48 protein-coding genes (2 of these 48 cut by a window edge) are annotated in these 57671 nt (G+C 50.9%); 38 read left to right on the top strand and 10 right to left on the bottom strand.

Translation table 11 applies throughout. The features are described 5' to 3' along the window. Both K0T92_RS05470 and K0T92_RS05465 read left to right on the top strand, forming a co-directional pair. Positions 1-133, top strand: the 3' portion of a protein-coding gene (locus K0T92_RS05470; protein ID WP_219871421.1) for a hypothetical protein. It extends 104 nt beyond the left edge of the window; 133 of the gene's 237 nt are visible here — the last part of the coding sequence; its start codon lies beyond the left edge, outside the window; its stop codon occupies positions 131-133. A gap of 5 nt (positions 134-138) precedes the next feature. Continuing rightward, complete coding sequence (locus K0T92_RS05465; protein ID WP_219871420.1) at positions 139-1257, top strand: GerAB/ArcD/ProY family transporter; 1119 nt, start codon at positions 139-141, stop codon at positions 1255-1257. 7 nt (positions 1258-1264) lie between these two features. Here K0T92_RS05465 and K0T92_RS05460 read toward each other — a convergent pair whose 3' ends face one another. Next, positions 1265-1993 carry a ThuA domain-containing protein gene (locus K0T92_RS05460; RefSeq protein WP_219871419.1) on the bottom strand — a complete coding sequence of 243 codons (729 nt, stop codon included), beginning with the start codon at positions 1991-1993 and terminating at the stop codon, positions 1265-1267. Between the two features lie 357 nt (positions 1994-2350). Here K0T92_RS05460 and K0T92_RS05455 point away from each other — a divergent pair, with 357 nt between their 5' ends. The 3 genes from K0T92_RS05455 (at position 2351) to K0T92_RS05445 (ending at position 6172) form a co-directional block, all read left to right on the top strand. Further along, the gene (locus K0T92_RS05455) at positions 2351-3811 is read left to right on the top strand and encodes a GMC oxidoreductase (protein WP_246627898.1); all 1461 of its coding nucleotides are present in this window, start codon (positions 2351-2353) and stop codon (positions 3809-3811) included. A gap of 613 nt (positions 3812-4424) precedes the next feature. Further along, positions 4425-5336 carry a selenium metabolism-associated LysR family transcriptional regulator gene (locus K0T92_RS05450; protein WP_219871418.1) on the top strand — a complete coding sequence of 304 codons (912 nt, stop codon included), beginning with the start codon at positions 4425-4427 and terminating at the stop codon, positions 5334-5336. Further along, positions 5327-6172, top strand: a complete 846-nt coding sequence (locus K0T92_RS05445; RefSeq protein ID WP_219871417.1) for a PHP domain-containing protein — start codon at positions 5327-5329, stop codon at positions 6170-6172. Before K0T92_RS05450 ends, K0T92_RS05445 begins: the two co-directional genes overlap by 10 nt. An 87-nt stretch (positions 6173-6259) precedes the next feature. Here the strand turns inward: K0T92_RS05445 and K0T92_RS05440 are convergent, their stop codons facing one another. Beyond that, on the bottom strand, positions 6260-8050 hold the full coding sequence (locus tag K0T92_RS05440) for an Rqc2 family fibronectin-binding protein (protein ID WP_219871416.1): 1791 nt from the start codon (positions 8048-8050) through the stop codon (positions 6260-6262). 156 nt (positions 8051-8206) lie between these two features. Here K0T92_RS05440 and K0T92_RS05435 point away from each other — a divergent pair, with 156 nt between their 5' ends. From K0T92_RS05435 to K0T92_RS05420, 4 genes are all read left to right on the top strand, one after another. Further along, positions 8207-10996 (top strand): calcium-translocating P-type ATPase, SERCA-type, encoded by a 2790-nt coding sequence (locus K0T92_RS05435; protein ID WP_219871415.1) that lies wholly within the window; start codon positions 8207-8209, stop codon positions 10994-10996. A gap of 472 nt (positions 10997-11468) precedes the next feature. Further along, positions 11469-14186: an Ig-like domain-containing protein gene (locus K0T92_RS05430; protein ID WP_219871414.1), complete on the top strand. Its 2718-nt coding sequence runs from the start codon at positions 11469-11471 to the stop codon at positions 14184-14186. A gap of 20 nt (positions 14187-14206) precedes the next feature. Then, entirely contained in the window at positions 14207-14920 is a 714-nt protein-coding gene (locus tag K0T92_RS05425) for a hypothetical protein (protein ID WP_219871413.1), read from the top strand. Between the two features lie 273 nt (positions 14921-15193). Beyond that, positions 15194-15688: a C40 family peptidase gene (locus tag K0T92_RS05420; RefSeq protein ID WP_219871412.1), complete on the top strand. Its 495-nt coding sequence runs from the start codon at positions 15194-15196 to the stop codon at positions 15686-15688. 222 nt (positions 15689-15910) lie between these two features. On the opposite strand, the gene K0T92_RS05415 is transcribed toward K0T92_RS05420, so the two are convergent. Continuing rightward, positions 15911-16924, bottom strand: coding sequence for an LLM class flavin-dependent oxidoreductase (locus tag K0T92_RS05415; protein WP_219871411.1), 1014 nt, complete (start codon positions 16922-16924; stop codon positions 15911-15913). A 48-nt stretch (positions 16925-16972) separates the two neighbouring features. Beyond that, positions 16973-17692, bottom strand: a complete 720-nt coding sequence (locus K0T92_RS05410) for a 3-ketoacyl-ACP reductase (RefSeq protein WP_219871410.1) — start codon at positions 17690-17692, stop codon at positions 16973-16975. Positions 17693-17908: 216 nt separating this feature from the next. Between K0T92_RS05410 and K0T92_RS05405 the strand changes: the two genes are divergently transcribed. The 17 genes from K0T92_RS05405 to spoVM all read left to right on the top strand — a co-directional run bounded on the left by K0T92_RS05405 (position 17909) and on the right by spoVM (position 36864). Next, positions 17909-19129, top strand: coding sequence for an aspartate aminotransferase family protein (locus K0T92_RS05405; RefSeq protein WP_246627897.1), 1221 nt, complete (start codon positions 17909-17911; stop codon positions 19127-19129). A 700-nt stretch (positions 19130-19829) separates the two neighbouring features. Further along, positions 19830-20660 (top strand): diaminopimelate epimerase, encoded by an 831-nt coding sequence (gene dapF / locus K0T92_RS05400; RefSeq protein ID WP_219871408.1) that lies wholly within the window; start codon positions 19830-19832, stop codon positions 20658-20660. Positions 20661-20686: 26 nt separating this feature from the next. Beyond that, complete coding sequence (locus K0T92_RS05395) at positions 20687-22564, top strand: bifunctional homocysteine S-methyltransferase/methylenetetrahydrofolate reductase (protein WP_219871571.1); 1878 nt, start codon at positions 20687-20689, stop codon at positions 22562-22564. Positions 22565-22858: 294 nt separating this feature from the next. Beyond that, positions 22859-23119, top strand: coding sequence for an extracellular matrix/biofilm regulator RemA (remA, locus tag K0T92_RS05390; protein ID WP_020615370.1), 261 nt, complete (start codon positions 22859-22861; stop codon positions 23117-23119). 14 nt (positions 23120-23133) lie between these two features. Further along, positions 23134-23751, top strand: coding sequence for a guanylate kinase (gene gmk, locus K0T92_RS05385; protein WP_219871407.1), 618 nt, complete (start codon positions 23134-23136; stop codon positions 23749-23751). 15 nt (positions 23752-23766) lie between these two features. Further along, entirely contained in the window at positions 23767-23973 is a 207-nt protein-coding gene (gene rpoZ, locus K0T92_RS05380) for a DNA-directed RNA polymerase subunit omega (protein WP_219871406.1), read from the top strand. Positions 23974-24100: 127 nt separating this feature from the next. Beyond that, positions 24101-25312, top strand: a complete 1212-nt coding sequence (gene coaBC, locus K0T92_RS05375; protein WP_219871405.1) for a bifunctional phosphopantothenoylcysteine decarboxylase/phosphopantothenate--cysteine ligase CoaBC — start codon at positions 24101-24103, stop codon at positions 25310-25312. Beyond that, positions 25309-27894: a primosomal protein N' gene (gene priA, locus K0T92_RS05370; RefSeq protein WP_219871404.1), complete on the top strand. Its 2586-nt coding sequence runs from the start codon at positions 25309-25311 to the stop codon at positions 27892-27894. Before coaBC ends, priA begins: the two co-directional genes overlap by 4 nt. A 39-nt stretch (positions 27895-27933) precedes the next feature. After that, positions 27934-28419, top strand: coding sequence for a peptide deformylase (gene def / locus K0T92_RS05365; protein WP_219871403.1), 486 nt, complete (start codon positions 27934-27936; stop codon positions 28417-28419). 4 nt (positions 28420-28423) lie between these two features. Then, complete coding sequence (gene fmt, locus K0T92_RS05360; RefSeq protein WP_219871402.1) at positions 28424-29374, top strand: methionyl-tRNA formyltransferase; 951 nt, start codon at positions 28424-28426, stop codon at positions 29372-29374. Further along, on the top strand, positions 29371-30870 hold the full coding sequence (gene rsmB / locus K0T92_RS05355; RefSeq protein ID WP_219871401.1) for a 16S rRNA (cytosine(967)-C(5))-methyltransferase RsmB: 1500 nt from the start codon (positions 29371-29373) through the stop codon (positions 30868-30870). Before fmt ends, rsmB begins: the two co-directional genes overlap by 4 nt. Positions 30871-30999: 129 nt before the next feature. Continuing rightward, on the top strand, positions 31000-32046 hold the full coding sequence (rlmN, locus tag K0T92_RS05350; RefSeq protein ID WP_219871400.1) for a dual-specificity RNA methyltransferase RlmN: 1047 nt from the start codon (positions 31000-31002) through the stop codon (positions 32044-32046). Positions 32047-32053: 7 nt separating this feature from the next. Beyond that, positions 32054-32809: a Stp1/IreP family PP2C-type Ser/Thr phosphatase gene (locus tag K0T92_RS05345; protein WP_219871399.1), complete on the top strand. Its 756-nt coding sequence runs from the start codon at positions 32054-32056 to the stop codon at positions 32807-32809. Positions 32810-32814: 5 nt separating this feature from the next. Then, positions 32815-34935 (top strand): Stk1 family PASTA domain-containing Ser/Thr kinase, encoded by a 2121-nt coding sequence (gene pknB / locus K0T92_RS05340; RefSeq protein ID WP_219871398.1) that lies wholly within the window; start codon positions 32815-32817, stop codon positions 34933-34935. Beyond that, a complete protein-coding gene (gene rsgA / locus K0T92_RS05335; RefSeq protein ID WP_219871397.1) occupies positions 34895-35863 on the top strand; it encodes a ribosome small subunit-dependent GTPase A in 969 nt (322 codons plus the stop codon). The genes pknB and rsgA overlap by 41 nt, the downstream gene beginning before the upstream one ends. Before the next feature lies 1 nt (position 35864). Further along, positions 35865-36509, top strand: a complete 645-nt coding sequence (gene rpe / locus K0T92_RS05330; RefSeq protein ID WP_219871396.1) for a ribulose-phosphate 3-epimerase — start codon at positions 35865-35867, stop codon at positions 36507-36509. A 274-nt stretch (positions 36510-36783) separates the two neighbouring features. Then, positions 36784-36864: a stage V sporulation protein SpoVM gene (gene spoVM, locus K0T92_RS25455; RefSeq protein WP_010345573.1), complete on the top strand. Its 81-nt coding sequence runs from the start codon at positions 36784-36786 to the stop codon at positions 36862-36864. Positions 36865-37025: 161 nt separating this feature from the next. Here the strand turns inward: spoVM and rpmB are convergent, their stop codons facing one another. Then, positions 37026-37214: a 50S ribosomal protein L28 gene (rpmB, locus tag K0T92_RS05320; protein ID WP_219871395.1), complete on the bottom strand. Its 189-nt coding sequence runs from the start codon at positions 37212-37214 to the stop codon at positions 37026-37028. Between the two features lie 362 nt (positions 37215-37576). Between rpmB and K0T92_RS05315 the strand changes: the two genes are divergently transcribed. The 5 genes from K0T92_RS05315 to K0T92_RS05295 all read left to right on the top strand — a co-directional run bounded on the left by K0T92_RS05315 (position 37577) and on the right by K0T92_RS05295 (position 43059). Then, positions 37577-37936: an Asp23/Gls24 family envelope stress response protein gene (locus tag K0T92_RS05315; protein ID WP_219871394.1), complete on the top strand. Its 360-nt coding sequence runs from the start codon at positions 37577-37579 to the stop codon at positions 37934-37936. Positions 37937-37990: 54 nt separating this feature from the next. After that, on the top strand, positions 37991-39769 hold the full coding sequence (locus K0T92_RS05310; RefSeq protein ID WP_219871570.1) for a DAK2 domain-containing protein: 1779 nt from the start codon (positions 37991-37993) through the stop codon (positions 39767-39769). Between the two features lie 11 nt (positions 39770-39780). Further along, a complete protein-coding gene (locus tag K0T92_RS05305) occupies positions 39781-40635 on the top strand; it encodes a DegV family protein (protein ID WP_219871393.1) in 855 nt (284 codons plus the stop codon). A 10-nt stretch (positions 40636-40645) separates the two neighbouring features. Then, a complete protein-coding gene (recG, locus tag K0T92_RS05300; RefSeq protein WP_219871392.1) occupies positions 40646-42694 on the top strand; it encodes an ATP-dependent DNA helicase RecG in 2049 nt (682 codons plus the stop codon). Positions 42695-42771: 77 nt separating this feature from the next. Then, complete coding sequence (locus tag K0T92_RS05295) at positions 42772-43059, top strand: stage VI sporulation protein F (protein ID WP_219871391.1); 288 nt, start codon at positions 42772-42774, stop codon at positions 43057-43059. Positions 43060-43088: 29 nt separating this feature from the next. On the opposite strand, the gene K0T92_RS05290 is transcribed toward K0T92_RS05295, so the two are convergent. After that, positions 43089-43766, bottom strand: coding sequence for an SOS response-associated peptidase (locus tag K0T92_RS05290; protein WP_219871390.1), 678 nt, complete (start codon positions 43764-43766; stop codon positions 43089-43091). A gap of 440 nt (positions 43767-44206) precedes the next feature. On the opposite strand from K0T92_RS05290, the gene K0T92_RS05285 reads away from it, so the two are divergent. The 7 genes from K0T92_RS05285 (at position 44207) to K0T92_RS05255 (ending at position 54285) form a co-directional block, all read left to right on the top strand. Continuing rightward, positions 44207-45538 (top strand): sugar ABC transporter substrate-binding protein, encoded by a 1332-nt coding sequence (locus tag K0T92_RS05285; RefSeq protein WP_219871389.1) that lies wholly within the window; start codon positions 44207-44209, stop codon positions 45536-45538. Between the two features lie 233 nt (positions 45539-45771). After that, positions 45772-47088 (top strand): sugar ABC transporter substrate-binding protein, encoded by a 1317-nt coding sequence (locus tag K0T92_RS05280; protein ID WP_219871388.1) that lies wholly within the window; start codon positions 45772-45774, stop codon positions 47086-47088. Positions 47089-47586: 498 nt separating this feature from the next. Further along, on the top strand, positions 47587-48915 hold the full coding sequence (locus K0T92_RS05275; RefSeq protein ID WP_219871387.1) for a sugar ABC transporter substrate-binding protein: 1329 nt from the start codon (positions 47587-47589) through the stop codon (positions 48913-48915). An 88-nt stretch (positions 48916-49003) separates the two neighbouring features. Then, positions 49004-50317: a carbohydrate ABC transporter permease gene (locus tag K0T92_RS05270; RefSeq protein WP_219871386.1), complete on the top strand. Its 1314-nt coding sequence runs from the start codon at positions 49004-49006 to the stop codon at positions 50315-50317. Then, a complete protein-coding gene (locus K0T92_RS05265) occupies positions 50314-51162 on the top strand; it encodes a sugar ABC transporter permease (RefSeq protein WP_219871385.1) in 849 nt (282 codons plus the stop codon). The genes K0T92_RS05270 and K0T92_RS05265 overlap by 4 nt, the downstream gene beginning before the upstream one ends. Before the next feature lie 7 nt (positions 51163-51169). Next, on the top strand, positions 51170-52837 hold the full coding sequence (locus tag K0T92_RS05260) for an alpha-amylase family glycosyl hydrolase (protein WP_219871384.1): 1668 nt from the start codon (positions 51170-51172) through the stop codon (positions 52835-52837). A gap of 155 nt (positions 52838-52992) precedes the next feature. Further along, positions 52993-54285, top strand: coding sequence for a DUF2515 family protein (locus tag K0T92_RS05255; protein WP_219871383.1), 1293 nt, complete (start codon positions 52993-52995; stop codon positions 54283-54285). A 93-nt stretch (positions 54286-54378) separates the two neighbouring features. Here K0T92_RS05255 and mtnB read toward each other — a convergent pair whose 3' ends face one another. The 4 genes in view from mtnB to proC are tightly spaced (each overlapping or abutting the next) and all read right to left on the bottom strand, a layout consistent with a single transcriptional unit that may run on beyond the window. Continuing rightward, a complete protein-coding gene (mtnB, locus tag K0T92_RS05250; protein WP_219871382.1) occupies positions 54379-55026 on the bottom strand; it encodes a methylthioribulose 1-phosphate dehydratase in 648 nt (215 codons plus the stop codon). Continuing rightward, entirely contained in the window at positions 55023-55736 is a 714-nt protein-coding gene (locus K0T92_RS05245; protein ID WP_246627896.1) for a 2-hydroxy-3-keto-5-methylthiopentenyl-1-phosphate phosphatase, read from the bottom strand. Before K0T92_RS05245 ends, mtnB begins: the two co-directional genes overlap by 4 nt. Further along, positions 55733-56956, bottom strand: a complete 1224-nt coding sequence (locus K0T92_RS05240; protein WP_219871381.1) for a 2,3-diketo-5-methylthiopentyl-1-phosphate enolase — start codon at positions 56954-56956, stop codon at positions 55733-55735. Before K0T92_RS05240 ends, K0T92_RS05245 begins: the two co-directional genes overlap by 4 nt. Then, positions 56953-57671, bottom strand: partial view of a pyrroline-5-carboxylate reductase gene (proC, locus tag K0T92_RS05235; RefSeq protein WP_219871568.1) — the 3' portion only. 157 nt of this gene lie beyond the right edge of the window; the window shows 719 of its 876 coding nt (coding positions 158-876); the start codon falls outside the window, past its right edge — the gene reads right to left on this strand; the stop codon is at positions 56953-56955. The genes K0T92_RS05240 and proC overlap by 4 nt, the downstream gene beginning before the upstream one ends.

Genomic DNA, 57671 nt, shown 5'->3' with positions numbered 1-57671 from the left:
CGGAATCATGCTGCTTGTGCTGTATGCGAGCATTGACTATCTGCTGGTGCAGGAATTGCCGGATTTGCATACACTTGTCGATCTTGTTCTGATTGCACCGGCCCGGGCGATTGTCCAAGCATTGAAGGGATGATGACAATGATGAAGGGCAAAGAAACGATCAACAATATGCAGATGGTATTCTTGTTCTTCGGCTACCTCATCGGCTCGGTGCTTATTATTATTCCGGGACCTTTGGTGACGATGGCTAAAAATGCGGCATGGATATCGATTCTGATCGCGATGGCCATCGGCATTTTGCTGCTTCAGGTCATCATATTTTTGCAGCGCAAGCACGCGGGGCTCACCTTCATCGGCTACAGCAGGAAGCTGGTCGGATACTGGCCTACTGTGGCCATTGCCGGTTTGATGCTGACGATGGCATTCCATATGGCCGCCGGAATTTTTCTCGATGTGGCGGGATTTATGAACAGCATGATGATGCCTGAAACACCGTCATACGTATTTATGGGGCTCATGTACATCGTTGCGGCCTTGCTGCTTCGCTCCGGCATTGAGGCGATTGCCCGGATATTCTCTATTCTTGTGATCATTATGCTGCTATTCTGGCTGGTCGTTCTGGTGCTGCTGATCCCGAGCTATCACCCGGAATTTCTGCGGCCTATATTCCCGGATGGATACAAGCCCTTACTGCTGGGAACCTATTTGTCATTTGGCATCCCCTTTGGAGAAGTGATATTGTTTGCGCTTGTGCTGCCTTATGCGGGGATCAAACAATTGAAAGGCTTGAACAAAGCTTTGGTCTGGACGATGATCGGGTGCGGAGTTGTATTAATGTTGTCAACAGTGTGTACGATTATGGCTCTTGGCCCATTTGCGGCGGAGAAAAAATATTCACTGTTCACCCTGGCGCAATTGGTTGAGATTGGCGATATTATCGAACGGATTGAATCAATCTCCGGTATGACGATGATTCTCGGTTCTCTCATGAAAGGGACAGTGACGCTGTTCGCTATACAGACACTAATCGCGGAAGTGTTCGACATCAAGGACAGCCGGATGCTGACGAATCCGATCTGTCTGCTTGCCATGCTGCTGGCGATGACATTGCCCGCCACAATGCAGGAATGGGAAGAAATGGTATTCGTCGTTCATCCCCTGTGGGTGGGCGTCGTCTATATGATTCCGGTGCTCCTGCTGGCAGCGGTAACTTTACTGAAGGGCTGGCTCAAAGCTCCTGGTCAGCAGCGCGAATAAAGAGCATCTACAATGCTGCTTGCCGCGCAGCCCACAATAGCCCGCGCCTTGTCATCGCCAGCACCGGAGGAATAAGCAACGTCTCGGGAAAATGGCCTAAAGTATGGGCGAAAACGCGGCCCTTGCCGTACATTTTGACCCAGGCGACCGGCATTGTTACCGGTCTCCATACCTCCGGCGGAATCGCGACAGGGAAGAACGTATTCGCAAGGACGATATTTGCCGGATCGACCAGCATATAATACTGCTCGGTCGTCACCGTAAAATCAGACAAGCCCTTTGTAATCGGACTGGGAACTTTCGTGAAATTCACGCGGTAATGGGCCTTCAGATCACCGGGATGCACGACATACTGCGCACCAACCATCTGCTGATAACGAACCTCGCAGCGAAAAGCGTCTGTAATCCCTCCATGCACACCTGCCAGTCCGGATCCGCCAATACTGACAGCTTCCAGCAAATTATCCAGCTGAGGCGGAGTCAGCTGGCCGCCCGTCCAGACCGGGACGATGAGATCCGCCGCTGCCAGCTTTTCCTTATCGAGAAAGACGTCCAGCGAATCCGCTATTTCGACCTCGAATTGTGCCTGTACCAGCAATCCCGCCAAGAGGGCGGCAATTTCCTTGGGGTGATGTCCTGCAAACCCGCCCTGAACAATAAGCGCCTTTTTGGCGCGCTGTGCGAACAGGCTGGAACTGTCGTACCCTTTAATTCTGAAGTTGGCGCTTGTCGGCATGGCGACTGAACCTCCCGTTCCTGCTTTGTTGCATGCTTTGGTAACAGTATATGCAGTTCCCGCGCTAATGCCTATTTTTTAATCAGGCTGTCGTACATGAGGGCCCCTTGCCGGGAATATATATGTGAGTGCCAGGGATCCTGCATAAGTTGAACTAGAGATAGAACAACAGAGCAGAGCAGGGGAATGATTCTGGAGAAGCGTCAGCGCTCGCCTGTGTACCCGGAATTCCATTATGAGCTGCTTAAATTCCAGAATTCCGGGAACAACAGCGATCGTAAGAACATCCCCCTGCGAAGCAGCCTGGAAGTTCCCTTCAATCGTTCAGCTTACATGCATAGAAAGGGATGAGGGAAGATGCAATCAGCGCAGCAGTCTATTCCCATGTGCCCGCAGTCTGCAGAGCCGATTCAGCCGAACTGGATTCCATTGACGCCGCTTGAGGAGATGGAGCATAGAGACTATGACGCTCTCATTGTGGGGTCAGGTGCAGGGGGCGGCGCGGCGCTTTGGCGATTATGCCAGAGGTGGGGGAGCGGCAAAACGATCGGTGTGGTGGAGGCCGGCGATACTCTTCTCAATACACATGCACGCAATGTCAGCACACTGACCAGTGAATCCCGCTTCGCAAGCTTTTTGCGCGCTGTCAAGGAGCCGGTTGAAGGCAGCTCCCCTGATTTCTCCGGTGCGATGCAGGTCATTGCGTTCGGCGGGCGAACGCTGTTCTGGACGGCGATTGCCCCCCGTCCCTATTCCGGCGAGCTTGCCTGCTGGCCTGTACCGAGACGCGAGCTGGACTATTATTTCGGAGTTGCCGAACGGGCTATGAACGTACGGAGCTATTTTGCATTCAAATATCCGATGTGGGAAGCGCTGCTGAACGGGCTGCTGAACAATGGTTTTCCACAGGCTCAATACGCGCCGCGAGCACTTGATTTCGAGCCGCTCAATTACGATGGGACGATCAATTCCGACGTTTATTTCAGCTCCATCGATTTCTTCGGCGAAGGTTTGGAACTTCGCCCCTATGATCTTGCCATGAACGCCAGGGCAGTTCGTATCCTCACTTGCGGCGGCAGGGCAAGCGGCGTCGAGGTGATGAGGCCGGACAAGCGGTCATTCAGGCTGCGGGCCAAGACGGTCATTCTAGCGGCCGGCACCTTCCAAACCCCGAGGCTGCTTCTGAATTCAGCGATTCCAGGAGCCAATATCGGCCGTTACTTGTGGAATCACTCTTATGTGCGGACCGGTGTGCAGATGGGGCCGGATTGGTTCGCCAGCGGAATCAGCTTCGCCGCATTTCCATATGCGCTGCTGGTTCCCCAGACGAATGGCCATCCTTACCAAATTCAGATATACCCTATGGGCATGCCGGTTGAAAAGAAATTGGATTTGAATGCTTTCGGCAGAGTGGAGCCGCGCTATGAGAACAGAGTCTCTCTGGATCCGCATAAGAAGGATGCATATGGGGTGCCGGAAATACGGGTGCAATTCGCCTATAGCGCTCAGGATTGGGCCGTTATTGCGCAAATGAGGCAAACCTTGCTGCGGGTAGCCGCTGCTTGGGGTGCGGTCATACAGCCGCCTGGCATATGCATGCTTCCGCCGGGAGCGGACAGCCATGAATCGGGAACATGCCGGATGGGGGCTCATCCCGCGACTTCAGCAACAAATCCGTTCGGTCAGATTCATGGCGTTCCCGGTCTGTTCGTTGCTGATAATAGCGTGCTTCCGAGCACGGGGGGAGCTAATCCGACACTATCGACAATTGCCCTGGCGATCCGCACGGCTGACTATATAGCAGGGAGAAGCCCGTAATAGTGGCCGGATGCTGAGAGGGAGCGATAATTTCAAACGCCGAGCCAGGCGAGCTGTGAGGCGAGCTGCGAGAAGCGGGCTCCGAGCCAGGCGAAACATGCGAAAACGCAGGTTTTTGCTCACTTTTGGCCAGATGGAGATGAAATGCCTGCCAGAGAGCAGGCATTTCATCTTAGTTTCCCCTTTTCGGCCAACTTTTCCTTAAATACATGCTTGATCGCAGCAATTTTGCCATTAAGGCGTCTTGTAATCGAAATTCCTGCACATTCGCAGGCTTCTTCCTTCGCTCCTCCGCTCCTCCGCTCCTCCGCCGGTCGTCACGCTGTCTTCTGCCGCCTGTTCGCCTTGCTTCCCGAGCAGGGAAGCCAATTACTACCGAGTATCGTTAAGAGCTCTCCATTGAAAATGCCGTGGATGGAATCGCCTAACGGGCTGTTCTATCTTTAATAAAGGGTCTCAACAGCCTGAGCGCAGCCTGATTGGCTATGCTTTTTTTTATGGATGTGGGGATACATTAAATAAGGTCTGATGTATAATGAACGTGTACGAGAAGAGAAGATAGGCCTGTTTCCGGCGGCGCTGCAAGCTTCTTGTCTGAGAAAGGATGACCCCAATGGCACTTAATTTCCATCAACTCCACATATTCTATACCGTGGCTGAGCGAGGCAGCTTCTCGGCAGCCGCTCAAGCTCTACATATGACTCAGCCTGCAGTGACGATGCAAGTGCAGTCGCTGGAGGATTATTTCGGCACGAAGCTGCTGCTTCGCTCGACGAAACGTATCGAATTGACCGAGGCGGGCAAGGCATTGATGCCCTATGCGCGGCGCAGCATCGAGCTTATTCGGGATACCGATATGCAGATGTCCAAATTCACGAAGCAGCTGAAGGGAAGATTGCAGCTCGGCGCCAGTCTTACGATTGGCGAATATATTTTGCCGCGTCTGCTCGGTCCCTTCGGCCAGGAATACCCTCATATTGCCATTAGCATGAAAGTGATGAACACCGCTCAGATAATAGAGGAGATTACGAATCATCAGCTGAATTTCGGACTGATCGAAGCGCCTGTCAATCATCCGGATATGCACATGGAAGCGGTCATGAGCGATGAGCTGAAGCTGATCGTGCCGAAATCCCATCCGCTTGCGGAAGCTGCAAGTGTTGACATTGCCGATGTGCTCACCTATCCATTCGTACTGCGTGAGCAGGGATCGGGGACCAGGCTCGTGATGGAGGAGCAGCTGCGCAATAAGAATATTGATCCGGGCGAATTGAAGATCGTGATGGAACTGGGCAGCACAGGTGCAGTGAAATCCGCCGTAGAGGCTGGTCTTGGCATCTCGTTCGTGTCGGCTTCATCCGTCAAGCATGAGGTTGCGCTTGGACTAATCAAGACAATCCCTCTCACTGATGCCACCTTCAAGCGGCAATTTTACTCCATATATCTCAAATCCGCGCTGCTGCCAATCTCTGCTGTGACCTTCCTTACTTTTCTGAGAGAGAGGGATCTGCAGCAATGGCTGTAAACCGCGCTGATCTTCATACCCATACAACAGCTTCCGACGGCATGCAGCGGCCTGCGGACAATATTCGTCTGGCGAAGGAGGCAGGGCTTGCGGCAATTGCTATCACAGATCATGATACGGTCGATGGCATAGCGGAAGCGATGGAGGCTGGAGAGCGGCTTGGCATTATCGTGGTTCCGGGGGTCGAGATCAGTACATCGGCAAACGGCGGAGATGTCCATATTCTGGGTTATTATACGGACTGGCAGAATGAGGCATGGCGAAAGCAGCTTGGCAGCTTGCTGGATGTGCGGGATCGGCGGAATGAGATGATTGTCGAGCGATTAAGCGCCATGGGCATTACAATCACGCTGGATGAAGTGACAGAGGAGGCCCGCAAGCAGGGGAAGGACGGAGGCTCTGTCGGCAGACCGCATATCGCCTCTCTGCTGCTCGCCAAAGGGTACGTCGCTTCCATGCAGGAGGCGTTTGATGTGTATCTTGGCTCGGAAGGCAGCGCTTATGTGAACCCGCCCAGACTGCACCCGTTCGAAGCGGTTGACTGGATCAGGGACGCAGGAGGGACAAGTGTAATTGCGCATCCGGGCCTCTATGGCGATGATGGTCTGGTGGAGGAGATTATCCGCTATGGCGCCAATGGAATCGAGGTGTATCACTCCGATCATTCGCCGGAGGACGAAGCGAGGTACTTGCAGCTGGCAAAGAAATATAATCTGACCATCACGGGCGGATCCGATTACCATGGGGAACGGCAGGGCGAGGTATTCCACGGGGCCATCGGCCATCGTACCGTTGACGTCTCTGTGCTTGACCAGTTGAATCGTCGAGGCAGATGAGTGGCCAATGGTGCTCGTTAGAGCTTTATTATTGCCTTTAACAAACAGCACGGCTTGCGGGCTGCAAGCCGTGACAGGATCAGAGCATCAGCTTTTCAGCTGTGAAGCCAGCCCCTTGATGCGCTGTTCATCCGGAGTGATGAACAGCGTTTTTTGATGGTCATAGATGACGAATCCCGGCTTCGCGCCGCTTGGCTTTTTCACATGGCGAACGAGCGTATAATCGACGGGCACGGAGCTGGACGATCGTGCTTGGCTGAAGTGTGCGGCGAGCATCGCCGCTTCCTCCAGTGTCGCATCGCTGAATTCCGCAGCGCGAATAACTACGTGGGAGCCGGGGATATCCTTCGTATGAAGCCAAGTATCGCTCGGAGCCGCTGTCTTGTTCGTCAGATAGTCGTTCTGCGTATTGTTCTTGCCCACATAGATCGGTGTACCGTCAGAAGAGGTATAGCAAAGCAGAGAAGGGCGGCTGCTCTTGCGCTTCTTGCCCCCGCGCTTGGAACGGTCGCGAAGATAGCCCTGCTCCACCAGCTCCTCGCGAATCTCGCCAATATCGGCCAAGGATGCGCTCTCCAGCTGCTGAAGGAGAGAGGCCAGATAAGCCATCTCTTCCAGCGTGCGCTCCATCTGCTCCGCAACGATTGCCAAGCTGTTCTTGTGCTTCGTATACTTCCGGTAATAGCGCTGCGCATTCTCGGACGGTGTTAATTGAGGATCAAGTGTTATCCGGATCGTCGATTGCTCCTCGTCATAATAGTTGACCGCATCAATCCACGGATCACCACGCTTGATACCATGCATATAAGCTGTGACCAGCTCTCCAAGTATCCGGAATTTATCGGCATCCTTGGCCTCCTCCAGCGTTTCCTTCAGCTTCTCCAGTTTCTTCACATTTTTGTTGTGCTCGTTCTGCAGAAACCGAATTAAATCAGACACCCGCTGTTTCACTGTATCCCGCTGTGCTTTATCGCCATAGAAAGCTTCCAGGCAAAGGCTGATTGAGTTGAACGGCTCCACCTGGCCTTGGAAATGAGTGAGCTCAGTTACGGAGAATGCCGATCTGCCATTCTCGGCTGTCGTAATCGCCGGGGCATATTGATGAGCCCGGAATGCCGACATCATGTCGTTAAAAGCGGGCCATAATGCCGCTTCAGGCCTTTCCAGCTGAGCTGCGATCCCGCTGCGGAGGACGATCTCGTTCGCCAGCAATGGGCTGATGCCGCTCAGAGCTGCTACGAGCAGCTTCTCCGGTGGGAGCTCGCTGCGCGGAGTCACTTCCTCCCCCTGGGCTGACTCAGCCCCTTCCGGCGGGGAAGCTTGAAGGGCATCCGCAAATTCGGCTTCCGACCCAATGGCCAGCGGATTGCGCTTGTGCTGATCCGGCGGCGAGACATAGGGCACACCAGGCATAACAACGCGGTAGCTGCTAATCGCCGGTGTTATATGATGAATGCCGTCATGAATGGTTCGTGTTGCATGATCGATCAAAATGATGTTGCTGTGGCGCCCCATCAGCTCGATAATAATCGTCTTGAAGGAAATATCGCCCAGTTCGTCGCGCTGTCTAATATCGATATGAATAATCCGTTCATTCTCAATCTGCCGGACAGCTTCAATCAGGCCGCCCTCGCAATATTTGCGGAGCAGCATGCAGAACATGGGAGCTTCAAGCGGATTAATGAAGGACTGCTCTGTCCAGTGGACGCGGGGGTAGGTAGGGTTGGCGGATAGAAGCAGCTTGCCGCCCGTACCGCCTCCCCGGATTTGCAGGACGAGATCGTGATTGGTCGGTTGATGTATTTTATGAATGCGCGTTCCAACACAAGCTTGCAGCTCGTGTACGACAGCGCGGGTAACAATTCCATCTAAAGCCATAGTGTATAAATTCTCCTTTGTGTGCGTTCATCCCCCTATCATGCCATAAACGGGACAAAAACTTAAGTCCTTACTGGGATAATTTGCAGTTTGTCCGAATACATTTAGGCAATAAAGGCTGTCCGTCAGGCGGCAAGTAACGGAAGGAGACGGGGCATGGAACAACGGATGTGGCATCAAATGGGGACGGATGATCTGGCGCAGACGCTCAGTGCTTCATTAGAGACGGGGCTGTCACAGAGTGAGGCGACGGAGCGGCTGCAGCAGAATGGACGCAATGAGCTGTCGGAAGGCGAGAAGACATCGCCTATCGCTCTCTTCCTGGGCCAATTCAAGGATTTTATGGTTCTGGTGCTGATGGGCGCAACGCTTATTTCTGGCTTGCTTGGCGAATATTTGGACGCGATTACGATTGTAGCCATCATTGTATTGAATGCAATTCTGGGTTTCGTACAGGAATTCCGGGCGGAGCGCTCGCTTCGAGCGTTGAAGGCATTATCTGCTCCTGTAGCGAAGGTGCTGCGAAGCGGCGAGGTCGATGCTCTCCCTGCAACTGATCTTGTCATCGGAGACATTGTCGTATTGGAGAGTGGTGACCGCATACCGGCCGACCTGCGGCTTATAGAGGCGAACAGCTGTTATTGCGAGGAGTCTGCGCTGACCGGGGAGTCAGTTCCTGTGGGCAAGCATTGCATGCCGATCACCGAGGCGGAACTGCCGCTCGGCGATCTGAAAAATATCGGCTTCATGGGAACGATGGTCACAAGAGGCTCGGCCAAAGGAATCGTTATCCGCACCGGCATGGGAACGGAGATGGGCAAGATTGCCGATCTGATCCAGCAGACCGAGTCGATGGAAACGCCGCTGCAGCACAGGCTGGAGCAGCTTGGGAAAATTCTTATTGTTGTGGCGCTTGTACTAACTATTGTGGTCGTTCTGGCTGGCATTCTGCACGGCCATCCTGCCTATGACATGTTCCTGGCAGGCGTCAGCCTTGCCGTTGCCGCCATTCCGGAGGGACTGCCCGCAATTGTCACCATTGCGCTGGCGCTCGGGGTACAGCGGATGATTAAACGAAGAGCGATTGTGCGCAAGCTCCCGTCAGTAGAGACATTGGGCTGCGCGTCCGTCATCTGCTCGGACAAAACAGGCACGCTGACTCAGAATAAAATGACGGTAACAAATGTATGGGTAAGCGGACGCCAGATGGATGTCACGGGCGAGGGCTATGAGCCGACGGGAACGCTATTGGAAAGCGGGGCAGCCGTTGATATCAAGAATGATCTGCCGCTGCGCCGCTTGCTTCAGATCGCTGCCCTCTGCAACAATGCGACATTCGCGAAGGTAGAGGTTGAAGGGGATCCCAGGCGCAAGAAGGATAAGGACAATGCAGCCCATGTGGAATGGGTGTTAAAGGGCGATCCGACAGAGGGCGCGCTTACTGTTCTTGCCGCCAAGCTCGGAGTCACATCCAAGTCACTGGACGGCTTGTATGCAAGAGTGAAGGAGTTTCCCTTTGATTCGGAGCGCAAACGGATGTCCGTTCTTGTCTCCCATCAAGGGGGGCGGCTTGTCTGCACGAAGGGTGCGCCCGATATGCTGATGGAGCAGTGCAGCTATATTCTGTGGGATGGGAAGGTTGTGCCGTTCACCTCAACGCTGAAAGCAAAGGTAGTGGCAGCGGGCGAGCGAATGGCGCAGTCAGCGCTGAGAGTGCTTGGCATGGCATATCGCGATCTGCGCCCGAACGATGCCTGTGAGCATGAGGGCGAAGTGGAGAATGGGCTGGTCTTCGTTGGCTTGACGGGCATGATCGATCCACCGCGCCGTGAAGCGCGTGAGGCGATTACGACCTGCCGCAAAGCCGGCATTAAGACTGTGATGATCACCGGTGATCATCAATTAACGGCTGAGGCTATTGCAGGCCAGCTTGGCATTATGCCCCGCGGCGGGCATTCATTAAGCGGCCTGCAGCTCAGCTCGATGAGCGACGAAGAGCTGGATCGGCATGTTGACGGGACTTATGTCTACGCGCGTGTATCGCCCGAGCATAAGCTGCGTATCGTTAAAGCGCTGCAGCGAAGGGGTCATGTTGTCGCTATGACCGGCGATGGTGTTAATGATGCGCCGGCGATTAAAGCCGCTGATATCGGGATCGCGATGGGCATTACAGGTACGGATGTGACGAAGGAGGCGTCCGCACTCGTTCTTAGCGATGACAATTTCGCTACCATCGTCGCAGCTATTGAGGAAGGACGGGGCATCTATGAGAATATCCGCAAGTTTATCCGTTATCTTCTCGCTTCGAATGTTGGTGAAATCTTGACGATGTTCTTCGCTATGATAGCCGGTCTGCCGCTGCCGCTCGTGCCGATTCAAATTCTGTGGGTGAATCTCGTTACAGATGGTCTGCCGGCTATGGCACTCGGTGTAGATCAGGCGGAGAAGGATCTGATGCAGCAGAGGCCGCGCTCCGCGAAGGAGAGCATTTTCTCGCGCCGTCTCGGGTGGAAGATTATTAGCCGTGGAATATTGATCGGCGTCTGTACGCTGGGCGCATTCTGGATTACGCTCATTCAATCTCCGGATAGTCCTACGAATCTGATAGAAGCACAAACCGTTGCCTTCGCCACGCTTGTCATGGCGCAGCTGATCCATGTGTTCGACTGCCGGAGCTCAAGGTCGATTTTTCACCGTAATATATTGCAGAACAAGTATTTGGTATTAGCCGTACTGTCGTCACTGCTGCTCATGCTGGGCGTTCTCTATATCGATTTTCTGCAGCCGATCTTCAAGACTGTGCCGCTCGGACTTCGTGAATGGTGCCTCGTCATTGTCGCTGCGGGTATTCCGACCTTCCTGATGGGCGTTGGCAGCGTGCTTGGCGGAACGAACAAGAAGAAATCCAATTGGCCGCTTAGCCGCTCCGGCACAATGGCCCGTTAAGGAGGACAGCAGCCGCATGCCGGGACAGCAGTCACAGACCGGGATGCTGGGCGTTTGCCAGAAACATGAAGAAAGCTTGGCGGTGAAGATGACTGCCAGGCTTTCTTGCGGTGTATTCACACTGCCAACATCCTTTTTACAGCTCATAAGATGGAGGGGAACGGGGCCTGTCTGATTCTGTAAGCAGACCGTTCCGTGTTATAGCATGCAGTTGGCTTGCTTTCAGTCGCTGAAAGCGGATTTTTCCTTTTTACGCACTTAAGGTGGTGTCCGGCGAGTCAAGCACCAATTGTGGAAATGAGCCAAAAATAAGCAATAAGACCTATATGATCGCTGACTAAAATCGATGACTGTTCGGATGACGCCGGTCACTGGCAGATATGACGGAATTTCATGGAAAATAAAGAAGTCAGGATGCGCTCAGGGCGAGGGCATCAGCTGAATAAGAGACTATGAAATGGAGTTGACCTTGATGACAGAGCGTTCAGCAAGTGGAGAAGAAATGAATAATAACGGGCAAGAGCCGATGATAAAACTTCAGCCGGGAGGCGTTGCGCCGGTACTGAGCTACAATGTGCCAGAGCCGACCGCGTACAACGGAAGGAATTTTATCGATCTGCAGCTGCATGACGGTTACTTTCTTCCAACGAAAACAGCAGGGCAGAAATCCGCTAGCCTGCAAGCATCCCCCTCAATGAAGAGCAGCGCACCCGAAGCGTCGCCTGTAGAGGTGCTGAGAGCGGCGCAGCAATCGGGCGAGAGACTGACTTCCCGGCTCGCTAATCTGGCAGAGGAGGAAGTGCAGCGCAAAACCGATGAAGGGCAGAAGCTGAATATTCATCGTACAATGACGGGAGCATTATCCTATTCATTCCTGAACGCTGAACGGGGAGAGGAATCCGTATTTGCAGCAGCGCCATCCGAGTTCTCTGAGACAGGCAGGAACAGTTTCGTTTCATCGATGAGAATGATGGACGACGATGGAGGCATTATCGGAATGCGGCCAAGAGATGATATCGATCCGCTTCCAGATCCAGACCCTTTGCCTGATCCTATCGTCGTGTCGGTGAACATTACTTCTCCGGCTGCAGGAGGAACGGTAACCGGCCCGCATACTGGAGCGCCTCTGGAAATTCGTGGCCGCGCGTCGATCACATCGGGATTAGGAAGTGTCAAAAAGGTTGAGGTTCAGATTGGTTCCGGTGCGTTCCAGGCTGCAACGCTGTCCCCGGACGGCACATGGGTACTGTCAACTGTAGTATCAACGACAGGCTCGATAGCTATCACTGCCAAAGCGACCCACTCCGGCAATATGATTACCGCCTCCAGCAAAATAACGGTCCTGATCTCGCTGGCTCAGGCGCCCGATACAGTCGTGCCGACAGTGAGAATCTCATCGCCTGTAGCAGGCGAGCTGCTGAATACGAAAGGCGGTCCGGCCGCTGTCATTACGGTCGAAGGCACAGCCTCGGATAATCGCGGCGTAGCAAGAGTTGAGGTGATCGTCGATGGGGGTACTCCCGAGATGGCCGAGACAACGAATGGATTCGCGAACTGGAAGCGGCAGATCTCCATGCCGGCGGGCAATCATACGATTGCAGTCCGCGCTTATGATGCGGCCAACAATGTCGGCACTCATAGCGTGACTGTATATGTCGATGGCCAGCCGCCTAAGATCGGGATTACGGCACCGCTTAACGGAGCGACTTTTGCTGGAACCTTCTCTCAGGGAGCGGTCATTGAAGTATTCGGAACGGCAGAGGACGCTGGCGGGATCGACCGCGTAGAGGTATCGATCAGTGAGAATCCGGTATTTATACGTGCTGCCGAGAAGGCGACGGGCGATTGGTCGGTATGGAAAGCGACGTTCACCGTTAATTCGACGAATGTACATTCGATAACAGCGCGCGCTATCGATAAATCCAACAATGTTTCGGAGACGACGATCGGTATTAACGTGAATATTATGCCGGAAGTCAATTCCAGATTGAAGCGCCTTATCCTGGTGGAATCCTATCGCATGTCCTCCTATCTGGCGAACTATGGAGCGGGACGCACAATCAAAACCTTCTCCCTCCTGCCTGGCGAGAAGAGCAAGATCAGCATTCGCTCCTACAATCAGAATGAAGTGACGGCCAAGAGTGCAGCGACGATTCTGGATTCAGTGACGGATGACATCTCCGATGAGTTCGAGAATTCGATTGCCCGCGAGCAGGCGGATCAGAAAAATTACAGTGAAAGCAATGAGTACAAAATCGAAGGCGAAGCAGGCGTGAGCTGGGGATGGGGCAGCGCCTCGATCAGTGCGAGCACAAGCGGCGGGACGAATGCGGCGCGTGAGCAATTTGCCAAGAATGTCGTGAACAATACACAGAAGCATGTTGCGAAGGCTTCGGCAAGACGGGATGTTCAGATCAACACCACCTATGAAGAGAAGAAGACGAGCACAGAGGAAGTAACCATCGTACGTGAAATAGAGAATATCAACGTCAGCCGTACGCTGAACTTCGTCTTCCGCCAGATGAACCAGGAGTACATTACGCTGCTCCATCTTGTTGATGTGCGCGTCGGTTATTTTACAATTGATATGGTGAACGGCGAGGAGAAGAAGGTATACCGCGAAGTTACGCTGCCGCAGCTTGATGCGCTGATCAGCGAGGTGATCGTACCGGATAAAAGAATCGAGGTCCGCAATGCCATCCTCAATCAACTGATGAACGTCTTCGATTATCAGGACCGCCATCATGCATTCGTTGAGGAAGAGCCGTTCAAGAACAGAGAAGGCACCATTATCCCGCTCTCTAATTATTTGCGGATCAAGAAGGATTATACGTCGACGTACAGCGATGAGGCGAGTGGAACGACGCTTGAAGTTCCAGGCATTATTCTGTCGGCCAGCCGTCATGTGCTTCGGACAGACGGCATTGTAGTTGAGGCTTTGCTGGGCCAAGGCGAAGCGCTTGATGATTATTCCCGCAATCTCCAGGTGGAATCCGTGAGGGAGAAGGAGCTGCGCAATGAGCTGCTGGAGACTGAAATTGCGATGAAGCGGTTAGCGCTGCAAATTATGACCTCCAAGGATGGGGAAGCCGCCGAAATCTACAAAATCCTCAATCCGCAGCCTCAAGTTGTGGAGAAGAGCGAGCAGGGAAGTGGAACAACCGGACAGAACCAAGCGGAGGCTCGTTAGCCTAAGGGGGTTCGAATACGATGGATGCCATCAAGAAGAATGAAGATAAAGTGCTGAACGGCAAGTCCTTGAAGAACCGAGCGAAAGCGGCCTATGACAAAAACAAAATCAAGTGGACCTTGAATCTTGTATTCAAGCTGCTGAAGAAGCTGGTCAAGGTGCCGGTCGTGAACAAGTTTCTGGATTATCACAAAACCCATATCAAGTATTTGGGCATCGTGCTGACCTCGGTTGTCAATATGGAGCCGATCGACAAGGAGATCGAAGATATAACGATCAATCTGGATGATTATATCCGGCAGACAGAGGAAGTGCTTGCAGCAATAGCGGAGCTCCCCATGGATCCCCTCGAAGGGATGCGGAATCCCGTCATTATACTGGAGATTGCGGAGGATCCGGCAGCAGCCAAAGAATATGATGAGATGCTGGATGCGTATCAGGAGCTCGTCCAGACAGCGCTCAATGCCATTACACATTGCGCCGAGCAGGGTAGAGACATTGAACGCGATACCCGTGATCATACAAAGAATATAATCGACAAACTAAACGGAATGACCGTTGAATCGGCTATCGACCGTGTACTGATTGAGCGCAACAAGACGCGTGTTCAATTCGTTCAGCTTGATCTTATGACGCGTATCCAAAGAGTAAGAAGCCGCGCTGAGGATGCGAAGCGGGTCGTCGAGCCGTTGATTGTAGATGTAGCATTGATCGGAAGAATCAATAAAAAATAGTATTGCTGAAGGGGCAAGCCTGCGAGCCGGACCCTGCCGCCCTGCTTTATGCAGAGGCAGCAGAGAGCCGGAGCGGGCTTGCCTTTGATGTGAAAAGCATAAAATTCGAACCATGTCCAGAAGAGAACTCTCATCGTTTTCTAATAAAGCGCTAATAATCCTGTCATGCTCTGGCATTGCTGCTTCAGAGGTACATTGTGGGAATGTTTTCTGTGTTAAGGTGTTTACAGAAACAAGCCGCAATCATCCAATGCTGAGAGGAGCAATTTCAACATGAATAAGAAAAAAATCATGACAACAATAGCAGGTATCACGCTTAGTCTTACAGTAGCTTTTACCGGGAGCGTTATTGTCACGCCTCATTCTGCCCATGCTGCAACTGTGAGCGCTTCCAAAGCGGATAGAGTTATTGCGACAGGCAAACAATATCTGGGCGTTCGTTATTTGTTCGGAGCACAAGCGGGAAGAACATCCGCATTCGACTGCTCCTCTTTTACCCAATACGTATTTAAGCGGAACGGCATCACGATCCCTCGCTCTTCCAAAGCACAAGCCAAGGTAGGGGTCAGAGTATCCAAAAGCCAGCTGAAGCCCGGTGATCTGATCTTCTCGGATACGAACCGCGATGGAGTTATTAATCATGTAGGCATCTACATGGGGAATGACAGAACGCTTCACACCTATCGGGTCGGAATTGGAGTAACAATCTCGAAATTCTCTGGCAGCACATGGGACAAGACCTTCGTGACAGCCCGTCGTGTCATCTAGAACCGGCATTCACATCCACATCACAAATATAGCGGATTCTGGCGTTCATAACAGGAATAGGATCAGGGGAAAGGGTGTCTCAAATGGCTTGAAATGGCTATAGAGGCATCAACCCGTCGATAAAAATAATAGCGGTACAGGATAGTGGGCTGTGATCTGAAAGAGGGACACTTTGAAAAAAGTGACACCAACTTCCAGATCACAGTCAAACCTCCTGTATCGCTATTTTTGCGAGTTATGAACGGCTTCAGCCACCAACTGATAGGATCGCTTGCGGGCCTCATGATCATAGATTTGCGCAGTAATTATAATTTCATCGGCCTGCGTCTCCTCAAGAATGATCGGGAGCTTCTTTTGTATCGCGGCTTTATCGCCAGCGATGGAATAGCTGAGCTGCTTGCGAATCAGCGCTTTCTCCTGCGGGGACCATAGAGATTCCATACTCTCCACAGGAGGATTCAACGGGCCGGTACGGCCGCGGATAAGATTCAGAAATTGCTGCTCCTGGGAAGTCGCGAGTCTGAGGCCCTCCTCCTCCGTATCGGCGGCAACGATATTGAGGCCCACCATTACATAAGGCTCGTTCAGCGCTTCAGAAGGACGGAAGCTGCTTCGATACAGCTCCAAGGCGGGCAGCAAATAATCCGGCGCAAAGTGGCTGGCAAAAGCGAACGGCAGCCCTAGCTGGCCAGCCAGCCGGGCGCTGAAATCGCTTGAACCGAGCAGCCAGACCGGAATGTCCATACCTTCGCCAGGGACAGCCCGAACGCCCATTGGCCTTGCATCGGAGTCTGTGGACAGATAAGCGCGCAGCTCCTGCAGCAGCTCCGGGAAATCCTGTCCGCCGGTGCCGAGACTGCGCCGCAGCGCGCGGGCAGCGGGCTGATCCGAGCCGGGCGCTCTTCCAAGCCCCAGATCGATCCGTCCCGGATATAGCGATTCCAGCGTTCCGAACTGCTCGGCAATAACTAATGGGGCATGGTTGGGCAGCATAATACCGCCGGAGCCTACCCGAATTGTACTTGTGCCTGCAGCAATATGGCTGATCACAAGCGATGTTGCCGAGCTGGCGATGCCCGGCATATTGTGATGCTCTGCGAGCCAATAGCGGTAATAACCTAGCTTCTCGGCATGACGCGCGAGATCGAGCGAATTCCGGAAGGAATCTGCCGGAGTTCCGCCGAGCAGTATTGGAGCAAGATCCAGAACTGAAATGCGAACATCTTTTTCCGTCATTAGAAAGTCAGCTCCTTCTCAATCATGTTGTGAGGTATCCCAGGCTGCTTATTGCGGGTTGGTCGTCCAAATGCCAGCGGTCTTGATGAACACGCGCTGTGGAAGCTTGATGGTGGCCAGAATCAGCTCCGCAACATCTTCCGGCTGCATCATGCGATCCTCGTCGCCGATGCTTAGTCCATTGTTAACAGCTAGCTCCGTGTTCACCGTACTCGGCGTGAGAGCAGTGACACGAATGTTGGATTTGCGAACCTCCTGCATCAGTGCTTCCGTTAGCCCGATGACCGCGAACTTGGAGGCGCAATAAGCCGAGCCTGTTGCGAAGCCGCGCTCCCCTGCAGTAGATGCAATATTAAGGATGGTACCGCTGCTTTGCTTCAGCATGGTTGGCAATGCCGCGCGGGTTACGTAGTAGGTGCCCATCAGATTCGTTTGAATAATATTGTTCCACTGTACAGGGTCCATATCCAGCAGCGTGCCGAACTGGGCGATGCCTGCATTGTTAATCAGAATATCAATAGAGCCAAGCTGTTCTGCCAAAGACTGAATCGCCCCATCTGCAGCTTCTTTATCTGCAATGTCTGCCGGAGCGCAATAAACCTTAATGCCATATGTAGACGTGAGCAGCGATTGGAGGGATTCCAGATCAGAGCTGTTTCTGGCAATGATACCGAGATGTACCCCTTCCTTGGCTAAGGCGATAGCAGCAGCCTTCCCGATTCCTTTGCCAGCTCCTGTAATAATCGCTGTTCTATTCTGCAGTTCCATCCTGTCAACACTCCTTATAAATGATTATAAGCCGAAAGAGAAACAAGCTGTATTCTACTTAACGAGCAAGTGCAGGTTGCGCTCTTCAACCCCTTTATTATAGGACTTGAAGAGGACGGATTCCAGTTAGGCAGCAATTTCACATTGAATAAAAATACATTTATCCGTATAATAATTCATGATCCTGAAAATATGCGGGGAAAAGGGGCAGAGATAATGGAAGGATGGGGAGAGGCAGGCATGGAAACCGGGCAGCTGCTTGCGGCAGCAGAGCGGCATGTATTGTTCACGACCAAGCGTCCGGAGGTCGTTATGGAACGCGGGGAAGGGCTATACTTGCAGGATACGGAGGGCAAGTCATATTTGGATTTTGTCGGAGGCTGGGCAGTCGTCTGTTTGGGGCATTCGCCGGATGTTATTAAGAGAGCATTAGAGGAGCAGGCGGGCACACTAGTTAATGCGAGCCCTGCATTTTATAACAAGCCTATGATTGCGTTTGCCAAGCTGTTGACGGATATTAGCACCTTCGACAAAGTATTCTTTGCCAGCAGCGGAGCCGAGGCGAATGAGGGCGCGATCAAGCTGGCAAGAAAGCACGGTTCCCGAAATTTGGGAGGGGCCTACGAAATTATAACGACCAGAAACGGGTTTCATGGGCGCACCCTTGCCACAATGTCTGCCACAGGAAAGGAACAATGGGAGCATCTGTACGAGCCCAAAGTGCCTGGATTCATACAAGTCCCCTACAACGACATAGAAGCAGCTAAACAAGCTGTCCATGCGAATACATGCGCTATCATGCTGGAACTCATCCAAGGCGAGGGGGGCGTTCATCTTGCAGAGATGGATTACGTGACCGAACTGCGGAAGCTGTGCGATGAGAAGGGGATTCTGCTAATAATAGATGAAATACAGACAGGACTTGGACGCACGGGCAAAATGTTCGCCTACGAGCATTACGGCATCGAGGCGGATATCATGACATTGGGCAAGGGAATCGGGGGAGGATTCCCGCTGTCCGCAGTATTGACCAAAGCAAAGTACGACCTGTTCGAAGCGGGAGATCAGGGTGGTACATATTCCGGGCAGCCGCTTGCGATGGCAGTTGGCCAAGCGGTCGTAAGCGAAATTATCCGCAAGAACCTGGCGGCCAATGCAGCGGAGCAGGGGAATTACATCCTGGCCCGCTTGCGCGAGATAAGAGAAAAGTATGGAATCCAGCGCATCGCTGGCAAAGGGCTGCTGCTGGCATTTGATTTGGCGCAGCCGATTGGCAGAGAGCTGGTGAATGCGTGCATGGAGGAGGGACTGCTCATCAACTCGCCTAATCCCTATACAATCCGGCTCATACCACCGCTCATCGTAACCCGAGAACAAATCGACACCATGTTCCGGATCCTCTGCAAAGTAATGGATCAACACATCCATATAGATTGAACTTATTGAAATGAACAAACAGACCGCTGCGCCGGGGGAATGTTCTTACGATCGCTGTTGTTCCCGGAATTCTTGAATTGAGGTAGTATATGGTGGAATTCCGGGAACAAAGGCGAGCGCTGGCGCTTCTCCAGAATCATTCCCCCTGCTCCGCTTAGTTGTTCTTTCACTCGTTCATCTAAATATAGAGCTTATTCCCCCCAAAGAAAGTAAAGAAGCAGTCTCAAACCGCATCATTAGCATCCAAGCATCTCAGGGACACCAACGTTAGTAGATCGTTCGTGCGAAGCACATGCAGGAGAGCGGAAGGTAGAGCGTGTCCGTAGGACAAAGCGGGGAGAGGAAGAAGAGGTGCACGGGTGCGCCGAACAAAGCGGTGTTGCTGCAGGCGATCGGGTGTCCAGAGGGCGAAGCCCTTGGGGTCCCCCTTTCCAAGGGGGATTTAGGGGGATAGGTCCAGGACAAAGCGGGGGAGTAGAGGAAAGAGAGGGCGGGTGCGCCGAACAAAGCAGCGTTGCTGCAGCGATCGGGTGTCCAGAGGGCGGAGCCCTTGGGGTCCCCCTTTCCAAGGGGGATTTAGGGGGATCATAGTACAAAAAATGCGTCAAATTATGAATAGCCTTTCCACATTCTTTGCGATATGCTATAGAAAAATTGAGAGCAATAGTATAGACTGTTGTGGGAGAAGGAGTGCAAGTTAATGAATTTCACGAAAATGCACGGACTAGGCAATGATTTCATCGTCATCGAAGGTGAGAGCAGCTTGCCGGATAATGCCTCGGAGCTGGCCTTGCAATTATGCAACCGGTACTTTGGGATCGGAGCTGACGGCTTAGTCTATATTTTGCCCTCCTCGACTGCAGATTTCCGCATGCGCATTATGAACTCGGACGGATCGGAAGCGGAGCAATGCGGCAATGCTATCCGATGCGTTGCCAAATATGTATTTGACAATGGCTTGACAGATAAGAAAGAGATCACAATTGAGACACTTGGCGCAGGCGTGCAGCAGGTGCAGCTGAATGTTGTGAATGGTGTAGTGGAGACGGTTCGCGTTGACATGGGAGAGCCGATTCTCGATGGCTTGAAGGTGCCGACAACGATCGATGCCAATCCGGTAATCAACCAGTCTATTGAAGTCGATGGACGCGAGTTCCTCTTCACAGCTGTCTCAATGGGCAATCCGCACTGTGTTATTTATGTAGACGATGCGGTTGGCTTTGATCTTGCGCAATGGGGTCCCAAGCTTGAAGTTCATCCCCTGTTCCCGCGCAAAATCAACGTGGAATTCGTTACTGTGAAATCACGCGATTATGCCGATATGAGAGTTTGGGAGCGTGGTGCGGGGCCGACGCTTGCATGCGGCACAGGCGCCTGTGCGACACTTGTGGCCTCCGTCTTGAACGGATATACGGATCGGACGGCAGTTGTCTCATTAAAGGGCGGCGACCTTAATATTGAATGGAATGCAGCGGATAATCACGTATATATGACCGGACCTGCATCAATCGTATTCCGAGGAGCGATATAAGGCAGGCATAAGAAGGAGATTAAATGATGAAACCGGATTTACGGGAAGCGCTTGGTGCGCGTATCTTAACCGGGGACGGCGCAATGGGAACCTATCTGTATCAGATGGGGTTCCCTGTCGGCGTTTCATACGAAGAATTCAACCTGCTGCGGCCGGAGCTGATTCAGGATGTTCATCGCCGGTATTATGAAGCGGGCGCACGGGTTATTGAAACCAATACATTCTCGGCCAACCGGGAAAGCTTGAACAAATATGGTCTGGATACTGATGTAGAAGCCATTATCCGGGCAGGTGTGCTGCTTGCCAGAGCGGGAGCCGGGGACGACGCTTACGTCGTAGGTGCAGTAGGCGCAATCAGAGCCGGCAAGCGGAGGAATATCCGCACATCCGAGCTTACAAGATCGTTCCAGCAGCAGATTCATGCATTGGTGGATGCTGGTGTTGACGGCTTGATTCTTGAAACATTCTATGATCTGGAAGAGATTCGGCTGGCACTTTCGATTGCGCGCAAAGCGACGAATTTGCCGGTTATTTGCCAATTTGCTGTAGAGAAGGAAGCCGTCACACAGGATGGCCATCCCCTTGCAGCTGCCTTCGAGCTTCTGCGCGATGAAGGCGCTGACGTCGTTGGCTTTAACTGCCGCAGCGGTCCGAACGGCATTCTGCGGGCGATCGATTCCGTCGAAGGCGAGATTAAGCTGCCTCTGTCTGTTTTCCCGAATGCGGGAATTCCCGACTATGTGGATGGCAAATATATGTTTACAGCATCACCGGAATATTTTGCCGAGTCCGCCCGTAAATTCGCCGATCGTGGTGCGCGGATTATTGGCGGCTGCTGCGGAACGACACCGGAGCATATTGCAGCTATAGCCGCTTCCTTGCATGGCTATGTTCCTCAATCGGTGCAGGGACAAGATGCAGCGAGTTCCCAGGAATCGTCTGTAGTTGTCATCTCATCCAAGGAGCAGCCGCAATCCGAGCCTGTTGCAGCACCGGTGCAGGAAGAAGAACCATCCATTGTTGAGCTGGTCAAGCAGCGCCATACGGTTATTGTCGAGCTGGATCCGCCTCGCGATCTTGACATTAGCAAATTTATGGCCGGAACCGCCGCTCTTAAAGCGGTTCATGCAGATGCCGTCACAATGGCAGACAACTCGCTTGCCGTGACGCGGATGAGCAATATTGCGCTGGCCTCCTTAGTCCAGCAGCATGTTGGAATTAGGCCGCTGGTGCACATCGCATGCCGTGACCGCAACCAGATTGGCACACAATCCCATATGATGGGGCTGGATGCGCTTGGTATCGATCATGTTCTCGCTGTCACAGGCGATCCGGCGAGATTCGGAGACCTGCCGGATTCGAGCTCTGTGTATGACATGACCTCTTTTGAGATGATTCGCATGATCAAGCAGCTGAACAGCGGGGTTGCATTCTCAGGCAAACCGCTGAAGCAGAAGGCGAAATTTGTCGTTGGCGCGGCATTTAATCCTAACGTGAAACATTTGGACAAAGCCGTCACGCGTCTGGAACGCAAAATCGAATCTGGCGCTGATTATATAATGACCCAGCCGGTATACGATAAAGGACTGATAGAAAGGGTCGCCGAAGCTACCAAGCATCTTTCGGTTCCGGTCTTTATCGGAATTATGCCGCTAGCAAGCGGTCGCAATGCCGAATATTTGCACAATGAGGTGCCGGGTATCCAGCTTTCGGACGAGGTTCGCGAGCGAATGAAGGGACTGGAGGGCGAAGCAGGACGCGCCGAGGGAGTCCGCATCGCCGAGGAACTGCTGGAGACCGCATTGGAGCATTTTAACGGGATCTATCTGATCACTCCATTTATGTTCTATGAAATGACGGCCCAATTGACCGAATATGTGTGGAGCAAGACAGGGAGAAAATAGCTCAAGCACTTGTTCCTAGTATGAAAATGAATTAGAATAGAGCAATGGATGCACTTGCCATGCCAAAGGCATACCGCCTGCGGACATGCTGATTCCGGTGCTGTCAGCAATGACAGCGTGGAGACGGAAGCGTGGCCGAACGTATGCTCCGGACTTTTTTCGTCAAGAATAGTGCAATGGTTCTGCTACCTTCATTATATTTGGCAGATGGAATAACTTCATCATTCTTGCGTTCATTTATACTTCGTGTTGAGCTGCTCTAGTATACACGAATTAGACCGGGGGGAGCCTGACATGGCCATTAAATTAATAAACATCGGCTTCGGAAATATCGTATCTGCGAATCGCATTATTTCTATTGTAAGCCCGGAATCTGCACCAATTAAACGTATCATTCAAGAGGCTCGTGACCGTCATATGCTCATTGATGCGACGTACGGTAGACGCACGCGCGCTGTTATTATTACAGACAGCGACCACGTTATCTTGTCCGCGGTACAACCTGAGACGGTTGCTCATCGTTTGTCGACGAAGGATGACGATCACGACGAATAGTGACGGGGAGTATTATGAACAGAGGATTGTTACTTGTATTATCAGGTCCATCAGGCGTAGGCAAGGGAACGGTATGTTCTGTGCTGAGGCAGAAGCAGGATGATCTTATCTATTCCGTATCGGCGACGACACGGGCTCCGCGTCAGGGCGAAATTGACGGCATTAATTATTTTTTCAGAACGCGAGAACAGTTTCAGGATATGATCGCCCGTGACGCGCTGCTGGAATATGCGGAATATGTCGGCAATTATTACGGCACACCGCGTGATTTCGTGGAGCGTACGCTTGATTCGGGCAAGGATATCATTCTTGAGATTGAAGTGCAGGGTGCTCTGAAGGTGAAGGAGAAGTTCCCTGAAGGAGTGTTCATCTTTCTAGTGCCGCCATCTCTGGAGGAACTGAAGGAGCGCATTACAGGACGCGGGACAGAGGCTGCCGATATTATTGACCATCGGATGTCGGTCGCTGTCGAAGAGATGAATCTGATCCGTTATTACGATTATGCTGTCGTGAATGATGAAATTGACGCTGCATGTCATAGAATTCAAAGTATCATTATTGCGGAACGCTGCCGCAAGGACCGGTTTCTTGCCGGCCTGGCTGCGAAGGTAGAAGCTTCAGAGAAAGCATGAGCGAGGTGAATAGACGTGTTATACCCATCCATTGATGAAATGATTAAGAAAGTGGATAGCAAATATTCACTCGTTGTCGCCGCATCGCGACGTGCACGAATGCTGCGTGACGGCAGCAAGTCGGAACTGTACGCACCCAAGTCACACAAATATGTCGGTGTTGCTCTTGAAGAGATCTACAATGATATATTGGTTGTAGTAAGCGGAAACAGAGAAGATTAACATGAATTCCTCAATGACAACCCTTGTGGTTGTTATTTTTTTAATTATAGGTCTGTATTCGGTCGCTTGATGCGCCGAAGCGGCAGCGTAGTAACTCGTTATTGGGAACGGGAGGGGTTAGTGACTTATGATGCATGGGAAAACGATCGTGCTGGGCATTTCGGGCGGCATCGCAGCGTACAAAGCGGCGGCGCTCTGCAGCAAGCTTGTTCAAGCAGGAGCCAATGTCAAAGTGATCATGACGGAATCGGCAGCGAAGTTTATAACACCACTGACCTTGCAGACTCTATCGCGCAATCCGGTCTATATCGACACATTCGATGAGTTTGATCCCTCTGTAGTGTCGCACATCAATCTCGCTGACAGCGCGGATCTGTTCGTAATCGCACCCGCAACGGCCAATCTGCTGGCCAAGATGGCGACAGGTCTGGCCGATGACATGCTGAGCACGACATTGCTTGCGACGACTGCTCCAATCATTGTTGCCCCTGCGATGAATGTTCATATGTATGCCCATCCTGCGGTAGAGCGCAATATGGAGCTGCTGGCCGAGCGCGGAATCCGGTTCGTGGAGCCGGGAACAGGCCAGCTTGCATGCGGTTACGTGGGCAAGGGGAGGCTCGCCGAGCCTGAAGAGATTGCGCTTGCAGTAGGCAAATGGTTCTCGCAAAGCGAGTCTTTGAAGGGCAAGAAGGTACTCATTACAACGGGCGGCACGATTGAGAGGCTTGATCCCGTTCGTTATTTGACCAATGATTCTTCAGGCAAAATGGGCTTTGCCATTGCAGAGGCTGCGCTGAACCGCGGTGCGGAAGTTACGGTCATCGCTGCGCGGATACAGGGAAATCCGCCTGCCGGAATGAACGTCATTCGTGTCGAGTCTGCCGAGCAAATGCTGCAGGAAGTGCTGGCCCGGTTCGACAATATGGATATTGTTATTAAAGCGGCAGCAGTGGCGGATTACCGTCCGGCAGCAAGAGCCGGCAGCAAGATGAAGAAAACGGATGAGCGGCTAGTCATTGAGCTGGAGCGGACGACGGATATTTTGCAGACGCTCGGAGAGCGGAAGACGGCCCAGTTTCTAGTTGGCTTTGCAGCTGAGACAGAGCAAGTCGAGCATTATGCAATGAATAAGCTGAAGCGCAAAAATTGCGATCTGGTCGTAGCCAACGACGTATCGCAGGAGGGCGCCGGTTTTAATGGGAATACGAACATTGTGCAGATCTTCGGCGAAGAGGGCAGGATTGATGCCTGGCCGATGCTGCTCAAAAGCGAGGTGGCCGATCGTCTGCTGTCGCTCATAACGGAGCGATTGAGGGGCAAGGAGGCTCGCGGATGATCGCAAAGGTTATTGTTGATGTGCCGAGCAGAGGAACCGATCGGCCCTTCGACTACGAGGTTCCGGATAAACTCGCAGGCTGGGTGGAGGTTGGCAGCAGAGTCGGTGTGCCGTTTGGCGGGCGTGTTGTGCAGGGCTTCGTCATCGGACTCGCTGAATTCGCCGATGTTGACCGGGCCAAGCTGAAGGCAATCTCGGAGCTGCTTGATCATAATCCGCCATTATCGCCGGATCTGATTGAACTGGCGCAATGGATTAGCGAGAAATACTGCTGCACGCTCACGACAGCTTTGCAAGCGATGATCCCTGCCGCTCTTAAAGGGAAAGCGGAGACGTATGTGTCGCTTGCGGAGGAGGAATGGAGTGAAGCGCCCAGTCTGCTCTCGGAAGAGAATGAATGGGTGGATTACATAAGACGGAGCGGCGGAACGGTCAAGCTGGCTGCACTGCAGGAGCGATACCCGTCAGAGGCAAGTGCTGTCAAAGCTGCGATCAGCGATGGACGGCTGCTGGAAAGGGTATCGATACGCGACCGTCTGGCTGTCCGGAAAGTATTGACTGTTTATCCGCCAAGTGATCCTGCCGCCGCGCACGAGGCGCTTGTGCTGCTTCCAGCAAGAGCGGCGAAGCAGCGGGAGGTGCTGCGCTTTATGCTCGAGCAGGACGAGCCGCTTCCTCTGCAGCGCGTAGTGGAAGAGGCGGGGACCACTGCAAGCACAGTCAGAGCCTTGGCAGACAAAGGCTTGATTACGATACGCGAGGCCGAGTTCAATCGCGATCCTTATGCCGGTCGCTCCTTCCAGCAGACCACCGCCATGTCGTTAACAGAAGAGCAGACAGCAGTCTATGATGAGATTTCGAGCGCTATAGATTCTGGGGATTCCCGCGTGTTTCTGCTTCATGGCGTAACTGGCAGCGGTAAAACAGAAGTCTATCTGCAGTCCATCCAGCATTGTCTCCAGTACGGGCGGCAAGCGATCGTATTAGTGCCGGAGATCGCCTTGACACCACAAATGGTTGAAAGGTTCAAGGGAAGGTTCGGAGATGCAGTCGCTGTACTTCACAGCAGGCTGTCCAATGGAGAACGGTATGATGAATGGCGTAAAATACGTGAACGCCGCGCACAGGTTGCTGTAGGCGCGCGCTCAGCGATCTTTGCTCCTTTTGAGCGGCTCGGGCTTATTATTATTGATGAAGAGCATGAATCCTCCTATAAGCAGGAGGAGAGCCCCAAATATCATGCGCGGGATGTAGCGGTCAGACGGGCGAGGCAGCATGGAGCGGTTGTCGTTCTCGGCTCGGCGACCCCTTCGCTGGAGAGCTATGCCGCTGCCGCCAGAAGCGGTGTTGCCGTGGAGAGGCTGGCCCAAGATGCAGGTTCGACGAGTTCAGACGCCGCCTCCCGAACCGGGGCGAATTCTCCTTCCGGACATCCGGCGGCATCGGGCAAGCCCCCTGCTCTGCTTCCTATGCCCAATCGAGTCGGCGGGCGTCCGCTGCCCAAGGTGCAGCTTGTTGATATGCGGAGCGAGCTCAAGAATGGCAATCGATCGATGTTCAGCCGCGAGCTTCACGAGGCACTCGCATTGCGCCTTGAGAGAGGCCAGCAATCGGTGCTGCTGCTTAACAGACGGGGGCATTCCACTTTTGTCATGTGCCGCTCTTGCGGGTATACGGCGCTTTGCCCGCATTGCGACATTTCGCTCACCTTTCATCAGAAGTCTCGGGCGCTCCGCTGCCATTACTGCGGTTATGCCGAGCTTGCTCCGACCCAATGCCCATCCTGCGAAAGCGAGCATATCCGGTTCTTTGGAACAGGAACGCAGCGGGTAGAGGAAGAGCTGTCCAAGCTGTTTCCCGGAATCCGGGTTATCCGCATGGATGTGGATACGACAACGGAGAAGGGCTCGCATGAGAAGTGGCTGACCATGTTCGGCGACCGGCAAGGGGATGTGCTGCTGGGAACGCAGATGGTGGCCAAAGGGCTGGACTTTCCATATGTTACATTGGTGGGCGTTATTGCCGCGGATACGTCACTGCATTTGCCTGATTTTCGCGCAGCAGAGAAGACCTTTCAGCTGTTGACGCAGGTCGCGGGCAGAGCAGGGAGGCATGAGCTGGCGGGTGAAGTGATCATTCAGACGTATAATCCGGAACATTACGCTATTGCAGCTGCGCAGCAGCACGACTATGCGTCCTTCGTTGCTGATGAGCTGAAGCACCGCCAGGTGATGTCCTATCCTCCCTATTGCAGGCTTATTCTGATTACTTTGTCTCATGAGGCGCTGCCGCTGTTGATTGCGACAGGAGAGAAGCTGGCGACTCTGCTTCGAGAGGCAGTGGCGGATATGGGGCTGGCATCTGCCGCGGGCGCGAACGGGCGATTCATTGATATTCTGGGACCTGTTGCTTCGCCGATTCCGAGAATGAAAGATCGCTATCGTTTTCAATGTATGTTAAAATATCGTGGAAACATTGACGCAACGGGAATTCTTCAAGATGCTATCCGTATGCTTTCGGATCGTCAAGGGCAGCCTCCTGTCCAAATTAGCGTGGATGTAGATCCGCAAGTTATTCTATAAACGATAGAGCACATATTCATTTGTCTAGGAGGGAAACCATTGGCTATTAAGTTTATTGTTAAAAATCCTGATTCTGTTCTTCGCGAGAAGGCGATCACGGTAACGAAATATAATGCGAATCTTCATAAATTGCTTCAAGATATGGCAGAAACGATGTACGATGCGGAGGGTGTTGGACTTGCCGCGCCTCAGATCGGGATATCCAAAAGGGTCATCGTGGTTGACGTCGGGGACGATCATGGACTGATCGAAATGGTCAATCCGGAAATAGTGGAGCAGGAAGGCGAGCAGCTGGGGCCGGAGGGATGTCTCAGCATTCCGGATCTGAACGGCGATGTGCGCCGTGCGCAGCGCATCAAGATTAAAGGGTTTGACCGCAATGGCGCACCCTTCGAGATGGAAGCGACTGACTTCTTGGCACGTGCGTTCCAGCATGAAGTGGATCATTTGAATGGCGTATTGTTCACAGATATCGCGGATTCAATCTATGACGCTTCGACACGTCCGCGTGTGCGCGGAGAGTGACGGGATGAGAATAATATTCATGGGAACGCCGGACTTCGCCGTTCCTTCATTGGAATCACTATTGTCAGCTGGACATGAGATTGTTCTGGTTGTTACGCAGCCGGATCGGCCCAAGGGCCGCAAAAAGACGCTGACGCCGCCTCCAGTCAAGGAAGCGGCGCTTCTGCGCGGACTGCGGGTAGAGCAGCCGGAGCGGCTTCGCGGCTCCGAGACGGCGTCGCTCATCGCAGAGCTGCAGCCGGATCTTATTGTTACGGCAGCTTATGGACAGATTCTGCCCAAGGCGGTTCTCGATGTGCCGCGGCTTGGCTGTATTAATGTGCATGGCTCGCTGCTGCCCCGGTATCGGGGTGGAGCGCCGATTCAGCGCTCTATAGTAAACGGCGAGAAGGAGACGGGTGTCACGATCATGTATATGGCAGAGGGTCTGGATACCGGCGATATGATAAGCCGGGTTGCACTGCCTATAGCAGATGAAGATACATCGGGAACGATGTTTGAGAAGCTTAGTATTGCAGGAGCGGAGCTGTTGATGTCCACGCTGCCTTCTATAGAAGACGGATCGGCGCAAGCTGTCCCGCAGGATGAAGCTGCGGCAACCTTCGCGCCAAACTTGACCCGTGAGGATGAGAGAATCGACTGGAGCGGTTCTGCCCGGTCTATATTCAATCAGGTCAGAGGCTTGTCGCCAATGGCTGGAGCATTCACACTGTGGAACGAAGAACCATTCAAAATATGGGCCTGTAAAGTCATTGATCGCAAGGCGGAGGCCGCAGCGATAAAGCCGGGCACAGTTATTGAGGCTGCCGGAGAAGGCATTCTCGTCGGCACTGGAGACGGTCTGCTTCTGCTGACGACCATTCAGCCAGCCGGCAAGAAGGCGATGCCCGCAGCGGAATTTCTGAAGGGCGCGAAGCTGCCCGCCGGAACACAGTTCGGCGGAGGCAACGCTTGAGCGGGCGCGAAAGGTCTGGCGGCGGACATGCCAGTGGACCGAAACGGCATCACGGCGCCCGAAACGGGCAAGGGGGCGAGCGCAAGGGCGGCGGTGATGGCAAGCCCTCGCCGAAGCCAAGTCCAAGGCAGTCAACTGCGCGTGAAGTCGCGCTGCATACACTGGTTAAAGTGGCGGAATCCCGTGCGTTCAGCAATTTGCAGCTAAACCGCTCGCTTCAAGAGGCCGGGCTGTCCCGTCAGGATGCCGCTCTTGCGACTGAGCTTGTCTATGGAACGATACAGCGGCAGCGTACGCTGGATTACCGTTTGACATCGCTTGTGTCCAAAGGATTGGACAAGCTTGCTCCCTGGGTGCTTCAACTGCTGCGCATGAGCGCTTATCAGCTGTTGTTTCTGGATCGGATACCCCCGCATGCCGCTGTCAATGAAGCGGTTGGAATTGCCAAGCGCAGAGGGCATGCAGGCATATCCGGCATGGTGAACGGCGTACTGCGCAATATGGAGCGGAAGCTCGTGGAGATGAAGAGCGGCATCAACGAGAAGGAGCCTGTACAGCGGATCGGAATCCAGCATTCCTACCCGGACTGGCTTGTTGAACGGTGGATGGAGACTTATGGTGAAGCAGAGACCGAGGCCATCTGCGCATCCAGCAATGCTGCTCCTCATGCCAGCATTAGAGTGAACAGATTGCTGGCTTCTCGCGAGAAAGCGCTGGGCATGCTTGCCGATGCAGGCTTTGAAGCGTCAGCTTCTCCGCTGGCCAGTTGCGGAATTGTCGTGCGGGGCGGCGGAAATCTGGCCAGTACGGACGGATATAACAAAGGACTATGGACTTTGCAGGATGAGAGCTCGATGCTTGTCGCTGAAGTGTGTGCGCCGGAGCCCGGCATGGCGGTCATTGATTGCTGTGCTGCGCCTGGAGGAAAGACGACTCACTTGGCCGAGATTATGAATGATACCGGCCGAGTCGTAGCGAATGACCTCCATCCGCATAAGCGCAAGCTGATTGAAGATGGGGCAGAGCGCCTTGGTCTGCGTTCCGTTCATGCGGCAACCGGAGATGCGGGAGAGCTTGCGAAGCAGCATGGAGCGGAGTCCTTCCATCTGGTTCTGCTGGATGCTCCTTGCTCAGGCCTTGGTGTTATTCGCCGGAAGCCGGAGATCAAGTGGACGAAGACCCCTGAGGATATTCAAGAGATCGCCAAGATTCAGAAGCGTTTGCTTAGGGAAGCGGCCAAGCTGGTGCGCCCGGAGGGAAGGCTTGTCTATAGCACGTGTACGATCGAGCTGGATGAGAATGAACGGCAGATCGAAGCGTTTCTGAAGGAGAATGAGAACTTCCAGCTTGATCCCCATTGGCCCGAGGAAGTGCTGGCGCCTCTTCGCGCGTCCGGCATTATCCCGGCGGAGCATTTCAAGGGAGCGGTCCAGTTGCTGCCCCAGCATTTCGGCAGTGACGGCTTCTATATCGCCCGGCTTAAAAGGGTGAAGTAAACCTCATTCAACATCGAAGCGAACGCTCATGACGGTGCTGTGGCCTGACATGGGCGTTTGTGGTAAAATAAGCGGTGGCGGGTTTGTGTGCCGCCCTAATTCCATTAACATAGAAACAGGTGTGAAACGATGAAACCATTCATCTACGACTATACGTTAGAGCAGCTTCAAGATTGGATGAAAGAGAATGGAGAGCCAGCCTTTCGCGGCGGGCAGTTGTTCGATTGGCTGTATGTGAAGCGCGTCAAGAGCTTTGAGGAGATGACGAATCTGTCCAAGGCGCTGCGCCAGAAGCTGGAGGAGCAGTTCAGCTTCGTCACGCTTTCAGAGATTACGAAGTTTGAATCCAAGGACGGTACAGTCAAGTTTCTGTTCGGTCTGCATGACAATCATGCGATTGAGACCGTTATTATGCGTCACAGCTATGGCAACAGCATCTGTGTTACGACACAGGTTGGCTGCAGAATCGGCTGCACCTTCTGTGCATCAACGCTTGGAGGCCTGAAGCGGAATCTGACCTCGGGCGAGATTGTGGCGCAGGTCGTCACCGCACAGCAGATGCTGGATGCAACGAATGAACGGGTATCCAGCATTGTCATTATGGGATCAGGCGAGCCATTCGAGAACTATGAGGCTACGATGGCTTTTCTGCGCATTATGATACATGAGAAAGGCTTGAATATCGGGCAGCGCCATATCACGGTATCGACGAGCGGCATTGTGCCGAGCATGTACAAGTTCGCAGAGGAGAATACGCAGATTAATCTCGCGATCTCCATCCATGCCCCGAATGATGTGCTGCGTTCCAAGCTGATGCCGGTTAACCGGAGATACCCGTTCCAGGATGTTATGGATGCTTGCCATGCGTACATTGCCAAGACAGGCCGCCGGATTACGTTCGAGTATGCGCTTATTGGCGGTGTTAATGACGGAAGCGAGCATGCGCAGGAGCTGGCTGATGTTCTGCAGGGTATGCTCTGCCATGTCAATCTCATCCCGGTCAATCATGTGCCGGAGCGCAATTATGTTCGGACACCGCGTGAACAAATTTTCGAATTTCACCGCATCCTTGAACGCAACAAGATTAATGCAACGATCCGCAGAGAACAAGGTCATGATATCGCAGCAGCGTGCGGACAACTACGTGCCAAACATATGGAGTCTACCGCGGGGTGATCTGATAATGAAAATGGCTTATCGAAGCGATATCGGGCGGATCCGGCTTGTCAATGAGGATCGCGCCTGGACAGAACAGACCGATACAGATCTGGTTGTTGCTATCGTCGCCGACGGGATGGGAGGCCATCAAGCCGGCGATGTGGCAAGCCAGCTTGCTGTAGATACGTTTCGGGAAGCGCTGCAGGGAACGCCATCGACGCTGACGCTGGACGAACGCAAGATTCTTATTCGTCAAGCAATTCTGCAAGCTAACGAAGCGGTCTATGACATGGCTTCGCGCAATAAGCAATATCATAATATGGGAACTACAGTTGTTGCAGCGCTGCTGCAAGCCGAGAATGGCGTTATTGGTCATATTGGCGATAGTCGAGCGTACAAATGGAGAGACGGGGTATTGTCCCAATTGACAGAGGATCATACTTTGGTCAATGAGTTGGTGAAGTCAGGTCAGATTACAGCTGAAGAAGCGGTGAACCATCCGCGGCGCAATGTGCTCACCAGAGCGCTGGGCACGGATGAGCTGGTAGAGGTGGATGTCAGAGGCATTCCATGGGCGCCGGATGATCTGCTCCTGCTCTGCAGCGATGGCTTGACAACTATGGTCAGCGAGGAGCAAATAAGCCAGACGCTTCAGGAGGACGAGCTGGATCTGGACGCCAAAGCGGACAGGCTCGTAAGTTTGGCGCTTCAAGCCGGTGGGGACGATAATATAACCGTCGTTCTGCTGCATCATGCCGACGACACAGAGCAAGAGGAGTGAACGACATGATAGGACATGAATTAGCCGGGCGTTATGAGATTATGGCCCGTGTCGGCGGCGGCGGTATGGCGCTTGTATACAAGGCGCATGATGTTCTTTTGAATCGCAAGGTCGCTGTTAAGGTGCTTAGGCAGCAATTTGTCCATGACGAGGAGTTTATTCGCCGCTTCCGCCGGGAGGCACAATCGGCAGCGGCATTATCACATCCCAATGTGGTCAGCATCTATGATGTCGGACAAGAAGATGAGACGCACTACATCGTGATGGAGTATGTCGAGGGCAACAATCTGAACGAGATCATTCAGCAGCGTGCGCCACTGCAGACTGAAGAAGCGGTTCGTATTGCCGTGCAGATCTGTGATGCGCTGGAGCACGCTCATCATAATCAAATCATTCATCGCGATATTAAACCGCATAACATACTTATCGGGAAGAACGGCCGGGTTAAAGTGACTGATTTCGGTATTGCGAGAGCGGTAACTTCTTCTACGATCACGCAGACGGGCTCTGTTCTTGGTTCCGTTCATTATTTCTCGCCCGAGCATGCCAAAGGAATCAGCACCGGAGAGAAGTCGGACTTATACTCATTAGGTATTGTGCTGTATCAGATGCTGACCGGGCAGCTGCCGTTTCTCGGCGAGAGCCCGATAAGTGTCGCGCTCAAGCATTTGCAAGAGACGTTCGAGGAGCCGCGTATCGTTAATTCTTACATACCCCAGAGCGTCGAGAATGTTATTCTCAAGGCGATGCGGAAGAATCAGAATGAACGCTATCGTTCAGCAAGCGAGATGCTGCAGGATTTGGAAACCTGCCTGCAGCCTGAACGTTTGAATGAACCTAAGATCACTTTCAACAACGACACATCAGATTTGGACGAAACACGCATCATGCCGGCAATCCGCGGCAGTATTATGGATACGCTGGCAGCTGCGCCCGTAGCCGGAGGACGCAATGACAAGGCAGCTGCACTGCCGCCGGAACAGGAGGAACGCTGGGATTCCAGCGGACTTGATGATTCGCGCAAGCGCAAATGGGTGAAGCCTGTTATAACGGTTGCTTCTACACTGATTATTATTGCTCTTGTTTTCTGGGGAGCGAGAACGGTGCTGGGATGGTTTGACGAAGAAGAGGTGGATGTCCCTTATGTCGTCAATATGACGGAATCCGATGCGCGGGCCAAGCTGGAAGCGGCGGGCTTGAAGGTAGAGGATCCTTCGGTCTATATGGAGAAGGAAGGGATCGAGAAGGATATCGTCTATGATCAATCGATAGCTAACCAGAGAGTTAAAGTTGGCGCATTCGTCAAGCTGTTTGTCAGCTCGGGGCCGAAGCTGGAGAAGGTCTCCGACTATACCGGGCGTGTCTTCAATGAGGTTTATGATGAGCTAATGAGTCTGGGCGTATCTGATGATCATCAGATTGTTAAGGATGAGGTGTATAGCGATGAAGCGCCGGGAATCATTATCAAGCAGACGCCGTTAGCGGGCGACTCCTTCGATCCCAAAACAGCGACTTTCACCTTTACAGTAAGCAAGGGCAAAGAAACCTTCCCGATGCCTAAGGTAGTTGGATTGTCTGAGAAGGACGCCATCAAGCTGCTGAAGTCGAAGGGGCTGAAAATCAACGACGATAACATCGTTCGTGAAGAGAGCTACAAGCCTGAGGGCGAGGTGCTCGCTCAGCATCCATATGAGGAAGGCGATCCCGTGTCCGAAGGCGCAGAGATCACATTAACGATCAGTTCCGGCTTGCCTAAGGACGCACTCGAATATACGTACAATATTATGATCTCGCCTGCCCAGGCGGACAAAACGAGTGAGATTCGAATTGTCTACAGCGATGCCCGTCAAGAAAATGTGGAGTGGGGCAAGCGCAAAATTAAAGATACGCAGACATTCTCCGTGAAAGTCGTGCTTTCGCCAAATACAGAAGCGATGGTAACGATTTATCGGGACAATCAGCTGGTCGATACTTTTACGAAAACGTATGACGAAGTGAAATCCGGCGATAATTCCATGCCGGAGACAGTTCCAGGTGAAGAGCAACCGGTCACTGAGCCGGCTCAGACCGAGGAGATTGAAACAGATGACGGTACAATCCCGCAAGAACAGCAGCAACAGCAATAGCAGCAATAGCAGCAATAACCAGGTTGGAAGAATCGTTAAAGCTTTGAGCGGTTATTATTATGTGCTGCCTGAAGGGGCCGATAAAGATTCGGCACCTATTCAGTGCAGAGGACGGGGAATATTCAAGAAACGGGGCGAATCGCCTCTTGTCGGCGATTTGGTGGAGTATGGGGCGACTGAGAATGGCGAAGGAACTGTTAATGCTATTCTGCCTCGCACCTCGGAGCTCATTCGACCGCAAGTGGCGAATATCGACCTTGCCGTTCTTGTATTCTCCATTACGGAGCCCTCGCTTAATCTATCCCTGCTGGATAAATTTCTCGTACATATCGAGCATGCCGGCATACAAGCTTTGCTTTGTCTGAGCAAGCAGGATCTTGCCCATGAAGGCGCGGATACAGAAGAGGCGCAGCATATGATGCAGGAAGTAAAACGGATTTACGAGCCGATCGGATATGAAGTGATGACAACAAGTTCCCGTCAAGGCGCTGGTACAGGGACGCTGCTGGAACGTCTTCAAGGGCATCTCTCGGTGTTTGCCGGCCAGTCGGGTGTGGGCAAGTCATCGCTTCTTAATGCGCTCGTGCCGGGGCTTTCGCTGGAAACAAATGCAATCAGCAATAAGCTCGGAAGAGGCAAGCATACGACCAGGCATGTGGAGCTGATTAATATCGGCGGCGGTTATGTGGCAGATACGCCAGGCTTTAGCCAGCTTGATTTCACTGAGCTCGGGATCGAGGAGCTGGGAAGCTGTTTTCGGGAAATGCGCGAGCTGTCGTCTAACTGCAAGTTCCGCGGATGCACGCACATGCATGAGCCGGAGTGCGCGGTGCTGGATGCGCTGGAGGACGGCATAATTGCATCAAGCCGATATGAGCATTACTCGCAGTTCATGGCAGAAATGAAAGACAAAAAGCGGAGGTACTAACATGACGATCATCGCCCCATCCATATTGTCTGCAAACTTTGCAGCACTTGGAGAAGATGTTAAAGACGTAGATCAGGCGGGAGCCGATTGGATTCATATTGACGTAATGGACGGGCATTATGTACCGAACTTAACCTTTGGTCCCCTCGTCGTAGGTGCCATCCGTCCTTATACGAAGCTGACCTTTGACGTGCACCTGATGATCGAACGCCCGGAGAACCTTATTCCGGCATTCGTAGAAGCCGGAGCGGATCGCATTACGGTTCACGCGGAGACATGCCCGCACCTGCACAGAGTTGTTGGAATGATTAAAGAAGCCGGTTTACCCGCTGGCGTTGCGCTCAATCCGTCCACGCCGCTGTCTGCGCTGGACTGTATTGTGGACGAGCTTGATATGGTATTGCTTATGACGGTAAACCCGGGCTTTGGCGGCCAGAAGTTTATTACTCAGTCTCTGGCTAAGCTTAAAGCGCTTCGAGCGATGCTGGATACGCGTGGATTGAACGGCATGAATATTCAGGTCGATGGCGGCATTAACGCTGTGACTGCGCCACTCGTCCGTGAGGCTGGAGCAAACGTATTAGTGGCAGGCAGTGCCGTATTTACGGAGCAGGATCGCAGAGCTGCAATCGCCTCTCTCAGGTAGTCTTATAGGCTGCTGTCAGCACGATGGAATAGGACAATCCAATACCGCATAGTATGGTTACATGAACGAATGTTCTTGTAGCCTTTTTTTGTATCGGAATGTATAAATTTTCTTCTATGCTATTCTGATATTCAATGGCGAGAAGTCAGTGCTTCGCTGCAGCTTTGACGGCATGGGCCGTTTCTTCTTGTGCGCAGCATTATGGAAAAGGCGTCATGATTGTTCGAGAATGTTGACAATGAGGTTTCCTTATAAGTTTGAGGAGGGGTGGAGCATGAAGTTTTATACAATCAAGCTGCCAAAGTTTTTGGGCGGGTTTGTCAAAGCAATATTGAACACGTTCCAAAAAAACTAACGCTTGAAGACAATCTGCCGATTGTGCTCGTTAGAAAGCAACCCCAGCGAAAGCAGCCGACCGGGCCGCGGGCGGCTGTTTGCGGTGCCTCGATCATGCGCAATTAAGCACAAAAAAAAGCACCTGAAAATCGGGTGCTTCTTCTCTATGACGAAAAGTCATTATACACGAGTTACTTTACCTGCTTTAAGAGCACGAGTGCTAACATAAACGCGTTTTGGTTTGCCGTCCACCAGGATGCGAACTTTTTGAACGTTTACGCCCCAAGTGCGGCGGTTTTTATTGTTTGCGTGAGAAACGTGGTTACCTTTTCCTGGGCCTTTGCCAGTAAGGAAGCATTTGCGAGACATGGAATACACCTCCTTTAAAATTTATCGCGAAGCTTCATGAGTAGCTGTCATGGAAGTGAAAAACTACTTCGAAAGCATGCGCTTAGTTTTTCGCGAAGCTCTACATAATAACTGTAATGTATAATCTTCATGCGAGATAAACTCGCTTAGGAAGCAAGGGAAACCCCATTGCAATAAACATACTTGAATATAATAGCACAACTTATCCGTTCCATCAAGCTTCTGCATGACCGTTTTATAATGCCTGTGATGGAGGAAAAAGCAGAAATTCGTCGATTGAGCATGACTAGGCTTCTATATCGCCGACATTTATAGTACAATGTTGATTAGTCCATAATATTTCACATAAAGGAGTGGCTTCCATGCCTCTGCAGCTTAACTCGGAACTTGGAAATGTAATCATTTCGGATCACGTCATCTCCGTACTGGCGGGGTCAGCGGCGCTGGATTGTTATGGACTTGTCGGGATGGCCTCGCGCAAGCAATTGAAAGATGGAATTGCAGAGCTGCTGGGCCGCGACAATCTTTCTCGGGGCGTAGAGATTCGCCGTGAGAATGATCAACTGCACATCGATTTATACATCATCGTAAGCTATGGAACAAAAATATCAGAAGTAGCGCATAATATTCAATCAAAGGTGAAGTATGTGCTGAATGAAGTCGTTGGCTTGCAGGTCGACCATGTTCATATTTTTGTCCAAGGCGTGCGTGTATCTGGTTAGGAAGGGGAATTGACGTTGAGTAAACGCTTTATTAACGGATCAGACCTTGCAGGGATGGTGCTGACAGGAGCGGAATGCTTGCAACGTAACGTGGAACGCGTAAACTCGCTTAATGTGTTCCCGGTTCCTGACGGCGACACCGGAACAAATATGAACTTAACGATGACATCGGGCGTTCGAGAGTTGCAAAGCAAGCCATCCAAAGCAGTAGGGAAAGTTGCGGAAGCGCTTTCTAAAGGACTGCTCATGGGGGCACGGGGGAACTCCGGCGTTATTTTGTCTCAGTTGTTTCGCGGGTTTGCTAAGAGCCTGGCCAGCCTCGAAGAGGTTGGCACGTTACAATTTGCCGCAGCACTGCAGAACGGTGTTGACATGGCATACAAAGCAGTGGTGAAGCCGGTTGAGGGGACGATATTGACCGTTGCCAAGGAAGCTGCCAAGCATGCTGTCAGTTATTCACGCCGAACAAGCGATATGCTTGAATTGATGCGTGAAATTCACGAGAAAGCTAATGAGGCGCTTCAGCGAACGCCTGATCTTCTTCCTGTGCTCAAGCAGGTTGGGGTGGTGGATTCGGGAGGCCAGGGTCTCGTATATATTTACGAAGGATTTCTACGTGCGATCTCTGATCCGAACGGATTGGGCAAAGGGGAATGGATGCCGACTGAAGCGGCTTTGCCTGAGCAGGTTGCGCCATCGAGTGCGCCTCATATCGCTCCGGCTGTACATAACCCGGTCCATGCGCAATCCCGTCTTTCGACTGAAGAGATAGAGTTTTTATATGATATGGAGTTTTTCATCAACCGCAAATCGGCACTGACATCTGCCCTTAAATTTGATGAGGCGCTGTTCAAAGGGATGTTAGCCAGAGATGGCGACTCCATTCTTGTCATCGTTGACGATGATATTATTAAAGTGCATGTTCATTCCCGCAAACCAGGCGATGTGTTGAACTATGCCCTCCCGTACGGCGAGCTGACTGACATTCATATTCTTAATATGCGTGAGCAGCATCGCGAGATCGTCTCAGGAGATACCGTTCATGGGGGAATTGCCGACGAAATGGCCGAAGCTGCTTCGACGAGTGTTGAGGATGCGGCATTGGGACTTGCTGTTACCGAAGTGTTGACAGGCGCAATGGCCGATTCCGCCAAGGCGCAGCAAGCACATGAATGGGCACCGTACGGCATTATTGCAGTGGCGATGGGCGAAGGGATTGCTTCCATTTTCCTCGAGAACAACGTAGATGTTGTCTTATCCGGCGGACAGACGATGAACCCGTCTACTGAAAATTTTGTCCATGCGATCGAATCATTGCCGGCGGAGCATATTTATCTGCTGCCTAATAACAGCAACATCATATTGGCTGCACAGCAAGCAGCGGAATTGTGCGAGCGCAATGTGACAGTCATTCCGACCCGGACAGTGCCGCAGGGACTAGCCGCAGTTCTTGCTTTCAGAGATGAGGAATCATCGGAAGCGAATGCGGATGCAATGACGGAAGCAGCCAAAGCGGTACAGTCTGGTCAAGTAACACATGCAGTAAGAGATACATCCATCGACGGCATCGATATTCGTGAAGGCGACTACATCGGCATCATGGAGAAATCGATCGTCTCCGCTTCTTCCAGCCTGCAGGAAGCTTGCCGGACACTTCTCTCACGCATGCTGGATAATGGGGGCGAGCTTGTCACCGTGCTTACAGGCGAACAGGCAAGCGAGGAAGAGACCTCTGCGCTGACGGATTGGGCTCGCGAGACGTATCCCGATGCAGAATTGGAAGTGCATGAGGGCGGACAACCATTGTATCCTTATCTTTTTGCAGTCGAATAGGGGTGGCTTATATGGGGAAAGTGAAAATTGTAACAGACAGTACGGCGGATATCCCATTGGAAATACGCCAGCGGCTGGACATCGAAATGGTGCCGTTGAAAGTGATCTTCGGGGATGAAGCGTATCTGGATGCTGTTGAGATCAGTCCAAGCCAGTTCTATGAGAAGCTGATAAGTTCGCCGATCGTTCCTACTACTTCGCAGCCATCACCGCTTGATTTCGTGAAGGTCTATGAAGATATCTTGAAGGAGGAGCCCGATGCATCGATTATATCGATTCATCTGTCCTCTGCGTTTAGCGGTACGTATCAATCGGCTGTACTTGGCCATTCCATGCTTGAAGTAGAGGGCGATGTCACGATTATTGACTCCAAGACGGCCTCTTACGGGTTCGGCATAATGGCGATCAAAGCAGCAGAGATGGCTGCGGCAGGGGAGTCTAAAGAAGCCATCCTGACAGAGATCGAGCGGCTTCGCCTGGATAAGCAGATCTATTTCCTGGTCAATACGCTGGAATATTTGCAGAAGGGCGGACGAATCGGCAAAGCAGCGGCTCTGTTCGGTTCCATCCTGAATGTGAAGCCTATCCTTACGGTTGATGAGGAAGGGATGGTTACAGCTGTTGATAAAGTGCGTGGACAGAAGAAGGCGATGCAGCGTATTGTGGAGCTGTTCAAACGGGATTTCGGACAATCTCCAGTCAATATGATCATCGGCTGGGCGCATAATGACGAGCTGGCGATGGAGCTGGCTGAGTTGGCGAAAGCGGAGCTTAATGTCCACAGCATTGGCAAGACCGAGATTGGATCGGTCATTGGTACGCATGTCGGTCCTGGAACGGCTGCGTTATTCATTAACCGGGTGTGAGGTTGAAAAGATGAAGCTGGATCAAATAACAGTCCGGCAAATTAAAGGCGTGAGCGCTCAGAAGGAACAGGAGCTTCACGCCTTTGGCGTCCATACAGTCGCAGATTTGCTGGACTATTTTCCCTTCCGATATGAGGATTATAGAATTCGCGGTTTGGCGGAGACGAAGGACGGAGAGAAGGTCACGGTACAAGGCAAGATCATGGGAGCGCCGGTCATGCAGCGTTATGGCCGGGCGAAATCACGGCTAACGTGCAAAGTTGTAGTGGACGGCGTATTAGTAACAGCTGTTTGGTTCAACAGGCATTTTTTGCAAGAGCAGCTTGTTCCGGGACGGGAGGTTGTGCTAACCGGCAAATGGGAGCAGCGGCGTCTGCAGCTAACGGTGTCAGATTCTGAATTTCCCGACAAGGGAACGGCCAAGACCGGGACGCTGCAGCCTGTTTATTCAGTAGGAGGCAGTCTTACCCAGCCATGGATGAGGAAGACGATGAAACAGGCTATAACCCAATTTGGGTCTCTGATCGAAGAAATGCTTCCTGTGGAACTGATCGATAAGCATCGGCTAATGCCTCGTTCAGAGGCGATCATGCGAATTCATCAGCCGGACGATACAGCCGCAGGACAAGGAGCGCGGCGCAGGCTGGTATACGAGGAACTGTTCCTGTTCCAGCTTAAGCTGCAGGCTTACCGTTCGCTTAACCGGAGCCGCAAAGACGGAGTGGCCATTGTTGTAGACCCAGAGATTATCCGTTCCTTCGTGCGGACACTCCCATTCGAACTGACTGATTCCCAGAAGAAGGTTGTTAATGAGATACTGGCTGATATGAGGCAGCCCTCATGTATGAACCGTCTGCTGCAAGGGGATGTCGGCTCAGGCAAAACGGTAGTGGCGGCTATTGCGCTGCTCGCAGCGGTTAAGGGCGGCCATCAGGGGGCACTGATGGTGCCTACAGAGATACTGGCTGATCAACATATGCGATCTCTCCAGAAGCTGTTCGAGCCTGTTGGCCTGCAGGTTGCTCTGCTTACCGGCAGCATGACGGAGCGCAAGCGGCGGGACGTGCTGGCAGGGCTGCAGATGGGTCTGATCGATATTATCGTCGGGACGCATGCCATAATCCAGGACGGTGTTGTTTTCCGCAGTTTGGGCCTTGTCGTCACTGATGAGCAGCATCGTTTCGGCGTTAATCAGCGAAGTATTTTGCGTCGTAAAGGGATGAGTCCGGACGTGCTGACCATGACGGCAACACCAATTCCGCGGACACTTGCGATCACCGCATTCGGCGATATGGATGTGTCAACTCTGCGTGAACGGCCGCATGGGCGCAAGCCGATAAAGACTTATTGGGTCAAACATGGGATGCTGGATCGTGTACTGGGCTTTATTCGGCGCGAGGTTGATGCGGGAAGACAGGCTTATTTCATTTGTCCGCTTATTGAAGAATCGGACAAGCTCGATGTCCAGAATGCCATAGATTTGCACATCCAGATGGGGCAGGCATTTCCTGACATGCCGATCGGTCTTCTTCACGGCAGACTGGGAGCGGCGGAAAAGGATGAAGTCATGCGCGCCTTCAGCGATAATGAGATAAAGGTGCTGGTCGCAACAACAGTCGTGGAGGTCGGCGTTGATGTGCCCAATGCGACGCTTATGATTATTATGGATGCGGAGCGCTTTGGACTGTCTCAGCTCCATCAGCTCCGCGGCCGTGTAGGGCGTGCAGAGCATCAGTCCTACTGTGTTCTCATTGCAGACCCGAAGTCAGAGATTGGCCGTGAGCGGATGAAGGTGATGACCGAGACTGATGACGGATTCGAAGTGTCCAGAAGAGATCTTGATTTGCGGGGGCCTGGAGATTTCTTTGGCACAAAGCAAAGCGGGGTTCCCGAGTTCCGGCTCGCTGATATGGCCGCTGACTTCGCAGTTCTGGAGGAGGCCCGTGACGATGCGGCGGATCTAACCACCCGTCCGGAATTTTGGTCTGACGCCATCTATGCAAGGTTGCGGCAGCGGCTCCAGAGTGATCAACTTTTTCAGGGGGAGCTTTTGGACTAGTTTTTTTTGCAACTGCAGCGGCATATAGTAGAACGAATGGCTGCTTGTTATAGCCAGACGGAGGTGCTAATCCGCTAATGAGCTACACGAAATATGGAATTCGTCCGGAATTCGTCGAGCGAGTGAAAGTTAAGATGAAGAACAAGGCAGTCAAGGAACGGATTAAATTGGCATTGGATGGCGTGAACAAATACGATTTGCAGGATCGGGCCAAGGTGAAAAGACTAGTCCGGACATCTGCGAAAATATTGCAGGAAACATTGACAGAGTCGCAAGAGGAGCAACTGATCTCCTTCGTGCTGGGCCAACGAATCGATCCCAATAATACATTGCATTTGTTGAAATTATGGGCGATGTTCCGCTGATCACAGGATCAGCGGTTTTTTTTGTCCGTTTATTCCTCGAACGGCGCTATGCAGGACGGATCGTCATTGGCGACATAGCCTACCTTGGGCGACACAGGATAAGCCTCCAGCTCAGCAGCAGCAGCATAAGGAACCAACAGCTTGCCCAGTGTTTCTTGATCCTGCGTCGAGCGATCCAGCCATGCTGCCTCGTCTTCCCGTTTGAGAATGACCGGCATCCGGTTATGGATGGGGGCCATGAGCTCATTCGGCTCAGTTGTAATAATGGTGCAAGTACTGAGTTTGCTTCCGTCCGGCATCGTCCAAGTATCATAGAGCCCGGCCATGCTGAACACCTCTCGCGTGCGCAGCGCAATGCGCATGGGCTGCTTGCCCGTTGAAGTCTTCTTCCATTCATAGAATCCGTCTGCCGGTATGATGCATCGCTTGCGGCGTACCAGCCCCTCGAAAGCGGGTTTGCTCCATACGGTCTCAGCCCGGGCATTCAGCATTTTGCTGCCGTATGAAGCATCCTTGGCCCAGGCAGGAATAAGGCCCCATTGCAGCAGTCCCAGCCGATTCGCATGCCCGTCATTAACAACCGCATAGACCTTCTGCGTGGGGGCAACGTTGTACCTGGGCCGCTGAAAAGGGATAGAAACCTCCCCGATCAAATAGCGAAGCATTAATTCCTCGATAGAAATGGTTATCGTGTATCTTCCGCACATTCTGACCATCCTTCCTTCAATCATAAGCGATAAGCAACAGCAGCCCTCTTTGAATCGGAGGTAATTAATTCAATCAACAGTAAACCTCATTAAATAGGATAAAATGTTAAAAAACTCTAAAAAAGCTAGTAATCCTAAGATAAACCAAGGTAAGGGCGTCGTTAAGTGCAAAAAAAGGCTTTTTCCAAGATTTAACGCAATTGTATTCATCCTGTATGATTGAAAAGTGTTAAAAGCGGTTTCAATCTTGAGAAGGGACGGCATCCATTTAGGCTTTGTTGTGTAATAGAGAAACGTTAAGCATGTTGCTGACAGATTACCGGAAAACACATCGAGGGTCAACCTCCACTACATAACGAAAAAAATGCAGCCGATTCTCAAGGTCGAAAATTCTTTGTAAACACAGAAAAAAAGGAACGAAGGGTGGTTCGACAAGCTATATGAACAAGAAGAATGTGCTGACTCTGCTCGTCGCGATGACTATGGTGTTCACAATGGCAGCATGCAACAGCGGCAATAACGACGGAAAGACGTCCACGGAAAACACATCAGACGCCAAAACAAACAATGCTAACACTTCAACCACGCCTCCTGCAGAGGAGGAAGAGGAGCTGCTTCCTGAGCCGGATGCAAAGGAATTGACCGTATGGTCAGCAGGAACCGAGAAAGCGCTAGTTGAGGAAGCTGGCAAAGCATTTAAGGAAAAGTACGGTATTGATGTTAAATTCGAAGATGTTGGTCCTGACAAATCTTTTGACAAAATGGTTACTGACGGACCAGCAGGAGTAGGCGGAGACCTGTTCCTGGGTGTTCACAACCAGCTTGGAGTCGGTACGAAAGCAGGCATTGTTCTCCCTAATGATTTCCACGAGGAAGAGACCAAAGCTAACAACAACCCAGTGACGATTGATGCTTTGACATTAGATGGCCTGCTCTACGGCTACCCGCTTTCTGTTGAAACGATTGGCTTGTATTATAATAAGGATCTGGTGCCTAACGGCGAGGCTCCCAAGACTTGGACGGATGTTATTTCATTCGCTAAACAATTCAACGATGTCAAAGCTCAAAAATATGCCTACATGTGGAAGATGGGTGACTTCTACTGGACATGGGGCTTCTTAAGCGGCTATGATGCTTACGTTTTCGGCAACAATGGCACGGATCTCAATGATATCGGTCTTAATTCAGACGCTGCGATTGAAGGGTTCAAGTTCTACCAAAGCCTGAAGGAAATTTTGCCGCTTGCAACAGCTGATGTAACGGATGATATTAAAACAAGCTTGTTCACATCCGGCAAGCTAGCTATGAATGTTAGTGGTCCTTGGCAGGCAGCTGAGTTCAAGACTAATGTGAAAAATGTTGGTCTGATGGAATTCCCTACTTTGCCTAATGGCAAGACAATGAAACCTTTCTCAGGTGTTAAAGCATTCTTTGTAAATGCGAATTCGAAATATCCTAATGCCTCCAAATTATTCGCTCAATTGATAACATCTGAAGAGTTTCAACTGAAAAACTTCGAATTGTTCGGCAATCTTCCTTCCAATACCGCTGCAGCTAACAATGAGAAAATTACTTCTGATGAATTCTCATCCACTTTCTTGAAAATATTCGACAGCTCCATTCCAATGCCAAAAGCAGCGGAAATGACAGCAATGTGGAGTACCAGTGAGGCTACTTTAGCAACATTGTGGAATGAACAGGCAGATGCGAAGACTGTTCTTGATGACTGGGTTGTCAAAATTAAAGATGGAATCGCGAGCATGAATAAATAATTTTGCGATAGCTGCTCTGCGTTTAGTTTAAGAAATATACCTACAGGCCTTCTCTGCGGTCATCTTAGTGATGAGCGAGAGAGGGTCTCCTGTGTTTCTGTGATCTTTAAAGGCCGGTACATGCTCTGTGGTTTGAAATTGGAAAGGATTTCTATTATACTTTAAAATCTCAAGACAGTACGTTTTTCGAATGATGGAGTCCCACAGTAGCGAAAGGGTGGTTCAACAGACTTATGAACAAGAAGAATGTGCTGATTGTGCTCGTTGCCATGATTATGATGCTCACATCGGCAGCATGCAGCAGCAAAAACGACGGAAAGACAGCAACAGAAAACGCATCTGGTGCCAAAACTGACAATGCTTCATACTCCCCTCTAGATGAAGAGGAGCTTCTCCCCGAGCCAGACACAAAGGAATTGACGGTATGGTCAACCGAAGCGGAGAGAGCGCTAGTGGATGAGGCGGGCAAGGCATTCAAAGAAAAGTATGGTATTTCTATTAAGTTCGCAGAGGTTGGTCCAGACAGATCTTTTGATCAAATGGTTACTGAAGGGCCAGCGGGAGTAGGTGCTGACGTATTTTTAGGCGTGCACAATCAGCTTGGAATCGGTACAACAGCGGGTGTTATTCTCCCCAATGATTTTCATGAGGAAGAGACTAGAGCGAGCAACAACCCTATCGCAATTGATGCTCTAACGATGGATGGCTTGCTATACGGGTATCCGTTGTCTATTGAAACGATTGGCTTGTATTATAATAAGGATCTGGTACCTAACGGCGAAGCGCCTAAGAGCTGGACGGATGTAATTGCATTCGCTAAAGAATTCAACGACCCCGCAGCTCAAAAATATGCTTATATGTGGCAGATGGGCGATCTGTACTGGACGTGGCCTTTCTTCAGCGGCTATGATGCTTATATTTTCGGCAACAATGGCAATGATATCAATGATATCGGGCTAAATTCAGATGCTGCGATTGAAGCGGCCAAGTTCTATCAGAGCCTGAAGGAAATTTTGCCGCTTGCAACAGTTGATGTTACGGCAGACATTAGGACAAGCCTGTTTGCCTCCGGCAAGCTGGCCATGAACGTCAGTGATGCGCGGCAAGCAAATGAGTTCAAGCATGATTTGAAAAATGTTGGTTTGATGGAATTCCCTGTGCTGCCAAATGGCAAAGCAATGAAGCCTTTCTCCAGCATCAAAGCCTTCTTCATAAATGCGAATACGAAATATCCGAATGCATCCAGATTGTTTGCTCACTTGATTACATCTGAAGAGTTCCAGATGAGAAATTTTGAACTGTTCGGCAATCTTCCATCCAATACGGCAGCAGCCAGCAATGAGAAAATTACTTCAGATGAGTTCTCAGCCACTTTCATGAAAATATTCGCAAACTCCATACCAATGCCCAAAGCGGCGGAAATGGCTGCCCTATGGAATACGCAACAGGCTACTTTCGGAATATTGTGGGATCATCAAACGGATGCCAAGACAGTTCTTGACGATTGGGTCGTCAAAATTAAAGACGCAATCTCGGTTATGAATAAGTAATTTAAAGAGCTTGCCCTCCGAATGGGCCGTCTCTGCGTTCATCTTGTGATGAGCAGGAGAGGGCCTTTTTTTTATTATGATTCACTGTCGTTCAAGAAAGAGGCAGATCCCTCGTTACAGCAAGTCATGCAAAAATATTTTTTACTGTATTTAAAATTTAAAAAACTACAAAAAACTAAGCAAACTGATGAAAAATGAAGATAATAAAAACTTGATGTAACTTTAACCGGGAAAAAGGCTTTGTTGAGGACTTAACAAAATCGACTCTATCATGTATGATGAAAAAGTATTAAAAGCGCTTTCAGTCTTGAGAAATGTTGGTATATTCATTTCAGCAGCAATTTTTTTATGGAGTTGCACAAACGTTTGCACATGATGCTGCCACTGTACAGAAAGAGCAGCACGGTGAAGATCGTGAATTGAAATGAAACCGCTCTTTTCAGGGCAGAAGACTTTTAATCCACAGAAAATGAGGACGAAGGGTGGTTCAAAAGATTTATGAACAAAAAAAATGTACTGGTTTTGCTCGTAGCTATGGTCATGGTGTTCTCACTGGCGGCATGTGGCGGCGGTAACAGCAAAGAAGAAAACAACAAGAAAAACAACACTGCACAAGGTACGAACAACACACCTCCTGCAAACAATGCTGAAGCTCCAGAAGAAGAGCTTGTTCCAGAACCAGAAGCAAAACAACTGACTGTATGGTCTTCCGGTACTGAAAAAGCTTTGATCGAAGAAACAGGTAAAGCTTTTAAAGAAAAATATGGCATCGACGTTAAATTCGAAGACGTAGGCCCAGACAAATCCGTTGAGAAAATGATTACTGATGGACCAGCAGGCGTAGGCGCTGACGTATTCTTCGGCGTACATGACCGTCTTGGTTCCGGTATCAAAGCGGGAATCATTCTTCCGAATGACTACCACGAAGAAGAAACAAAAGCTAACAACAACCCGATCGCTGTTGACGCTTTGACAATGGACGGCATCCTGTTTGGATACCCAATGTCCGTTGAAACGATCGGCGTTTACTACAATAAAGATCTTGTTCCTAACGGCACAGCTCCTAAAACTTGGGATGAAGTAATTGCATTCGCAAAAGGTTACAATGACACGAAAGCACAAAAATATGCTTACATGTGGGAAATGGGTAACCTGTACTGGACTTGGAACTTCTTCACTGGCTATGACGCATACATCTTCGGCGACAACGGCAATGATGTTGCAGATATCGGTCTGAACACTGAAGGCGCTGTTGAAGCAGCTAAGTTCTACCAAAGCCTGAAAGAAATCCTTCCTCTTGCAACTGCTGACGTTCAAGCAGACATCAAAACTAGCTTGTTCACTTCCGGCAAACTTGCAATGAACGTTTCTGGTCCTTGGCAAGCAAACGAATTCAAAAAAGCAGTTAAAAACGTAGGTCTGATGGAGTTCCCTACTTTGCCTAACGGTAAAGCAATGAAACCTTTCTCCGGCGTTAAAGGCTTCTTCGTAAATGCAAACACGAAATATCCAAATGCTTCGAAATTATTTGCTCAAATGATCACTTCCGAAGAGTTCCAACTGAAAAACTTTGAACTGTTCGGTAACTTGCCAGCTAACACTAATGCTGCTGCAAACGAAAAAATTACTTCCGATGAGTTCTCATCGACTTTCTTGAAAATCTTCGCTAACTCCGTACCAATGCCTAAAGCTTCCGAGATGGTTGCACTGTGGAACACACACGAAGCTACTTTCGGATCGTTGTGGAACGAGCAAGCAGATGCTAAGAAAGTTCTTGATGACTGGGTAGTAAAAGTTAAAGACGGCATCGCTGCTATGAACAAATAATCTAAGCCAGACTTAGATTGCGAATTAAATCCAATCACCCGCCGTATTACGGCGGGTGAAATCAATTATGTAAGGAGATGGGGGTCACTTGAACCGACATGCAACAACAGCCGGATGGTTGTCCGTTCTAAGCATGGGGCTAGGACAGTTCTACAACCGTCAATACATTAAGGGCTTGCTGTTCCTATTGTTTCATGCAATAGGCTTATCATTTATTCTTATTAAACTAAGAACCCATCTTATCGGGATGATCACATTAGGTGATCAGGGTCAGCATTTAGAAAAAGTTGGCAGGATTTACAAGAACGTAGAGGGAGATCATTCGATCTTCATGCTGATTTTCGGCGTTTTGTCCTCTCTCGTTGTTGTAGTTTATTTATTCGTTTATTACCTGAATATCCGTGATGCCGTTCTGACCGGTAGAATGAGAAATAAAGGTCATGAACCTGTTCCTTTCAGCAAGTCGATGTATAATGTTGCAACAAACAGCTTTCCTTGGTTGTTGCTTGCTGTTCCTATTCTTGGTGTCGTATTTTTTACGATTATGCCGATCATCTTTACTTCACTCGTTGCATTCACTAACTATTCATCGCCAAACCACATCCCGCCGAAAAACTTGGTGGACTGGGTTGGATTTCAAACCTTTATTGATCTGTTTACATTGAATGTTTGGAGTAATACGTTTTTTGGTGTATTGACCTGGACATTGATCTGGGCTTTTCTGGCGACTATTACTTGTTATTTCGGCGGTATTCTGGTCGCATTGCTCATTAACCAACCGGGTGTCCGTCTTAAAGGCATGTGGAGAACGATCTACATTATCCCTTATGCGATCCCGCAGTTCGTTTCCTTGCTCGTATTTAGAAATATGCTTAATGAAAAATTCGGACCGATCAACCAATATTTCCGTTATTTCGGATTGGAAGGTCTGCCTTGGCTTAATGATCCATTCTGGGCAAAGGTGTCCGTTATCGTTGTCAATATGTGGATCGGTATTCCAGTCAGTATGGTATTGGTTCTGGGGATGCTTACAACGATTCCTAAGGACCTCTATGAAGCTGCAGAGATCGACGGTGCTTCGCCATGGATGAGATTCCGCAATATTACAATGCCATATATATTGTTTGCTACAGCACCAATACTCATTACCCAGTTTGCTGGTAATATTAACAGCTTTAACGTTATCTTCCTTCTGACAGGCGGCAGACCGGTTTCAGCAGACTATAACAACGCTGGGGCGACTGATTTGCTTGTAACATGGCTCTATAAATTGACATTGGATCTGAACAACTACAATGTTGCTGGAGCGCTTGGTATTTTGATATTCCTTATCATTGCAAGTCTCTCTATTGTCTCATTTACGAGAACTAAATCATTCAAAGAGGAGGACATGATTCAATGAAGGCTAGAACGAGAATCAGGTTGCTGCTTAGCTATATCGTTCTTATTATCCTTGCAATCTGTGTATGTTATCCTGCTCTCTGGACTGTCATGTCCTCGTTTAAAGAGGGAAATGCACTTTTCAGTGATACCATCATTCCCAAGAAGTTAACATTTGATCACTACAAAGATTTGTTCACACTAGGCGAGCGCACGAACAGAGATATCCCATACTTCACATGGTATGGCAATACGTTGATTGTTGCGACCTGGAGTATGATTCTTGGTACATTGATCCAGCTTCTGACGGCTTACGCGTTCTCCAGATTCCGGTTTAGTGGCCGTAAATCCTTATTATCTACCGTACTCGTTCTGGGTATGTTCCCTGGATTTATGAGCTTGATCGCGATCTACATTTTCTTGATTCAATTGAACTTGCTTGATACGCATATGGCACTTATTCTCGTGTATTCAGCTGGTGCGGCACTCGGCTTGTTTGTAGCCAAAGGATTTTTTGACACGATTCCTAGAAGCCTGGAAGAGGCTGCACGGATTGACGGAGCAGATCACTTCACCATCTTCTGGAGAGTTATATTGCCTTTGTCTCGTCCGATCATTACATTCATTTCATTAACTACTTTTACCGGCGCATGGGTTGACTTTATTTTCGCGAGATTGATTTTGCGCTCGCGTGATAAATGGACGCTGGCTGTAGGCTTGTATGATCTCGTTAACTCATACAACAGTACAGAGTTCACTCTATTCGCAGCCGGTGCTGTTCTGGTTGCAATTCCGATTACGATTTTGTTCTCATTCACACAACGCTTCCTTGTTGATGGTCTGACAGCAGGCGCTTCGAAAGGATGATTCTGATATGACATGGAAGAATGCGGTTCGCAGCACGCTCGCAGTCTTGCTTGCGGGAACAGTTATTGCAGGATGTTCGGATAACGGCAATTCAACAGAATCTCCTGCGCAATCTACTAATTCTCCAAAAACGAATGCGACCGAAAGTAATCAACCGTCTTCTGACACATCTGTCATCGACGAACAGCCATCAAGTGTCTACTATGAGATTTTCGTTCGTGCATTCGCTGATTCCAACGATGATGGTATTGGTGATCTTAACGGATTAATTAACAAACTGGATTACTTGAATGATGGAGATCCTTCTACGGATACGGATCTTGGAGTTGAAGGTATTTGGTTAATGCCTGTTAATGATTCGCCAAGCTATCATGGCTATGACGTATCGGATTACTACAATATTGATCCGGATTATGGAACGGTTGAAGATATGAAGCGTTTGATGGACGAAGCCCACAAACGCGGCATCAAAATCATTATGGATCTTGTCGTGAATCACTCCAGTGTGGAGCATCCATGGTTTGTTGACTCCGCTACCGGCAAGGATAGCAAATATCGTGACTGGTATGTGTGGGCTGAGGATCAAGGGCGCGAACCAAACGGGGCAAGCGCTACGAACGGCGGAGATGCATGGCATAGAAACAACGACAGTCACTACATGGGTGTTTTCTGGGGCGGAATGCCTGATTTGAACTTCGATAATCCCGATGTTCGCGCAGAAATGATTAAGATAGCCAAGTTCTGGCTTGATCAAGGCCTGGATGGCTTCCGCATCGATGCTGCCAAGCATATTTATGAGGATCTCCAGACGGATCGCAATGGGGATACGACGGAGAAGAATGTTTTATGGTGGCAGGAATTCAGAACTGCTCTTCAGGCGGTCAAGAAGGATGTTTATCTGATCGGAGAGGTTGCAGAGAATTCACCTGTTCCGGTGGCTCCTTATTTGAACGGAGGATTTGACTCCGGATTTAACTTTGGTCTGGCGCAAAATCTGTTGTCTGTCGCAGGAAAAGAAGAGGATTCCAACCTGGCTAACAGTCTGAGCCGCACTCACGGCATGTTCTCGGAAGTATCCGGAGGGCAATTCGTAGATGCGCCGTTCTTGAGCAATCATGACCAGAATCGGACAATGTCCGTTCTGAGAGGGAACGTGGATCACGCGAGAATGGCTGCAGCTATGCTGCTGACAATGCCAGGTAATCCCTTCCTCTACTATGGAGAAGAGATTGGGATGTTTGGCCAAAAGCCTGATGAAGCGATTCGCGAGCCATTTATATGGAATGCGGGAGCTAAGGCAGGCAATGGGCAAACGAGCTGGACTCCATCGCAATTCAATATCGATAATCCTCCTTCAGTAGAGGCACAGCAGAAAGATCCGAATTCGCTCCTCTCGCATTATAAGAAGTTAATTCGAATTCGTGCTTCTCATGCCGCACTTAGAGATGGTGCGATCGAGGGCTTCGAGACATCGAACGGTGCTGTTGTCGGTTTCTACCGTATGACGCAAGCGGAGAAGGTTCTTGTTCTGCATAATCTCTCCAAGGATCCGCAAGAGGTCGTTATTGCAGGGGATTCGGGTATGAAGGAAATGATTGAAGCCTTGAAGGAAGGTTCATCCTTCCAAGACGGCAAGGTGAAATTACCACCGTATAGTTCGGTAATTTTAAAGTAAGCAGTTCGGATAGTAAAGAATTAGCAGAGCTGTTCGTTGAGCCTTAATGGCTTAATGGACAGCTTTTTTTCTTTTTAGACGAACACACTTCGAGGATGGCTAATTGACGTCTGCGTTGCCGATACTGAATGGTATATGTGCAACGGAGGGTTAATATGAATGAGGAGAATAATTCCAAAGGTTCAACCTTGAAGAGGGTGTTAGCAATAATAAGCAGAATTCCAGCCTTTATAAAGGATATTGTTGCTGCAAAGCTGAGGGCGCGTGCAGCATCAGAAACATTAGCAATGGATTCGAGACCCTTTATGCTGTCTGCTGAGCGTGTGCGTGAGCTTGCAGTCGAATGGGGAGAGGAAAGAAGGGAGCATACAACATCTGCTTCTACAGAAGAATGGAGTGAAGAAGAAAGAAGACTCATTGAACGAATAAGGGAAGAGACAGTTCAGGCGAATCGCAATAACGTGACACGAACCGAGGCCTATCGTTCGATCTACTTTCGCAAGCCAGAACTGCACTGGGCGATGCTGGCGCATCTTGTTTCGCGCAATGGCGGTTGGAATATGACGGATTTGAAGGGAGACCTGCTTCCACATCTGCTGTCGTTGAAGCAGCGGCAAAATATTTTTGAATTGCTGGAGAGAGCGAACGCTTTAATATTTCAGGATGCGTACCCTCAATTGCTCCTGTATGAAGCAGGCCGGAGAGAGGGGAAATTATTGACACATTTGCTTCCTGCATTTGGCGTTTCCCGCTTTATGGGACCGGTGTGGAAGCAATTTTGGCGATACAATGATTCTGCTCTATTAACTACAGCATTAATTATCAACGAGCAGCATTATATAGAAAAACGTATCGTTCAGCATCCACACTACCGCAATCATGTTTTGAATAAGTCCAGCTTCCACATTCAGATACCGCTTCAAACGAATGCGGTAATCATGCCTTATCGTTCGCGGCAGTCTGGCGGGTTGAAGCTTGCTGGCCTTGTCATCGAAAATTTTAGCAGCTTGGAGGAAAGAATTGAGTTTGGCAAAAGACTGTATATGATATTATTTGGGGTTCAGCCTGTCCATGAGGGTGTCCTTAACTTCGTCCGGGCTGTTCCGCATTCCGGATCGCGAGCGGATTATGCACCGCATTTGTTCACAAAAGCAAAGCCGCAAGGAAATGACAGCCTATATAAAGAAAGACTAATTGAATGCTGTCTCAAAGCCGGGGCTGCCCCTCTGCGCAGTCCTTGCTTAAGCGATGCTTGGGAGGATCATGCCATTGAGCCTGCTGGTTCAGCGGACTGGTTTGATGGGGAGAATGAAGTGTGCCATTATTTGAAGGAGCTTCCGCTGCCTAGAATATTTGAGATTACAGATGAGCACTGCCTCGGCTTAAATAAAATAGAGCTTGCTGTAATTGCAGCGCAGAAGGCGGGCATGAAACCAATCTCGGAGTGAGAATTTTTATATACCAACACATAACAAAGGATAGAGATCGGGAATAGTCCATTCGATCGCTATCCTTGTTTGTTGATATTCATTATCCCATCATCATTTGCGATGCAGCAGTTCCCATCTGTACACATACTCGAACAGGAATTCGAATGCTTCGAGATGGCGCTTTGCTTCGAACGCATTCGCTCCCCAGGCATAGATGCCATGCTTGCGAAGCATAATGCCGGGTATGCGGGGATCCAAGCGCTCGGTTACTTCCGGAACTATGCTGGGTATATGAGCGAAGTTCGAAACAATCGGAATTTCGATATGGGCTTCCTCTTCCCAGATATTGAAGGCTTTAATAAGCTCCACACCATCAACGGGAATTGATTTGCGCTCCCAGAAAAGCTCCGAGACAATGTTATTGAATACGGTATGAGTATGGAATATCGCCCCGCAGCCCGTCAAACGATAAATCTCGCAATGAATCAATGTTTCTGCCGATGGCTTCAGCTTCGTTGCTTCGCTAGGCTTGCCATCCTGATCGACAAACAGAAAGTCTTCCGGTGTTGTCTGTGACTTATCTTTGCCGCTGGCGGTAATAGCAAAGTCAAAGCGGTCCGGATCAAAGCCACCGACTCGGACAGAAAGATTGCCGCTTGTTCCGGCAAACCATCCCCGCGAAGCGAATAAGCTCTTCACTTCACGAAGCTGTGCGAGTGTGTGCTGCTTCTCTTCTAATGCGATATCTTCGAATTTCACAGATTTGCGTCCTCCCCTTGATCCCTCTCTATTAACACGGTAAGAACATCATGGAACGTCTTGTATTCTTTATAGGGAAGACCAAGCTCTTTGCATTTCTCTGTCAGGTGCGAACGGGAGAACACAAGATCAACCAGCTTGGCTCCTGCGAAGTCCGTGACACTATCTCCAATCAGAATACGTTCGTACTGCTCTGCAGGGTATCTGCGAATAATGGCCGTCTTGCACATGCCGCAGCCATTGCTGCATTGATCGTCACAAGGATTCGGCCATGTAATTTCAATCCGGTCGCCTGAGAAATCACTGCCATTGCAATAGATATGATCAAGCGGAATATCGTAAGGAGCGAGCAGCGGGTAGACAAAGAAATCAATGCCGCCGCTTGTGACTAGAAATTCGATGTCATGCTGTTTGCAATAGTCCAGCAGCTCGGTAAATCCGCCGCGAATTCGGGCATTGCTTATCGCATAAGCAATGACTTTCTCGCGATGGGAGGTGGAGAGCAGACGGAACAGCTCTCCGACTCCTTGCTTCACCGTCTTGTGCTGGGTGACAATGTCACCTACAATGGATTCCCAGCCAGGCGGATTGAAGTGCTTGATGATAGCAACGATATTATCATTCTCCGTAATGGTTCCGTCAAAGTCGCAGAAGATAACCTTTCGCTGCCGGCTAGACGAGCCTGATGGTGTCATGGCATTGCCTGTCATTCCTTGTACCCCCAAGTATCAATGGCAATCTTTAAAGCCTCATTGCCCTCCAGCCCTGCAGCTTCAGTTAATGGCATGGATGACAGCGCAGCTGCAATAGCTTGACGGAAGGCCTGTCCTCCGGCTGCAGTCCCTTGCGGGTGGCCATGTATACCGCCACCTGCATTCACGACTACGTCATTGCCGAAGTCGCGGAGAATGAGAGGCACTAATCCCGGATGGATGCCGGCTGATGGAACCGGGAAGCTGGTACGAACCGGCAGGGCCGGATTCATAAGCACTGATTGAACGGCCAAGTTCTCTTCCTTAGGCATAACAACAGAGCCGTAAGGCGACGGGAATAAGACGAGATCGGCACCCGCGATTCTCATCAGCTTGCCAAGCAGCAAGGGAGCTGCAATACCATAATGCGGTGATGGATAGAACGCGCCTGCGAGTGCCGGATGTGCAGCAATGGGCACCGTAATATCCGGATCGCTGCTAAGCTCATGCAGGGCGTCGTAGCCATAAGCGAGCGCATTAAAAAGAATGGCGTTGGCGCCTGCGGCGATTGCGCGTTTGGCATTGGCCGCAAGCTGCGAGGTTGGTCCGGTCAGATTGACGGCGTACAGCAGCTTTTGACCCGTCTCGGATTCCGCTTGCTGCGCAGCGCTCATACAAGCTTCTACACGCTTCTCAAGCGGCGTCAGGGGATTCTCGAACAGAATCTCATCATCTTTAATGAGATCGACGCCCCCCAGCGCTTGACGATAAAATTGCTCGCGAAGGTTAGACAGATCATGGCCGATAACGGATTTGAATATGCTCATGAGCAGCGGACGATCATGAACGCCAAGCAGGCTGCGAACGCCTTGGATGCCGAACGCGGGGCCCGGGAATGCTGCGGAGAAATCATCGGAGAAATCCAGATCCAGCAGCTTAATGCGGCCATCCATGGAGAGCTTGCCGAACACCGTAACAAGCAGGGCAGGAATATCGCGGCTGAAGTTGACATCCGGATAAGCAATTTGCAGGTCAGCATATCTTTCCCCGGGAGCATTCCCCTCGAACTCCGTAACCGAAATGACGCGCCCAAGATGCTTCTCCATCTCTGCTTTGCGGGCTTCAGGCAGATCAGTCCAGCTGCCGACAGTCAACCCTACTGCGATTCCCTGAGCCTTCTTGTGAAAGTCGGCTTTATCGTCATAGCAGCGATAAGTTGCAACACAGTAGTTATTCATAACGTGGCGTTCCTTTCGATCTCGGCGCCAAGCTCCGCTGCTCGTTTGGCCGCACGGTCAACAGCGCGGACGATGGCTTGCGAGAAATGATGCTCATCGAGCGTTTCTATCGCAGCCTGAGTCGTGCCATTGGGAGATGTTACTTTGCGGCGGAGATCGGCAGGGTTCTCATTCGTTGCTTTCACCATATGGGCAGCACCGAGCACGGTTTGAACCGTAAGCTCGCGGGCAGCCTCCTCTGACAAGCCAAGCTCGCGGCCGGCAGCAATCATGCCCTCCATCAAATAATAGACGTAAGCGGGGCCGCTTCCCGAAACTCCGGTTACAACATCAAGAAGCGGTTCCTCCACGACAGAGGTTAAACCGACCGCTTGAAAAATCGTTTGGGCAAGGCTGCTCTGCTCCACTGTGACAGAGCTTGAGAAGCTGATGCCGGTTGCCCCAAGCCCGATAGTGCTGGACGTATTAGGCATGGTTCGTACGATTGCCATCGGCTGCTCCAGCAAAACCTCGATGGTGCGGATCGGCAATCCGGCAATGACGGATACGATCAATGTATCGGAGGAGACAAGATGGCGGAGCTGCTTGATTGCAGCAGCGGCATCTTTAGGTTTCATCGCCAGAAAAATAACATCTGCTTGGCGCAGCATCGCCAGCTTGGCCTCCTCGTCTGCCGGGGCCTGAACGCCGTAGCGTTCTGCAAGCTCCTCAAGCC

Source organism: Paenibacillus oenotherae (assembly GCF_019443105.1).
In the GTDB taxonomy this organism is placed as follows: Bacteria; Bacillota; Bacilli; order Paenibacillales; family Paenibacillaceae; genus Paenibacillus_Z; species Paenibacillus_Z oenotherae.
Note: the sequence above shows the minus strand (reverse complement) of the source record. Positions and strands in the feature narration are given on the sequence as shown.

Coding starts and splice junctions, on each gene's coding strand:
- K0T92_RS05465 (WP_219871420.1), top strand. CDS start 139: ATGATGAAGGGCAAAGAAACGATCAACAATATGCAGATGGTATTCTTG.
- K0T92_RS05460 (WP_219871419.1), bottom strand. CDS start 1,993: ATGCCGACAAGCGCCAACTTCAGAATTAAAGGGTACGACAGTTCCAGC.
- K0T92_RS05455 (WP_246627898.1), top strand. CDS start 2,351: ATGCAATCAGCGCAGCAGTCTATTCCCATGTGCCCGCAGTCTGCAGAG.
- K0T92_RS05450 (WP_219871418.1), top strand. CDS start 4,425: ATGGCACTTAATTTCCATCAACTCCACATATTCTATACCGTGGCTGAG.
- K0T92_RS05445 (WP_219871417.1), top strand. CDS start 5,327: ATGGCTGTAAACCGCGCTGATCTTCATACCCATACAACAGCTTCCGAC.
- K0T92_RS05440 (WP_219871416.1), bottom strand. CDS start 8,050: ATGGCTTTAGATGGAATTGTTACCCGCGCTGTCGTACACGAGCTGCAA.
- K0T92_RS05435 (WP_219871415.1), top strand. CDS start 8,207: ATGGAACAACGGATGTGGCATCAAATGGGGACGGATGATCTGGCGCAG.
- K0T92_RS05430 (WP_219871414.1), top strand. CDS start 11,469: ATGACAGAGCGTTCAGCAAGTGGAGAAGAAATGAATAATAACGGGCAA.
- K0T92_RS05425 (WP_219871413.1), top strand. CDS start 14,207: ATGGATGCCATCAAGAAGAATGAAGATAAAGTGCTGAACGGCAAGTCC.
- K0T92_RS05420 (WP_219871412.1), top strand. CDS start 15,194: ATGAATAAGAAAAAAATCATGACAACAATAGCAGGTATCACGCTTAGT.
- K0T92_RS05415 (WP_219871411.1), bottom strand. CDS start 16,924: ATGACGGAAAAAGATGTTCGCATTTCAGTTCTGGATCTTGCTCCAATA.
- K0T92_RS05410 (WP_219871410.1), bottom strand. CDS start 17,692: ATGGAACTGCAGAATAGAACAGCGATTATTACAGGAGCTGGCAAAGGA.
- K0T92_RS05405 (WP_246627897.1), top strand. CDS start 17,909: ATGGAAGGATGGGGAGAGGCAGGCATGGAAACCGGGCAGCTGCTTGCG.
- dapF (WP_219871408.1), top strand. CDS start 19,830: ATGAATTTCACGAAAATGCACGGACTAGGCAATGATTTCATCGTCATC.
- K0T92_RS05395 (WP_219871571.1), top strand. CDS start 20,687: ATGAAACCGGATTTACGGGAAGCGCTTGGTGCGCGTATCTTAACCGGG.
- remA (WP_020615370.1), top strand. CDS start 22,859: ATGGCCATTAAATTAATAAACATCGGCTTCGGAAATATCGTATCTGCG.
- gmk (WP_219871407.1), top strand. CDS start 23,134: ATGAACAGAGGATTGTTACTTGTATTATCAGGTCCATCAGGCGTAGGC.
- coaBC (WP_219871405.1), top strand. CDS start 24,101: ATGATGCATGGGAAAACGATCGTGCTGGGCATTTCGGGCGGCATCGCA.
- priA (WP_219871404.1), top strand. CDS start 25,309: ATGATCGCAAAGGTTATTGTTGATGTGCCGAGCAGAGGAACCGATCGG.
- fmt (WP_219871402.1), top strand. CDS start 28,424: ATGAGAATAATATTCATGGGAACGCCGGACTTCGCCGTTCCTTCATTG.
- rlmN (WP_219871400.1), top strand. CDS start 31,000: ATGAAACCATTCATCTACGACTATACGTTAGAGCAGCTTCAAGATTGG.
- K0T92_RS05345 (WP_219871399.1), top strand. CDS start 32,054: ATGAAAATGGCTTATCGAAGCGATATCGGGCGGATCCGGCTTGTCAAT.
- pknB (WP_219871398.1), top strand. CDS start 32,815: ATGATAGGACATGAATTAGCCGGGCGTTATGAGATTATGGCCCGTGTC.
- rsgA (WP_219871397.1), top strand. CDS start 34,895: ATGACGGTACAATCCCGCAAGAACAGCAGCAACAGCAATAGCAGCAAT.
- rpe (WP_219871396.1), top strand. CDS start 35,865: ATGACGATCATCGCCCCATCCATATTGTCTGCAAACTTTGCAGCACTT.
- spoVM (WP_010345573.1), top strand. CDS start 36,784: ATGAAGTTTTATACAATCAAGCTGCCAAAGTTTTTGGGCGGGTTTGTC.
- rpmB (WP_219871395.1), bottom strand. CDS start 37,214: ATGTCTCGCAAATGCTTCCTTACTGGCAAAGGCCCAGGAAAAGGTAAC.
- K0T92_RS05315 (WP_219871394.1), top strand. CDS start 37,577: ATGCCTCTGCAGCTTAACTCGGAACTTGGAAATGTAATCATTTCGGAT.
- K0T92_RS05310 (WP_219871570.1), top strand. CDS start 37,991: ATGGTGCTGACAGGAGCGGAATGCTTGCAACGTAACGTGGAACGCGTA.
- K0T92_RS05305 (WP_219871393.1), top strand. CDS start 39,781: ATGGGGAAAGTGAAAATTGTAACAGACAGTACGGCGGATATCCCATTG.
- recG (WP_219871392.1), top strand. CDS start 40,646: ATGAAGCTGGATCAAATAACAGTCCGGCAAATTAAAGGCGTGAGCGCT.
- K0T92_RS05295 (WP_219871391.1), top strand. CDS start 42,772: ATGAGCTACACGAAATATGGAATTCGTCCGGAATTCGTCGAGCGAGTG.
- K0T92_RS05290 (WP_219871390.1), bottom strand. CDS start 43,766: ATGTGCGGAAGATACACGATAACCATTTCTATCGAGGAATTAATGCTT.
- K0T92_RS05285 (WP_219871389.1), top strand. CDS start 44,207: ATGAACAAGAAGAATGTGCTGACTCTGCTCGTCGCGATGACTATGGTG.
- K0T92_RS05280 (WP_219871388.1), top strand. CDS start 45,772: ATGAACAAGAAGAATGTGCTGATTGTGCTCGTTGCCATGATTATGATG.
- K0T92_RS05275 (WP_219871387.1), top strand. CDS start 47,587: ATGAACAAAAAAAATGTACTGGTTTTGCTCGTAGCTATGGTCATGGTG.
- K0T92_RS05265 (WP_219871385.1), top strand. CDS start 50,314: ATGAAGGCTAGAACGAGAATCAGGTTGCTGCTTAGCTATATCGTTCTT.
- K0T92_RS05260 (WP_219871384.1), top strand. CDS start 51,170: ATGACATGGAAGAATGCGGTTCGCAGCACGCTCGCAGTCTTGCTTGCG.
- K0T92_RS05255 (WP_219871383.1), top strand. CDS start 52,993: ATGAATGAGGAGAATAATTCCAAAGGTTCAACCTTGAAGAGGGTGTTA.
- K0T92_RS05245 (WP_246627896.1), bottom strand. CDS start 55,736: ATGACAGGCAATGCCATGACACCATCAGGCTCGTCTAGCCGGCAGCGA.
- K0T92_RS05240 (WP_219871381.1), bottom strand. CDS start 56,956: ATGAATAACTACTGTGTTGCAACTTATCGCTGCTATGACGATAAAGCC.